The organism is Asticcacaulis sp. MM231 (assembly GCF_964186625.1).
GTDB lineage: Bacteria > Pseudomonadota > Alphaproteobacteria > Caulobacterales > Caulobacteraceae > Asticcacaulis.
The window spans coordinates 1,941,027-1,998,381 of sequence record NZ_OZ075108.1 but is presented as its reverse complement, the minus strand read 5'-3'; the positions used below and the strand labels follow the sequence as shown (position 1 = coordinate 1,998,381).

Here is a 57,355-nt window from a genome sequence, read left to right as displayed (position 1 = left end):
TTTCCTGGAGTGGGTGTTCCACACCAAGCTGTTCGATCCGAGCGTCTATTATCTCGATGCCGTGCCGGCCAAGATGGAGCCGACCGAGGTCGCTTTCGTGGTGATCGCCTCCTTCCTGGCGGCCTGTCTCTCGACCTTCTTCCCGGCCTTGTGGGCCTCCAAGCTCGAACCCGTGGAGGCGCTCCGTTATGAATAATGGCGCTATGAGTAATTTGCCCCTCAGCCTCAAGGGGCTGCACCGCGATTATACCATCGGTGATGGTCGCAAACTGGCCGTGCTCAAGGGCGTTGACCTTGAGGTGCAACCGGGAGAACTGGTTGGTCTGGTCGGGCCATCCGGCTCCGGCAAGTCGTCTTTGCTCCACGCGGTCGGGCTGCTGGAAGCCGCGCCGAACACACGCCTGATCATCGATGGCGAGGATTTCGCCGGTGCCAATGACCGTCAGCGCACGGCGGCGCGTCTGAAAAAGATCGGCTTCGTCTATCAGTTCCATCACCTGCTGCCGGAATATACGGCGGTTGGCAATGTGGCTGTGCCGTTGCGTATTCTCGGTCGTCCGCGCAAAGAAGCCGAGGCGCGCGCCCGGGAATTGTTGACCGCGCTGGGACTGGGCGAACGTCTCGATCACCAGCCGGCGCAACTTTCGGGTGGCGAACAGCAGCGCGTCGCCATTGCGCGCGCCCTGGCCAATAAGCCGCGCCTGTTGCTGGCCGATGAACCGACCGGCAACCTGGATCCGGAAACCTCGACGCAGGTGTTTGGCGCGCTGAAAACCATCGTCAAGGCGCAAGGGGTAGGGGCGCTGATCGCCACCCATAACCTCGAACTGGCCCGGCATATGGACCGCGTGGTCAAGCTGGTAGATGGCGTGCTTGTGCCTCTGGACGTTCACGCTACCGTTTAATTCACTGTCTTATCAACAGCTTGTCATTTTGTTCTCATAGGAGAACAGAATCTGGCTTGCGCGTGGAACAAAAGGCGAATATAGAACAAAGCAAGAATTGAGAACATAAGAGAAACAAGCGGTCCCGGAAGGGACATCAAGATAGGATTGTGGAAAAATGGTCAGCGCCCTGCATAACATGTTGTCATTTGTCGCCGTAACGGGTTTTGTCTTCGTTCTATGCCATGTGATGTCGCTGGCGGCGTGAGTCGCGCGGATACCGGGCAGTAAGCCATCCACAGGAGCCGGGCCATGAGCGAAGCCGACATGAGCCGACAGTTTGTTCATCTGCGTGTCAAATCGGCCTATTCGCTGCTGGAGGGCGCCATCAAGGCTTATGACCTGGGCAAGATGGCGCACAAGCTGAACATGCCGGCGGTGGCGATGGCGGATCGCTGTAATCTCTACGGCGCCCTCGAATTTTCCCAGTCGTGCAAGGATAGCGGCGTTCAGCCGATCGTGGCCTGTTCCATGCCGGTCAAAGGTATTGGCGGGGTGCCGACAGAGCGCTGGGGCAAGATCCCGACCGTCGCGCTCTATGCCCAGAACGAGCAGGGCTATCTCAACATCACCAAGCTGTCGTCGATCGCCTATGTCGAGGCCAATGCCATAGACGAACCTCATGTCACATGGGAACAGGTGGCGACCTACAGCGAAGGCCTGATCCTGTTGTCCGGCGGTTTCGATGGCCCTGTCGATGTGCTTTATCGCCAGAATCGTGGTGATGAAGCGAAGATTGCGCTTCAAACCATGAAGGACGTCTTCAAGGATCGTTTTTACATCGAACTGCAGCGCCACGATGGTTCTCCGCAAGGCGGCATCAAGGGCAGCGATACCGAGGCAGGGCTGGTGGAGTTTGCCTATGCCCATGATGTGCCGCTGGTGGCGACCAATGATGTGCAGTTTACCTCGCGCGATCTCTACTCAGCCCATGAAGCGCTTCTGTGTATTTCCGATGGCGCCTATATGGGCCAGGCAGAACGCCGCAAGGTGACGCCGGAACACTGGTTCAAGCCGGCGGTCATGATGCGCGAACTGTTCTCCGATCTGCCGGAGGCCTGCGATAACACGCTCGAAATCGCCCGCCGTTGCGCGTTTCTCGTCAACAAGCGCGATCCGATCCTGCCGCGTTTCGATACCGGCGCCGGCCGTAACGAAGATGAAGAACTGGCCTATCAGGCCCGCGAAGGCCTTAAGCTGCGCCTGAGCCAGGTCAAGCTGGCCTTTCCGCAGGAAGACTACTGGGCGCGCCTCGAACGTGAGATCGGCATCATCCAGAAGATGGGATTTCCCGGCTACTTCCTGATCGTTTCGGACTTCATCAAATGGGGTAAGGCGCAAGATATTCCGGTCGGACCGGGGCGGGGATCGGGTGCCGGCTCGCTGGTGGCGTGGTCGCTGGCCATTACCGATCTGGACCCTCTGCGCTTTGGTCTGCTGTTTGAACGCTTCCTCAATCCGGAGCGGGTTTCCATGCCCGACTTCGATATCGACTTCTGCCAGGAGCGCCGTGAAGAGGTGATCTCCTACGTGCAGGAGAAATATGGCCGCGATCGCGTGGCGCAGATCATCACCTTTGGTACGCTCCAGGCGCGCGCCGTGCTGCGCGACGTCGGGCGGGTCATGCAATTGCCGTTGGGACAGGTCGATCGCCTGTCGAAGATGGTGCCAAACAACCCGGCCAACCCGACCACTCTGGCGCAGGCCATCGAGATCGAACCGCGTCTGAAAGAAGCGCGCAACGAGGATGAAGCGGTCAAGCGCCTGCTTGATACGGCACTCAAGCTGGAAGGCCTGTATCGCAACGCCTCAACCCACGCCGCCGGTATCGTGATCGGCGATCGCCCGCTGACCGAACTGGTCCCGCTCTACCGCGATCCGCGTTCGGACATTCCGGCCACCCAGTTTAACATGAAATGGGTGGAAAGCGCCGGTCTGGTCAAGTTCGACTTCCTTGGTCTGAAAACCCTGACCACGCTCAAGCGCGCCCAAAACTACCTCAAGAAGCGCGGCGTCGAGATCAACTATTCGACCCTGCCGCTTGACGACGGCCCGACCTATGAACTTCTGGCCTCCGGTCAGGCGATCGGTGTGTTCCAGCTTGAAAGTCAGGGTATGCGCGATACCCTGCGCAAGTTGCGCTGTGGTTCGCTGGAAGAAATCACCGCTCTGATCTCGCTCTATCGTCCTGGGCCTATGGACAATATCGACACCTATGTCGATCGTAAGTTTGGCCGTGCGGACATCGACATGCTGCATCCGAGCCTTGAGCCTGTGCTCAAGGAAACCTATGGCGTTATCATCTACCAGGAACAGGTGATGCAGATCGCTCAGGTTCTTTCGGGTTACAGCCTCGGTGAAGCCGATCTTCTGCGTCGCGCCATGGGTAAGAAGAAAAAAGAAGAAATGGACCTGCAGAAGGTGCGTTTCATCAGCGGTGCGGCCGAAAAAGGCGTGCCGGAAAAGCAGTCTGATTTCATCTTCGAACTCGTCAACAAGTTCGCTGGCTACGGTTTCAACAAATCGCACGCCGCCGCCTATGCCTTCATTTCCTATCAAACTGGCTATTTGAAAGCGAATTATCCGGTCGAGTTTTTCGCCGCCACGCTCAGCCTCGATATCACCAACACCGATAAGCTTGCCGTCTTCTATCAGGATGCGCGGCGCTTCAATGTCGTCATCCGTCCGCCTGACATCAATCGCTCAATGGCCGATTTCGACGTTGAAGATGGTGAGGTGCTGTATGCGCTCGGCGCCATCCGCAACGTCGGCTTTGAAGCCATGCTCAGTGTTGTCCAGGCGCGTGAGGAGGGCGGCAAGTTCACCGACCTGTTCGATTTCCTGGAACGTATAGATCCTAAGGCTGTCAACAAGCGCGCTCTGGAAAATCTGGCCCGGGCCGGTGCTTTCGATGGCATCCATCCCAACCGCGCCCAGATCGTGGCCGGCGCCGATATCCTGATCGCCTATGCCCAGAGCATCGCCGCCGATCGCGCCGCGTCTCAGGTCAGCCTGTTCGGCTCCAATAAATCCTCACGGCCGCGCTTGCCAACGGTGCCCATGGTCTCAGGGCCTGCGCGTCTAGATGAAGAACTGGCGGCTATCGGCTTCTATCTGTCCGGCCACCCGTTGCAGGACATGCTCGATGTTTTTAAACGCCGCAATGTGACGCTTTACGCCGATGCGGTATCGCTGGCTTCCGAAGGTCGTGAGGCTTTCCGTATGGCGGGCATTATCCGCCGCAAGCAGGAGCGGGCGGCGCAGGGCTCAGGGGAGAAGTTTGCCTTCGTAACCCTCTCTGATCCAAGTGGTGAATATGAAGTGCTATTCCCGCCGGAATCGTTGCGCAAGAACCGCGATCATCTTGAGGTCGGTGCGTCCATTGTGCTGAAGGTGCGCAGTAAGGGCCGTGACGGCGAGGTGCGCTTCTTTGGTGATGACGCGGGGCCGATGTCGGCGACGCTGAAAACGGACGACCTGGGCCTCAAGGTGCATGTCTCGGCGCAGGTGATCAATCTGGCTGAGCTGCGCGCCCAGCTTGAGGTGGCGCGCTCTGACAAGGGCGGCGAAATCAGTCTGGTCAGCGATCTGGGCTCCGAAGGGCAGATCGAGTTCAAGCTGCCGCAACGTTATAATCTGGATGCCCATGTGCGTGGCGCGCTCAAGCAGATGACCGGCGTTCTTTATTATGAGGATGTTTAGGCACGTTTTTGCGCCTCAATCGTCTTATCCAGCAGAGTTTTCGATTTTTCTTATCGTGGCGGGTTGATTTTTTTTGAAATTGTGAATAGGTGCACGCCATCTCACACGCAGATGCGCGCCATCTTCCCTAAATCGGGTCGATAGCGTTCCGAGGCGGAAACGGGCATGGGCCCGCCTAAGCTTTTCTATCTGCGGAGGATTATCGGAAGAAGGATACTACATTATGGCTATGCCAGAAATCTCCATGCGCCTCCTGCTTGAAGCCGGCGCTCACTTTGGTCACCAGACTCACCGCTGGAACCCCAAGATGGAACGCTACCTGTTCGGTTCGCGCTCCAATATCCACATCATCGACCTGTCGCAATCCCTGCCGCTGTTCCATCAGGCCCTGTTGAAGGTGCGTGAAGTGGCCGCCGCCGGTGGCCGCGTGCTGTTCGTCGGCACCAAGCGCCAGGCCCAAGGTCCGGTTGCCGCTGCTGCCAAGCGTTCGGCGCAGTATTACGTCAACCACCGCTGGCTCGGCGGCACGCTGACCAACTGGCGCACCATCTCCGGTTCGATCGCCCGCCTGCGCGAACTTGAGCAAGTGCTCGACAACAATCCGGCCGGCCGTTCCAAGAAAGAACTGCTGACCCTGACGCGCGAACGCGAAAAGCTTGAGCTGTCGCTCGGCGGCATCAAGGATATGGGCGGTATCCCCGACCTGATGTTCGTGATCGACACCAACAAGGAAGGCATCGCCATCCAGGAAGCCCGCAAGCTGAACATTCCTGTGATCGCTATCCTCGATTCGAACTCCGATCCCGACGGCATCACCTTCCCGGTTCCGGGTAACGACGACGCAGCCCGCGCCTTGCAACTGTACTGCGACCTGGTCGCTGATTCGGTTCTGGACGGTCTGGCCGCTGGTCAAGTGGCTTCCGGCCGCGATCTCGGCGCTTCGGTTGATCCGATCGAGCCGGCCCTGGTTGCCGAGGACGCTGCTGAGGCTTCCACCGAAGCCTAAGGCTTCCTATATAGGGGCCAACCGCTCGTTGGCCTGACGAGACTTGTAACAGCTTAAGGTCGCCAACTTAATTCTGGCCGGCTTTAAGCTGTTGCTCAATTGACATGATCGCGGCCTACACAGGCTGTGAAACTTTAAACTTTTAGATTCTGGAGGATTTCATGACTGAGATCACAGCCGCCCTGGTGAAAGAACTGCGCGAAAAGTCGGGCGTAGGCATGATGGACTGCAAGAAGGCGCTGACCGAGAATGCCGGCGACATCGACGCATCCCTGGATTGGCTCCGTGCCAAGGGCTTGTCCAAGGCCGCCAAGAAGGCCGACCGCGTCGCCGCCGAAGGCCTCGTCGTCATCGCCACCAAGGTTGAAGGCAAGGGCATGACCGCCGCCGCCGTTGAAGTGAACGCTGAAACCGACTTCGTTGCCCGCAATGACCTGTTCCAGAACGTTGTGCGTCAAGCTGGCCAGGCTGGCCTGGCCGCTGAACTCGGTGGAAGGCGTCGCCGAAGCCGTGTCGGCTGACCTGACCAACCTGATCGCCACCATCGGTGAAAACATGGTTGTGCGCCGCTTCGCCAAGCATACCGTTTCGGAAGGCGTTGTCGCTTCCTACATCCACAACGCCATTGCGCCCGATCTCGGCCGCATCGCCGTTCTGGTCGCCATCGAATTGGCCGGTGATCCGGACGTGCTGAAGGACGTGGGCCGCAAGGTCGCCATGCACGTGGCCGCCACGCAGCCGCTGTCGCTGAACGTCGAAGACCTGAACCAGGAACACGTCGAGCGCGAAAAGTCGGTCCTGACGGAACAGGCCAAGGAATCCGGCAAGCCGCTGCAGGTCATTGAGAAGATGATCGAAGGCCGCATCCGCAAGTTCTACGAAGAAGTCGTGCTGCACAAGCAAGCCTTCGTCATGAACCCGGATCAGACCGTCGAGCAACTGATCGAAGAGACCGCCAAGACCCTCGGCACCCCGGTCAAGATCGTGGCCTTCACGCGTCTCGCCCTCGGCGAAGGCGTCGAGAAGCCGGTTGAAGACTTCGCGGCCGAAGTGGCTTCGATGACGGGCGGCGTTTAAGCTACCCACTAAATAAAATGGTTTCAGGGGCGTAGGCATTTGACATGCCTGCGCCCCTTTGACTATTCAAGACAGCGCGAAAGCGCTAAAGCCTTTCTGTAATGATGCCCACCTGATTCCGGAGCCTGCCCATGACCACCCCGACCGCCGAAATTCAGGAGCCTCTGGCCTACAAGCGCATTCTGCTGAAGGTGTCCGGCGAAGTGCTGATGGGCGATCAGGGCTTTGGCATCGATATGAATACGGTCAAGGCTGTCGCCGAAGAAGTGGCCGCGGTGGCCCGTCTGGGCGTTGAATTGTGCCTGGTCATCGGCGGTGGCAATATCTTCCGTGGTCTGTCGAAAGCCGCTGGCGATATGGAGCGTTCGAGCGCCGACTATATGGGCATGCTCGCCACCGTCATGAATGCGCTGGCCATGCAGAACGCTCTTGAGCGTCAGGGCATCGACACGCGCGTCCAGTCCGCCATCCAGATGAACGCCGTGTGCGAGCCTTTCGTGCGTCGCCGCGCCATCCGCCACCTTGAAAAAGGCCGCGTCGTGATCTTCGCCGCCGGCACGGGCGCGCCTTATTTTACAACCGATACCGCCGCCGCCCTGCGCGCCGCTGAAATGAACTGCGACGCCCTGTTCAAGGGCACTTCGGTCGATGGCGTCTATACCGCCGACCCGAAAAAGGACGCCACGGCTGAACGTTATGATAATCTGAGCTATCTTGAGGTTCTGTCGCGCGATCTGCGGGTGATGGACGCCTCCGCCGTCTCGCTGATGCGCGAAAATACAATCCCCATCGTGGTCTTCTCGATCCGCACGCCGGGCGCCCTGAATGAGGTAATTCACGGTCGCGGCACCTACACCGTCATCACACAATAAGAAAGGCATCCTCATGGCCAAGCCTGAACTCAACAAATACAAAGACCGCATGGACAAGGCTGTCGCGGCGCTGAAAGACGATTTCAGTGGTCTGCGCACCGGCCGCGCCTCGGCATCGCTGCTCGATCAGATCGTCGTCGATGCCTATGGCTCGACCATGGGCATCACGTCGTGCGCCGCCATCAGCGTGCCTGAGCCGCGCATGATCAATGTCAATGTGTGGGACAAGGGTCTTGTGATCGCGGTCGAAAAGGCCATCCGCAATTCCGGCCTGGGCCTTAATCCGATCACCGATGGCACCACCCTGCGCGTGCCGATTCCGGCCCTGACCGAAGAGCGCCGCAAGGACCTGGTCAAGGTGGCCGGCAAGTATGCCGAAACCCAGCGTATCGCCGTGCGCAATGTCCGCCGCGAAGCCATGGATGATCTCAAGAAGGCTGAAAAAGCCTCGGAGATCAGCGAGGACGAAGAGAAGAAGGGCGGCACTGAGGTGCAGGGCTTTACCGATGCCGCCATCAAGCGTATCGACGAGATGCTGAAGAGCAAGGAAGTCGAGATCATGCAGGTCTAGGACCTGCTTTGATCGCGCCGCCGCCAGCCCGTTTCTATGTGAGAGTTGCTTTATGCCCCCAGGCCCCACGGATGACCTCATCGTGCCCCCGCTCGCGGGCGCGAAGACTCATGACGTGACGGATCAGGCCGCCAAACATGCCCTGCATGTCGCCATCATTATGGACGGCAACGGGCGCTGGGCCAAGGCGAGGGGGCAGATCCGCACCTTTGGTCACAAGGCCGGCGTTGATGCCCTCAAGCGTACCATCACAGCGGCGGTTGATCTTGGCATTACCCACCTGACCGTTTTCGCCTTCTCGACCGAGAACTGGCGGCGGCCCGAATCCGAGGTCAGCGATTTGATGGGCCTGTTGCGCGCCTTCATCAAGTCCGATCTGGAGCGTCTGCGCAAGGAAGGCGTCTGCGTCCGCATCGTCGGTCAGGAAGCGGGGCTGCCGGCTGATATCGTCGGCATGGTCAATGACGCGCATGAAAAGACCCGGGACAATTCGCGTTTTTACCTGCAGGTGGCGCTCAATTACGGCGCCCAGGCCGATATCATCGAGGCGGTGAAGGCCATCGCCGACCAGGTGAAAGCTGGGACCCTGTCACAGGACGAGATTACCCCGGATAGCTTCGGCGGCTTCCTGTCGACGCGTGGCCTGCCGCCACTCGATCTCCTGATCCGCACCAGCGGTGAGCATCGCCTGTCCAACTTCCTGTTGTGGGAAGCGGCCTATGCCGAATTCGTTTTCCAGGACATCCTGTGGCCGGACTATGGCGCAGAGCCCCTGAAGGCAGCGCTTGAAGTCTTTGCCGGGCGTGACCGCCGCTTCGGCGCTGTGGAAGCGGCCCATGCCAAACACGCCACCTGATAAGGGGGAGGCGGCGCCTGAAGCCGTCGCCGTAAAATCCGTGAGCAAGCGGCGTGAACTGGCAATCCGCGTCGTTTCGGCGCTGGTGCTGATTGCGGTCGTGCTGCTGATCACCGTGCTGCCAGACCATCGCCCTTTTCTGGTTCTGTTGAGCGTCGGCGTGGCGCTTTTGTGCATCGAATGGGGGCTGATGATGGCGCCCAATGTCTCGGCGCGGATCTCCGTGGCCGTGGCCGTGGCGGCGATAGCCGCGCTGTTCGTCGGCTTTCTCGGCCATCCTCTGTTATCGATTCTGGTTCTGTGCTTCGGGTCGTTGTGCGCCGGGCTTTATGCCTATCGGCTGCATGTCGGCTGGCTGGATGCCGCCTATGGTGTGTTGTATATCGGCTGGCCCGCTATAGTTTTGATGTGGCTGCACCAGACCAACCGCGGGGTCGAGTGGGTTTTCTTCGCCTTCCTGATCGCCTGGGCGGCCGATAGCGCCGCCTTTGCCGCTGGCCGGCTGATCGGCGGACCAAAGCTGTGGCCGCGCTATTCCCCCAATAAAACCTGGGCGGGCTTTGCCGGCGGCCTGATCGCCGGCATGCTGACGGCGGGTGCGCTGTCCGATATCACCGGCCTGTTCAAGCACGATACCTCGGCCTCGGTCGTCGGTCTGCTGGTGGCCCTGGCCACCATGGGAGGCGACCTGTGGGAATCGGCACTTAAACGACGCTTCGGTGTCAAGGATGCCGGCACGTTGATACCGGGCCACGGCGGTCTGCTGGATCGCGTTGACGGGTTGATGTTCGCCATTATCGCCATCGGGGGCATCCGTTTGCTCGTCATGCTGGGCACCGAAATATGACCACACAGTCTCCAAGACGTATCTCCATACTGGGTTCAACCGGCTCGATCGGCGTATCGACCCTGCGCCTGCTCGATGAAACGGGCCGGCTGGGTGAAGACTATGAGATCGAGACTTTGGTAGGCGGACGCAATGTGGCCCTGCTGGCGGAGCAGGCGCTGACCTACCGTCCGGCAATCACGGTGCTGGCCGATGAGTTGCAATGGCCCACCTTCAAAGAGCTGATCGGTAATTCCGGGCTTGAGATTGCCTGTGGCGAAGCGGCGATCTGTGCGGCGGCGGCGCGCAAGGCTGACTGGGTTATGGCGGCGATCGTCGGAATCGCCGGACTGAAACCGACCTGGGCGGCGGCCGGCACCGGCGCCATACTGGCCCTGGCCAACAAGGAAAGCCTCGTGGGCTGTGGGCGCGCCCTGATCGAGCGCGTGGAAAGCCATGGCGGCAAGTTGCTGCCGGTCGATTCCGAGCACAACGCGATCTTTCAGGTGCTGGAACCGGCGCAACGCGCGCGCGTCAGCAAACTGGTCCTGACCGCGTCCGGCGGGCCGTTTCTGGGGCGTTCGCGCGATGACCTCAAGGCGGTGACGGTCGAGCAGGCGCTCAAGCACCCCAACTGGAGCATGGGCGCCAAGATCACCATCGATTCCGCCACCCTGGCCAATAAGGGGCTGGAATTTATCGAGGCCGCCTATCTCTTCGACATGCCGGCCAGCCAGATTGATGTGCTGATGCACCCGCAATCGGTCATTCATTCGATGGTCGAGTATGACGATGGCTCATCGCTGGCGCAACTGGGCTCGCCGGACATGCGCGTGCCGATCTCCTATTGCCTTGGCTGGCCCGAACGCCTTGCCTGGCAGGCGCCCAAGCTCGATCTGGCGGCGCGCGGCACCCTGACCTTTGCCGAGCCTGACCTGACAGCCTTTCCGATGCTGCGGCTGGCGCGCGAAGCGCTGGAAACAGGGCAGGGGATGCCGATTGTCTTCAACGCCGCCAACGAGGTGTGCGTTCAGGCCTTCCTCGACCGCAGGATCGCCTTCCTGCAGATCGCCGAATTCGTGGAAGCTGCCATGATGCGGGCTCAATTGCCATCTATCCCTTTCATGGATCACGCAAGTCGTGATACGAACGACGCTACGGTGATGCGCGTGCTGGAGATCGATTCCGAGATCCGGCGACTGGTGGGCGAGCTTTTTGTCTCCGCCAAGCTAAGCGCCTGACGTCGTGCGCGTGTAGGGGAGACGGCTTTTGTTAGGTTTTATCGCGGGCATCCTGCCTTTCCTGATCATCATTTCCCTGATCGTGACCTTTCACGAACTGGGTCACTTCAGCGTGGCCCGTCTGTTCAAGACCCGCGTCGAGCGTTTTTCGGTCGGCTTCGGCAAAATTCTCCTGCGTAAAAAAGACAAGCATGGCGTCGAATGGTGCCTGAGCGCCCTGCCGCTCGGTGGCTATGTCAAGTTCGCCGGCGACGAGCACATCACCTCGATGATGCCCTCCCTGGAAGATCTGGAAGCGTCGCGCATCTCGATCACCGAACGCGAAGGTGCCGCGGCGGTGAACGACTATTTCCATTTCAAGCCGTTGTGGCAGAGGTTCCTGATCGTTCTGGCCGGTCCGGTCGCCAATTTTGTGCTGGCGATTTTTTTGCTGACCATGATTTTCTGGATTGCCGGCGAAAGCTATGTCCCGGCCAAGGTGGTTCAGGTCATGCCGAACAGTCCGGCGGCGGCGGCTGGCTTCATGCCAGGCGATACCGTGCTGTCGGTCGATGGCAAGGCTGTAGAGAGTAACCGGGATGTGCAGATGCTGGTCATGTTGCGCGCCGACACCCGCACCCATTTTGTCGTGCAGCGCGCGGAAGCCCGGCTCGATCTCTATGCGACGCCGGAACGTGTTGCTCTTGATCCCAAGGGCCCGAACGCCAATCTCAAGGCCGGAAGACTGGGAATCGAGATGAGTGGGCCGCTCGTTTCCAGACCGCTTAATCCCTGGCAGGCCCTGGTCAAGGGCAACAGCCAGACGTGGAAGTCGCTTGATACAAATCTGACCTATATAAGCCGTATTTTCACCGGAAAAGAAAATGGCAACCAGATCGGCGGAATCGTCGGCATGACCAAGACGACCGGCGATATCACGGTCGCCGCGGCTCAGGCCAATGCACCGGCCTGGCAGATCGTCGCTTCCTTGTTATTCACCTATGTGCAGTTCATGGCCTACATCTCCATCGGAGTCGGTTTTCTCAACCTTCTCCCCATTCCGGCGCTGGATGGCGGGCATCTGGCCTTCTTCCTGTGGCAGGGTGTGACCAAAAAGCCTATCCCGGCTGAAATCCAGAATTCCGCCTTCCGGATTGCTATAGCGATGGTATTAGGCTTAATGCTATTCGCTTTCTGGAATGACCTTAACAACAGCGGGTTCACCAAGTTCATCGGGGGACTATTCTCGTGATACGGATGACGAACCCTTTCGCATATCTCTCCACGGCAGTTCCTGCCGCAAAGTCCACGGTTACAAGAGGCCATATGACCCTTACACGCTCCCTCACTCTCGGCGTCAGCGTACTGGCCCTGACACACTTAGGCCTGATGGCCACGGGCGCGCAGGCGCAGGATGTACCGGCAGCGCCCCCCGTGGAAGCCGCTCCGCAACAACAGCAGGCCGCGCCGGCACAAACAGCGTATGTCGGCAAGATCACCGTTTCGGGCAATGAGCGCATCGATTCGCAGACCATCATCTCCTACCTGCCGTTCCAGCCGGGCGTCACGGTTGACGCGCAACTGATCGACCTGGGCGTCAAGACGCTCTATCGCACCGACCTGTTCTCCGACGTCCAGATCGCCATGAACGGCAATGAAATGGTCGTGACGGTCGTGGAAAGCCCGATCATCAATCAGGTGGTCTTTGAAGGCAACCACGCCATGACCAAGGACAAGCTGCGCGAAGAAGTGCAGATCCGTCCGCGCGGCGTCTTCACCAAGGCCAAGGTGCAGGAAGATGTCCAGCGCATCATCGAGCTTTACCGCAAGGGCGGCCGTATCTCGGCCACCGTCACGCCGAAGATCGTCGAACTGCCGCAAAAGCGCGTCGACCTGATCTTTGAAATCAACGAAGGCGCTAAGACCGGCGTCTCCACGGTCAACTTCATCGGTAACCACGCCTTCTCGGACAACGACCTGAAATCGGTCGTCGTCACGCAGAAATCATTGTGGTGGAAGTTCTTCTCGTCGAACGACAATTACGATCCGGACCGAATGGATTATGACCGCGAGCAGTTGCGCAAGTTCTACACCAACCGCGGTTACTTCGATTTCCGTGTCCTGTCGGCGGTGGCCGAACTGACGCCGGACCGCAAGGACTTCGCCATTTCCTACACGGTGGACGAAGGCCAGAAGTACAATTTCGGCCGCATCACCATCAAGACCGACAATGACAAGCTGAAGGCGGAAAACCTCCAGCACGCCATTTCGATCCGTCCGGGCCAGCTTTATGAAAGCGACCGCGTCGAAAAGGCGGTCGATGACCTGACGTTTGCCGCCGGTGCGGCCGGTTATGCCTTCGTCGATATCCGCCCGTCGGAAGACGCCGATCCTAACGATCACAATGTCGACCTGACCTTCAACGTGCACGAAGGCGCGCGCGTTTATATCGACAAGATCAACATTGTCGGCAACACCCAGACGCTCGACCGCGTTATCCGCCGCCAGGTTCTGGTGTCGGAAGGCGATGCCTACAACAAGGCGCTGATCGAGCGCTCGAAGATGTATGTGCGCGGCCTCGGCTTCTTCAAGGACGTTAACGTCACCGAGAAGCCTTCGGCGACACCTGGCAAGACCAATATTGAAGTGGCCGTTGAAGAGCAACCGACCGGCGAACTGTCGTTCGGCGCCGGCTTCTCGTCGGTGCAAAAATTCATTATTGACATCAGCATCGCGCAGTCGAACTTCCGCGGCACCGGCCAGCAGGTTCGCGCCCGTGTCTCGACCGGTTCGATCCAGAAGAACATCGACTTCTCCTTCACCGAACCCCGCTTCCTTGGACGCGATATCCAGGCCGGTTTCGATCTTTTCCAAAGTTCGTATCACTATAGCGGTGTCGATTACTCGACCGACTCCTTCGGTGGCGGCGTCCGTCTCGGCTATAATCTCAACGGTTTCTCGGTCCTGCGCCTGCGTTACAACCTGCGCAGCGACGACGTGACCTACACTTCGTCCGATGCCTGTAACGGCCTGCTCTATAGCTGCGGTAACGGCTTGACCTCGTCGGTCGGCTACTCCCTGTCCTTCGATCTGCGCAACGACTATGTTCAGCCGACGCGCGGATGGATGTTCACCCTGCGCCAGGACTTCGCCGGTCTCGGCGGTGACGTGAAATACGTCTCGTCCGAACTGGAAGGCCACTGGTATCACGGCTTCCGGAAGGACATGATCCTGCACGTCTTCGGCACCTCGGGCGCGATCATTCCGTGGCAGGGAGACGCTATCCGCATCAACGACCGCTTCTTCAAGGGCGGCGATACGATGCGCGGCTTCGAATATGCCGGCATGGGGCCGCGTGACACCTCAACGGGCTATGCGCTGGGGGGGCAGACCTACGCCATCGGCACCGCCGAGCTGGGCATTCCTAACGGCTTGCCGGAGCAGTACGGCCTTAAAACCGCTCTATTTATTGACGTAGGTACACTCGGCGGCGTTGATGACCGCCTCAAGGTCTCGTCTACTACGGGTGCCAAGTTGACAAATATTGTCGATGACTTGTCTCTGAGAGCTTCGGCGGGTATCACTATCCGCTGGAAATCGCCGATGGGCCCGGTTCAGTTCGATCTGAGCCAGGTGCTGTCGAAACAGTCCTACGATAAAACAGAATCCTTCCGCTTCTCGCAATCCACGCAGTTCTAACCAAAAAATACCCAGAGATGGACAATACACCGATGAAAAAAGCATCCCTCTTCCTTATCACCAGCGCTGCCGTGCTGATGTGCGGCGCCGGCCAGGTTATGGCTCAGGCGGCTGCTGCTCCCGCCGCTGCGGCACCTGCCGTTCCCACGCCGCCGACCTTCGGCGCTGCCGTCCCCGGCCAGTGCGTGCTCGATGAACAAACCGCCATGTCGACCTCAGCCATGGGCAAGGCCGCTTCGGACCGCCTGATGCAGCTCAAGGCCGCCGTTGACGCCGAACTGGGTGGCGAAGGCCAGGCCATCGAAGCCGAATACAAGACCCTGGCTGCTGGCCAAAAGGCCGCCGAAGCCACGCCTGCCGCCAAGACCGCGTGGCAGGGCAAGGCCGAAGCCTGGGAAAAGAAGCGTCAGGCTTTCCAGGCCAAGGTGCAGCAACGTAACCAGGAAATGCAGTACACCCAGCAGGAAGTGATGCAGGCCATCTTCCAGAAGATGATCCCGAACATCAATGCTGTTGTCACACAAAAGAGCTGTGCGACCGTTTTGTCGGCCGACAGCCTGTTGCATTATGACATGACAACGAATACTGCTGGTGCGAACAGCCAAACCAGCTTCCTCTATGCCAACCCGGCGATGAACATCACCACGGCCGTTGTGCAAAAGATGGATTCCACCGGCGAAAAGCTGCCGACCTTCGATCGCGTCAAGCTTGACCAGCCGGCAGCGGGGGCAGCTCCCGCCAAGTAAAGAGATTTAAACCGCCTATGCCTGATCTGCGTTTTTTTGATATGGGTTCAAAAATTGACCTGGATCAGGTGGCGGTTATAACCTCCAGCCGGCTCTCCGAGCCGGAAAAGAAGGGGAGCGGGTTCGTAACGGCCTGCGCCCCTTTATCTTTGGGTGGTCCCGGTAAGGCGGCCTTTTTCAGCGATCGCCGCTACCTGACCAATCTGCGCCGCACCGAGGCCGAGTTCGTTTTTGTGCCGCAGGCCTTTGTCGAGCACGTGCCGCTGGCCAGTGTGGCGCTGGTCACCGCCAGCCCGCAAGCGGCTTGGTCACGGCTGGCATCGCGTCTCTACACGCCGCGCCGTCATGAGGGGCAGCAGGCGATCCATCCCAGTGTGAAGATGGAAGAAGGCGTGACGCTCGGTATCGGCGTGGTCATTGGCCAGGATGTCGAGATCGGCGCGGGCACGCGAATCGAAGCCTATGCGGTGATCGGCCCGGGCTGCCGGATTGGCCGCCATTGCCGGATCGGCGCCCACACCACGATGTCGTGCGCCCTGATCGGTGATCGCGTACAGGTTCTGGCCGGCGCGCATATCGGCGAGGCGGGTTTTGGTGTTTCGGGCGATGCGGGCGGGCTGGTCGATGTGCCGCAACTGGGCCGGGTTATCCTGCAGGATGACGTCAGTATCGGTTCGGGCACCTGTATAGATCGTGGCGCCTACGATGATACCACCATCGGCGAAGCAACAAAGATCGACAACATGGTTCAGATCGGCCACAATTGCCAGATCGGGCGCAACTGCATCATTGCCGCCCATTCCGGTATTTCCGGTTCGGTCAAGGTGGGCGATGGTGCCATGTTTGGCGGCCGCGCCGGTGTGATCGATCATATCGAGATCGGTGCGGGAGCCAAGGTCGCGGCCGGCGCCTGTGTGTTTAAGGATGTACCGGCTGCTACCATGGTGTCCGGCTTTCCCGCCAAGCCGTCGCGGCAGTTCCTGCGCGAAATGGTATGGCTGGAGAAAAACGCGATGACAAAGGATAAAGGGTAAGGTTTTCGATGACAACAAACGCTGACGACGCAGACATTCAGGACACGGTGGCCGACGCGGCGCCGGTTTCGGTGGACTATGCCGAAATCCTCAAGCGCATTCCGCACCGTTATCCCTTCCTGCTGATCGATCGGGGCGAGAACTGGGTCAAGAACAAGTCCATGACCGGGATCAAGAACGTGACGTTCAACGAGCCCTTCTTCAATGGCCATTTCCCTGAAAACCCGGTCATGCCCGGCGTTTTGCTGATCGAGGCCATGGGCCAGACCGGTGCGGTTCTGATGTCGAAATCTTTGGACGCAGATGTTGAAGGCAAGACCATCTTCTTTATGTCGGTGGATGGTGTAAAGTTCCGCAGTCCGGTGCGTCCGGGCGACGTGGTGCGTATGCCGGTCGAGGTTGTGCGCCATCGCGGCGATATTTTCAAATTCCGCGGCGAGGCCTATGTGAACGACAAGATCGTCTGCGAGGCCGAATTCGCCGCCATGGTGGTCGAGAGCCCTAAATGACAGTCACAATCCACCCGACGGCCATAGTGCATGACGGCGCGCAACTGGGCGCCGATGTCTCGATCGGTCCGTACTGCATCGTCGGGCCGCAGGTGACGCTCAAGGATCGCGTGGTGCTGAAATCGCACGTGGTGATCGACGGCATCACCGAACTGGGGGCTGACGGCGTGGTCCATCCCTTTGCCTGCCTGGGCGGTCCGCCGCAGCATCTGGCGCACAAGGGCGAACCGACCAAGCTGATTGTTGGCGAGCGCGCTCTGGTGCGTGAAAACGTCATCATGCATACGGGTACGAAAAAGGGCGGCGGCGTGACCGTGGCCGGCAATGACTGCATGTTCATGGCCGGTTCGGGTATCGCGCACGATTGCATTCTCGGCAACAATGTCATTCTGGCCAATCAGGCCTCCTGCGGCGGTCATGTGCAGGTCGGGGATTTTGTGTTCCTGGGCGGGTCTTGCGCCGTGCACCAGTTCGCGCGTCTTGGCCGTTACAGCTTTATCGGCGGTGGCGCCGTGGTGACCAAGGACGTTATTCCCTATGGTTCGGTGTGGGGTAATCATGCGCGCCTTGAGGGGCTCAATCTGGTGGGCCTCAAGCGTCGTGGCTTCTCGCGGGAACTGATCCTGGCCCTGCGCACGGCTTACCGCATGATGTTCGCTGAGGAAGGCACCTTCCAGGAGCGTCTTGACGATGTGCTGGAGAACTTCTCCGACATCGATCAGGTGGTTGAGATTGTGCGTTTTATTCGTGAGGATTCGACACGGCCGATTTGTTTGCCGTCGGATAATTAACGCCGTCATGTTTCGGGGTTTGGGGCCTGAGCCCCCAAGCCTTGTAATTTCTTTCTGGTTCGGCCCTTATGGGCCATACCAGAAAGAACCTAGAAAGATTGTGGGGTTGCGGACCCCACGCCCCGTTACAGGACGGAGCCCATGTCCAACAGCAAACTTGCCCTGATCTCCGGTGGCGGCGCTCTGCCAGTCGAAGTCGCACGCTATCTGAAGCACACCGGTCGCCCCTACACGGTCGTGCGCATTGAAGGCCTCTCCGATCCTGAACTCAACGATCATCCGGGGCAGGATTTAAGCCTTGGTGATTTCGCCAGACTCTTTCAAATTTTGGCCACCGAGCAGGTCAAGGCCGTCACCATGTGCGGTTACGTCCAGCGCCCCGATTTCGACACCATGCAAAAGAACCACGGCGCCCAGCACCTGCAAAGCATCCAGTCCGCCGGCCGTGGGGGGGACAACTCCCTGCTGCGTCAGGTCGCGCAGGTCATCGTAAGCCAGGGTTACCATATCGAAGGCGCTCATGAGGCCAATCCGGACCTGCTGATCGGTGTGGGCCTGCAAGCCGGGCCAGACCCGTCTCCCGAGGCCATGGAGGACGCTCAGGAGGCCATGCGCGTGGCCGCGGCTATTGGTGCGCTCGATATCGGTCAGGCCGTCGTGGTGGCCGGTCGCATCACCCTGGCGGTTGAGGCGCAGGAGGGCACGCAACACATGCTGAGCCGTATCACCTCGCTCAATCCCGCCTTGCGCGGCACGCCTGAGAAACGCAAGGGCGTGCTCGCCAAACTCGCCAAGCCCATTCAGGATCTGCGCCTCGATATGCCGACGATCGGGCTTCAAACGGTCGAGGATGTCGCCAGCGCCGGCCTGTGCGGCATCGTGGCGCGTCGACACGCCCTGCTGATTGTCGATAAGGCAGCGGTCTACGCACGCGCAACCGAACTGGGAATTTTTATCTATGGCCACGATGAGCCCTAAACGCATCATGCTGGTGGCCGCCGAGGCCTCCGGCGACGCCCTGGGCGCCGGCCTGATCGCCGAACTGCGCGCACAGGCGCCCGAGGCCGATCTGACCTTCTTCGGCGTCGGCGGCTTCCGCATGGCTGAGCAGGGTGTGGTCAGCCCGTTCGATATCTCCGAACTCTCTATCCTCGGCCTGCTGGAAGGCCTGAAAGCCTATGGTCGCGTGATGAAGCGGGTCCGTGAGACGGTCGCCTACGCACAGGCCGAACGACCGGATGTGGTGATCCTGATCAATTCCTGGGGCTTCACCCTGCGCGTGGCCACCGCGATCCGCAAGGTCATGCCGCACGTCAAGCTGATCAAATATGTCGGCCCGCAGGTCTGGGCAGCACGGCCGGGCAGGGCGAAGACCCTAGCGCAATCAGTCGATTTGCTGCTCGCCCTGCATCCGATGGACCCGCCGTTTTTCGAAGCCGCCGGCCTCAAGACCATCGTGGTCGGCAATCCGGCCCTGAGCATCGATTTCAATGACGCCGATCCGGTGGCGTTCCGCGCGCGCATCGGCCTCGAAAACGCGCCGACGCTGCTGGTTTTGCTCGGCAGCCGGCCATCGGAGATCAAACGCCTGTCGCCGGTCTTCGCCGAGACGGTGGCGCGGCTTTCCACCATCTATCCCGATCTGCGCCTGGTCACGCCGGTGGCTGACACCGTGCGCGAACTCGTAGAGCGCAGCATCGCCGACTGGCCGGTCAAGCCGCTTCTGGTCTATGGCGAGGCCGACAAGCACTCGGCCATGCAGGCCGCCACCCTGGCCCTGGCGTGCTCCGGCACCGTCTCGACCGAACTGGCGCTGGCGGGCTGCCCCATGGTTATCGCCTACAAGGTCGAGCCGCTGACCTTCTGGATTTACAAACGCATTTCGACGCTGAAGCACGTCACTATGTTCAACATCATGGCGGACAAGCGCATAGCGCCTGAGTTCATTCAGCATGAAGCGACGGTCGAGAATCTGGTTCAGGCTGTGGATGAGCGGTTGGCAAATAAAGACTTGCGAGACAATCAGATAGCTGAACAGTTTAAGGCTTTGGGTGCCATGGGGCGCGGCCAAAGACCACCCGCTGAAAAAGCCGCAGAGGCGGTGCTGGCGTTTCTCAATCCTGAGTGATTGGGTTTGGGGGCAGTGCCCCCATAACCTGACCCTATCAAAAAAAAGCCCCGCCGAATTGGCGAGGCTTTTTCTTTGAGCAGGAAAGACTTGGGGCCGCAGCCCCCAAACCTCATCACTTAGCCGCGTTGCGAGACCGGAATATAGTCGCGCTGACCGGAGCCGGTGTAGAGCTGGCGCGGACGGCCGATCTTCTGACCTGGATCCTCGATCATTTCCTTCCACTGGGCGATCCAGCCCACGGTGCGCGCCAAAGCGAACAGCACGGTGAACATGGTGGTCGGGAAGCCCATGGCCGACAGGGTGATACCGGAATAGAAGTCGACGTTCGGATACAGCTTGCGCTCGATGAAGAACTCGTCGTTCAGCGCGATCTGCTCCAGTTCCTTGGCGACCTGGAACAGAGGATCATTCGGATCGCCGACAGCGGCCAGCACTTCGTCAGCCGATTGCTTCATGACCGTCGCGCGCGGATCGTAGTTCTTGTACACGCGGTGACCGAAGCCCATCAGCTTGTACTTGCGGGCCTTGACGCCTTCGATGAACTCAGGAATGCGCTCGGGCGTGCCGATTTCCTTTAGCATGTTGAGCGCTTCTTCGTTGGCGCCACCGTGCGACGGCCCCCACAGGCAGGCGATGCCGGCGGCGATACAGGCGAACGGGTTGGCGCCCGACGAACCGGCCAGACGGACGGTCGAGGTCGAGGCGTTTTGCTCGTGGTCGGCGTGAAGGATGAAGATGCGGTCCATCGCCTTGGCCAGAACCGGGTTCACCACATACTCTTCGGCCGGTACGGCGAAGCACATGCGCAGGAAGTTTTCCGAATAGCTGAGCTTGTTCAGCGGATGCACGAAGGGCTGGCCGACGCTGTATTTGAAGGCGCGGGCGGCGATGGTCGGCATCTTGGCGATGAGACGGTGCGCCGAGATTTCGCGCTGCTTCAGATCGTGGATATCCAGGCTGTCGTGATAGAAGGCCGACAGGGCGCCGACAGCGCCGGTCATGATGGCCATCGGGTGGGCATCGCGGCGGAAGCCCGAGAAGAAGCGGTCGAACTGCTCGTGCAGCATGGTGTGACGCGTGATCGTCGTCTCGAACTCTTCCGATTGCGCGGCGGTCGGCAGTTCGCCATGCAGCAGCAGATAGCAGGTTTCAAGGAAGCTGGACTTTTCGGCCAGTTGTCCAATCGGATAACCGCGGTGCAGCAAAACGCCCTTGTCACCATCGATAAAGGTGATCTTGCTTTCGCACGAGGCCGTGGAGGTGAAGCCCGGATCGTAGGTGAAGGCGTCGGTTTCGGCATACAGCTTGCGGATGTCGATGACGTCCGGTCCGAGCGTGCCCTTCATCACAGGGAGATCGACGGCCTTGCCTTCGAAATTGATTTGGGCGGGGTTAGTCTGGCTCATATTACGCTACCTCAGATAAGGTTTCGACCCTTGGCGGGGCCTGTGTGCGGCGCACCTAAAATCGGCGTCGCGCCTGCTATATAAACACTCCTTCTAAATGAAAAGCCCCCCTTTTAAGCGAAGGAGGCTCTCTTCGCGGCCAATGGAGGCCAAAAGTCTGGAAATATCCGGTGCGGGGTGTCCGGCAGAGAGAATTCCACGCAGCACAGGGCCGATCTTTCCGAAGCCAACACCTTCATTTTCAACGAATTTTTTCAATTGTCCGTCAATATAATCGGCGTCCCAGTTGTCCCATAGCAACACATTTTCGTGAAGACGCTTGAGGCGAGAAATTGTTTCTTCGGTGAGCAGATTTTTTGTCTTTTCATCAAGCGGCACCGGCCCTTTCGTCAGCGCAAAATGCGCGGCCTGCGCCAATTGCACGATGGTCTGGGCGCGCTCCTTGACGAGGGGCAGGGTGCGGGTGAGGATTTCGCGCGTGTCCGGCGCTTCCTTGTGGCCGGTGGCGATCAGCTCGGCCATGACCAGATTGACCAGGCGCGCATCATCAGCCACGCGGATCCAGTGGGCGTTGACCGAGCCCAGCTTGGCGAAATCGAGCCGCGCCGGCGCCTTGTTGATGCCGCTGACATCGAACCATTCAATGGCTTGCGCGTCGTCGAAAATCTCGTCATCGCCATGCGACCAGCCAAGGCGTGTCAGGTAGTTGCGCATGGCTTCGGGCAGATAGCCAAGGCTCTGGTATTCACCCACCGCCTGCGCGCCATGGCGCTTGGAAAGCTTGGCGCCATCGGGGCCATGGATCAGCGGAATATGCGCGAAGGTCGGCAACTCCCAGCCAAAAGCCATATAGATCAGGCTCTGGCGCGCGGCATTGTTCAGGTGATCGTCGCCACGAATGACGTGGGTGATGCCCATATCATGATCATCGACCACGACAGCGAGGTTATAGGTCGGGTTGCCATCGGAGCGCAGCAGGATCAGGTCGTCCATGTCCTTGGTGTTGAAGGTGACGTCGCCCTGCACCGCATCGGGCACCACGAGGGCGTCGCCCAACGGCCCCTTGAAGCGAATAACATGCGGTTGCTCCAGTTCGGCCTCAGTCGGCGTGCGGTCTCGCCACGGCGAGCGCAGGGCATGACCCGCCTCACGGGCTTCCTCACGGGCCATTTCGGTTTCTTCCTGCGTCATGAAGCAGGCATAGGCGCGCCCCTTGGCCACCAGCTCGGCGACAGCCTGCTTGTGGCGCTTTTCGCGCGCATGCTGGAAGACCACGGTGTCGTCAGGCTTCAGGCCAAGCCAGTCGAGCCCCTCGAAAATGGCGTCAACAGCGGCCACAGTCGAGCGTTCGCGGTCAGTGTCCTCCACGCGGATCAGGAACTTGCCGCCGGTATGTTTCGCATAGAGCCAGTTGAACAGGGCCGTGCGGGCGCCGCCGATATGCAGGTAGCCGGTCGGCGAGGGAGCGAAACGGGTGACGACTTGCGATTTTGGTTGGGTCATGGTCATTTACGGTAAGGGGGGGAAGGTTTGTGAGCGTCTTATAGCTCTCTTTGCCGCGAACCCAAGGTCTTTCATCGTATTTTTGGGCACTTTGGGGCGATGTGCGTTTGAAATCCGCAATTCTTTTCATCAAAAATCGCACGGTGGATGCGCTGAGCCTGCAGGCCGGGCGGCTGTTTCTGTGGCTGCCGGTCGCTATGGGATGCGGTGCAGCCGCCTATCTCAGCCTGCTGTTCGAGCCGTCATGGCTATGGGTGGGCCTGCCGTCTCTGGCGATAGTGGCGGCTCTGTCGGTCATGCGGCGCTTTAATTTAGCTGGATATCTCCTTAATTTTGTAGTTCTTTTATGTGCTTTCGCCTTGGGTGTTATGGTGTGCAAGCTGCGCACTGAGCATGTGCGGGCGCCGGTATTGGGCTCGGAGATCTCCACCTATACCCTGACCGCCTATGTGGTCGATATCGTGTCGCCAAGCGAAGACCAGCCGCGGCTGTTGCTGGCGCCGATATCGCTGCGCGGCGTGAGGCCGGAAGCCACACCGCTGCGGCTGCGCGTGACGCTCAAGCCGGGCACGGTGGAGGCGATCGCCTGAAACCAGGTGATGCGATCTCGGTCTTCGCCATCCTCAATCCGCCGCCGCCGCCGAATATGCCGGGCGGATATGATTTTGCCCGCGCCGCCTGTTTTCAGTGCATCGGCGGGGTTGGGATGGTCCCCGGCCAGCCGCGCATCGTATCCGCGGACAAGCCGGGCTGGTGGCTGGATATGATCCTGAAGCTCAATCAGCTGCGCTGGTCGATCACCGAAAAACTGGTGGCCGGCATCACGCCGGAATTTGCCAATGGCCGCGCCATCGGCGGCTTCGCGGCGGCTTTGGTGACCGGCCATGAAACCTTTATTCCGCAGGCCCTGATCCAGGATATGCGCGATTCCGGCCTCGCGCACATCCTGTCGATTTCAGGTTTCCATATGGCGATTGTCGGTGGCTTCGTCTTCTTCGCCCTGCGAGGCCTGATGGCCGCCGTGCCGTGGCTGGCCCTGCATGCGCCGATCAAGAAATGGGCGGCGGGGCTGAGCATCATCTGCATCCTGCTCTATCTTGCCATATCCGGAGCGCCGGCGCCGGCCGTGCGCTCGGCGGTCGTGGCCTGCGTCGCTTTCGGTGCCATCCTGCTCGACCGCCGCGCCTTGAGCCTGAGAGCGCTGGCCATCGCCGCCATCGTCGTGATTTGCCTGACGCCGGAGGCCGTGATCCAGCCAGGCTTCCAGATGTCGTTCAGCGCCACCGCCGCCCTTCTGGCGCTGGCGGAAACGCTCAAGCCTCCCGTTACTGAAATCAGCGTGCCGATGTGGGTTAAGGCCATCCAGTCGGCCCTGCGTGGGCTTTGGCTGTCGCTTCTGGCCTCGGTCGTGGCGACCGCCGCTACCACACCTTTCGCCATCGCCTATTTCAACCGCTTTTCGGTCTACGGTCTTCTGTCCAACCTGTTCGAGGCGCCAGTTACCGCCTTTGTGGTGATGCCGTCACTGGCGCTTGGCACCGTCTTTTCCGCCACGCCGATTGGCTTGCTGTTCCTGCGTATCGCCGGGGCAGGGCTTTGGCTCATCGAGCGTATCGCCGCCATCACCGCTGACCTGCCGCACGCCGTGCTGAACTGGCCAAGCGCACCGGCCTATGTGCTGGCCATCTCATTTATCGGGCTGTTGTGGGTTTGTCTGGTGCGTGGCAAGGCCCGATGGGCCGGTCTGCTGGCGGCGTGCGCTATCCGGTGGTGGCCGCGCGTGACGCCGCCGGATATCTGGATCGACTCTGAGGGCGGTAATGCGGCGATCCGGGCGTCCGCAGGCGCCTATGTCATGCGCGATCGCGTGCGACAGTATGGTTTCACGCAATGGAGCCAGCATTACGGGCTGACGCCACAGAATATTAGCGCGCGATGCCGACTATATCTGCAAGGGCTATGGTTGCATGCCGAAGCCTGACGCCCCTATGAAGGTCGGTTTCTGGTTCAGCAACAAACCGCCTAAGCCAGAGCGCTTGACGGAACTCTGTTAAGCCAGCGATCTGGTGGTCCTGCGCAGTCCGGTCGGCGACTGGCAGGATGAATGCGCCAGCGTCAACCGTATCAGCGCCGGTGATTTCCGCACGCTTGGCGCCCTGCAACTGACGCGCCAGACGGATACGCAAAAGGGCTGGGAGATCAAGGCTGCCCAGCCCTTGCGTGGTCATCGCTACTGGTCAAACCCCTCGCAAGCCGAGGGCGACGCCGTCTATTAGTGGTAGCGCCGCATCAGGCCGACCAGACGGCCCTGAACCTTGACCTGACCGTCGTTGTAGATCTTGGTCTTGTAGTCCGGATTGGCGGCTTCAAGGGCAATCGAGCCGCCCTTCTTGCGCAGGCGTTTCAGCGTGGCGGTGTCTTCATCGACCAGGGCCACAACGATCTCACCGGACTGTGCCGTATCGGTCTTCTTGATGACGACGAAATCGCCATTCAGGATACCGGCATTGATCATCGAATCGCCTTCGATTTCGAGGATATAATGCTCGCCGGCGCCCAGCAGGGCTTCGGGGACATGGATGCGGTCGCGTTCCTGCCCCATTGCTTCGATTGGCACACCGGCGGCGATCTTGCCCAGCAGCGGCAGTTCGCGGGTGTCGTCATTGATGGGAGCGGAGTTTTCAAGTGGACGTGAGCCTTCAACCACTTGCGGCACAAAGGCCTGACGACCGCGCGGCGGTGCAGAGGCCGTGGCCTGATCGGGCATCTTGATGACTTCGAGGGCGCGGGCGCGGTGCGCCAGGCGACGGATAAAGCCGCGCTCTTCCAGCGCCGTGATGAGGCGGTGGATACCTGATTTCGACGCCAGATCGAGCGCCTCTTTCATTTCATCGAACGATGGCGAGACGCCGCTTTCCTTGATGCGTTCGTGAATGAACATCAGGAGTTCGCGTTGTTTGGTCGTCAGCATAGAACACCTATTTCGCAATGCCTGTCTGCGTGTTCACAGAACAAGTCATGAACCAATAGCCGATGTTCTATATGTGTTCTTGTTAATGTCAAGCTAACGCCGCAAAAATTACCGCATTTTTGCTTAAATGGACAACAGGGTCCGCGTCGCTTCGGTGACATCGCCTTGGCGCATAAGGCTTTCGCCCACCAGCATGGCAGTGGCGCCGGTGCGGGCCAGACGCCTGACGTCAAACGGCGTGAAAATACCGCTTTCTGCGACCAGAATATGCTCAGGCGTGACCATATGGGCCAGTTCTTCGGTCACGGCCAGATCGACATGAAAATCTCTTAGATTACGGTTGTTTATACCAATCAGCTTTGATTTCAGTGTAAGTGCGCGGCGCATTTCTTCGGCATCGTGAACCTCGACCAGGGCGTCCATGCCGTAGTGATGCGCGGTATCGATCAGATCGGCGGCCAGCGAATCATCGATCATCGCCATGATGACCAGGATGGCGTCAGCGCCCAGGCTGCGCAATTCGGTCACCTGCCAGGTATCGACGAGAAATTCCTTGCGGATACAGGGCAGGGATACCGCCCCGCGCGCCGACTGGAAGTGCAATTCGTGGCCCATGAAGCTTGGGTTATCGGTCAGGATCGACAGGCAACTAGCCCCACCGGCCTCATAACACTGCGCCAGATAGTTCGGATCGAAATCTTCGCGAATCAAACCCTTGGAAGGGCTGGCCTTCTTGATCTCGGCGATCAGCGACAGTCCGCCCGGTTGCTGATTGGCGATTAGCGCGCGGGCAAAGCCGCGCGTGGGGCCCGCAGCTTCGATCGCGGATTCGAGATCGCTCAGCGTCGTGTTGACGCGGCGCACGGCCACATCCTCACGTTTGTACGTGGCGATCTTCTCCAGAATATCCTGCATATCGTCTCCTTTGGCGGGCGTGGCGACACTATCATGTCGCGCCACGTCTTAGCCACTCAACACTTATGTTATAGGGGGGCGTTATAGGGCGGCGTCGTCCGGATCAGGGTATCGAGCGCGGCTTTCGCCTTGCCGTCATCGATCACGACCATGGCCAGTTCAACCCCTTCACGCAGCGTCTCGACCTTGTCGGCCACCAGGAAGGCGGCGGCGGCATTGAGGAGGACGATATCGCGGTAGGCGCTCTTTTTGCCATTGAGCAAGGCCAGAAGTTCCGCCGCATTATGCTCCGGCGCGCCGCCGGTGATATCGGCCAGCGCCGCGCGCGGCAGGCCCACGGCCTCCGGCGTGATCTTGAACAGGCGGACAAAGCCGTCACGCCATTCGGCCACATCGGTTTCGCCGGTTGTGGTGAGTTCGTCGAGGCCAGATCCATGCACCGACCACGCCTTGACGGCGCCAAGCTGGCCAAGCGCCTGCGCGATGGGTTCAACAAAGCGCGGCGAGGGCACGCCGACCACCTGACGTTTGGCGCCGGCCGGATTGCTGAGCGGGCCCAGCAGGTTGAAAATGGTGCGGAAACCCAGTTGCTGACGGATCGGCGACACGTGCTTCATGGCGCCGTGATGCGACTGGGCGAACATGAAGCAGATGCCGGCCTCATCGAGCGCCGTCCGCTGTTGCTCCAGTGTCGCTTCAATATTGACGCCGATCGCCGCCAGCACATCGGCGGTACCGGATTTCGAGGTGATGGCGCGGTTGCCGTGTTTGGCCACTTTCAGGCCGCCACCGGCCGCCACGAAACCGACGGCGGTTGAGATATTCAGCGTATGCAGCCCATCCCCGCCGGTGCCGCACACATCTATCACATCGTAGGGATGATCCAGATGGATGGCGGCCTTGCGCATGGCGCGGGCGCAGGCGGCGATTTCGCCAACCGTTTCGCCACGAATACGGATCGCCGTCACGGCCGCAGCCACCTGAGCTGGGGTCGGTTCGCCGCGCAGGCAGGCCGAGAAGAAGGACTCGGCGTCTTCTTCGTTCAGGGTGGTGCCGTCAGCCAGTTTCGACAGCAGCGGCTTGAAGGCGTCAGACATAGAGGTTGTGGTTCTCGATACCGGCGAGGTCGAGGAAGTTCGACAGCAACTGGTGACCGCCTTCGGTAGCGATCGATTCAGGGTGGAACTGGACGCCGTGGATCGGGCGCGTCTTGTGCTGCACGCCCATGATCTCGCCGTCTTCGGTCCAGGCGGTCACCTCCAGATCGTCGGGCAGGGTTTCGCGCTTTACCGCCAGCGAGTGATAACGTGTCGCTGTAAATGGATCGGGCAAGTCTTTGAAAATGCCTTTGTTATTATGGTGTATCTGGCTGGTCTTGCCGTGCATCAGGGTCTTGGCGCGGATGACATCACCGCCATAGGCCTGACCGATCGACTGGTGACCGAGGCAGACGCCCAGAACCGGCATGTCTTCGGGGGCGGCGCGCAGCAGCGGCAGGCAGATGCCGGCCTGATCGGGGGCGCAAGGGCCCGGCGACAGCAGGATGGCTTTCGGCGCCAGCGCCAGGGCGTCCTGAACGCTCAGCGCGTCGTTACGATAGACCTGCGTCTCCGCGCCAAGCTCGGCCAGATAATGGACGAGGTTGTAAGTGAAACTATCATAATTATCGATAACCAAGATCATTAAGGCCTCCGTAAGCGCAGTCTGGTAAGGTGTCTCTCACCCACTAACAACAGCGCGCCCACACATTCAGCATGTATCTAAGCAATTGCATCCGCCTTTCCAAGCCTAAACATCACAAGACTTTTGTGTCGTGCCAAATATCCGTAAGGTGCGGCGCATGACATCGAATTCGTAACGGATTAGCGGACGCACAAACAAGCGACCTGAGCGACGAGCGCCTTTACGAGGCCATGATGCTGCTCAACAGGCCGATGAAGAAGCGCGCCCCAGGTTATGTGCCGATCATTGCCGTGCTGGGTGTTGTCAGCGCCGGCATGTTTTTTACCTATACCATGACCCGTATGCCGATGAACGGCGCCGTTAACGCGGTCAAGGTGGCGTCGCTCAATTCTGCACATCAGACGGACGGTGGGACAATGCTGTCCGGACTGGCCGTGCCGCAAGTGCAGTTTCGTGCCGTCGATTTCCAGCTTTCGAGCGCGCAGCTCCCCGCTGCCGCTGAACAAACAGCCGGTATCGATCAGAACGAATTTGTCCGCGCCAAGATGGCCCTGGAGTCACCGACCCAGGAAACCATCAATCTAGATAATTAATTAGTTCTGGCTGTAGACGTAACGCCAGGCGTCCTGCGCGGCCTTGATGAGCGCACCTGCCTTGTGACAGGTTTCCTCATACTCGGTTTGCGGTACGCTGTCGGCCACCACGCCGGCGCCGGCCTGCACATAGATCATATGATCCTTGAACAGGGCTGTGCGCAGCACGATGCAGACATCGACGCTGCCGCCGCTGGAGATATAGCCCGCACCGCCGCCGTAAAGCACGCCGCGCTTGACCGATTCCAGTTCGTCAATGATCTCCATGGCGCGCACCTTGGGCGCACCTGAGAGCGTGCCGGCGGGCAGGGCGGCCAGCAGGGCATCGACCGCATCCAGATCGTTCGGGGCATCGCCTTCTACATTGGAGACGATGTGCATGACGTGGCTGTAGCGCTCGATGACGAACTTTTCAGTGACACGCACGGACGCGGGCTTGGCGACGCGGCCGACATCGTTGCGGCCCAGATCGAGCAGCATCAGGTGTTCGGAAAGCTCTTTCGGATCGGCCAGCAGTTCCAGTTCCAGCGCCTTGTCCTCGGCCGGTGTCTTGCCGCGGCGACGCGTGCCGGCGATCGGGCGGATCGTCAGTTTGCCATCACGGATACGGACCAGAATTTCCGGCGATGAGCCGGCCAGCTGGAAATCGCCGAAGTTCAGGTAGAACAGGTAGGGCGAAGGGTTGTGGCGGCGGACGCTGCGATAGAAGGCGAACGGATCAAGGTTAAACGGCGCCTCGAAGCGATGGCTCGGCACGACCTGGAAGATATCACCGGCGGCGATATAGTTCTTGGCGCGCTCGACCATGTTGCCGTAGCCCTGCGCCGAGGTCGGTGACGACAACGGCTCCTGGTGGTGATCGGTGGCGGCGGGCTGGGCGGCCAGCGGCACGCGCAGGTCGGATTCCACAGCGTCAAGACGCGCAAGGGCACCGCTATAGGCATCATGAGCCGTCCGGCCGTCCGGCCACACCGGGCTGGCGAGCAGGATCTCGTGCGCGACATTGTCGAAGACGCAGATCACCGACGGACGCACCAGACAGGCGTCAGGCAGGTTCAGGGGATCGGGATTGCCGGTGCCGAGCGGTTCCATCAGGCGGATCAGATCGTAGCCGAAAACACCGAACAGACCGGAGACCATCGGCGGCAGGCCTTCGGGGATATCCATCTTGTTGGCGGCCACAAGCGCGCGCAACGAATCGAGCGTCGGCTTGTCGTCCGGCGTGTATAGGCCTTTGGCGATATCACCGCCGGTGGCCAGTTCGGCCTTGTCACCAAAACAGCGCCATACGAGGTCAGGCGACAGGGTAAGTATCGAATAGCGGCCAGAGAGCGCACCGCCCTCAACCGACTCGAACAGGAAGCTGAAAGGGTGGTTGCGCGACAGTTTCAGATAGGCCGAAACCGGGGTTTCCAGATCATCGATCAGCTTGCGGCAGACGATATAGGGTTTGCCGGCGTCATACGCCTGGGTGAAGACGCCTTCGTTGGCGGTCAGGGAAGCGGCCTCGGCGATCACGGCTTGGCCTTTTCTGCGGGCTTCTTGTCATCCTTCTTGTCGGCCTTCGGATCGGCGGGCGTGATGCCCAGCGCCAGTTCGGCCGTGTTCGGATAGGTGGCGGTCTTGACCAGGGTGCGGGCTTCGGTGCGGTTGGTCGTGGCGATATCCTGCTGCACGCTCTGGGTCATTTGCGCGCGGACGGCGGTCGACATCATGTTGGCGCTGGAGACGTCAGCCTGATGGACGGCGTCGATGCGACCAATGGCGATGTTCATCTGGTTAATCGGCGCATTGAAGGTTTCGCCCGCCTTGCCGGCGAAGACGCGACCGAGCACAGGGTTCGGCAGGCCGGATTGCTGCGCCGTGGCGCGGCTTAAGCCGGGGAACTGACGGACCGGCGCGTTCAGGCTGGCGGCGACGGCGGCGAAGGCTTCGCCCTTGTTGAGACGGGCCGAGGCTTCAGAGGCCTTGGCCTGAATGGCGGCGCCGACCTTTTCGGCCATCCAGTACTGTGCCAGTTCGTTTTTGATCTGGGCGAAAGGCGGCGCACCGGCGGGCTTCACGGCATCGAGGCGGACGGCGAAATACTGGCCTTCGCCGAGTTCTTCAACGTCCGAGGCCGAACCGGCGGACGGCAGGTCGTAGATCGCCTTCACCAAGGTGGTGTAGTTGCTGTAGTTGGCGCGCGGATTGTTGGTCTGGCCATCGGCGGTCATCGGCTCAAGCTTGACGACGGTCAGGCCCAGTTCCTTGGCGGTGGCGTCGAAATTCTTGCCGGCACGGATGGCGTCGGAGAAGGCGTTCGAGTCCTTGTTGACGCGGTTGGCGGCCTCTTCCTTGAGGTAGTCCTGAACCAGTTGGGCGTGGACGCTGTCATAGGAAGGCGTCGAGCCGGTCTTGATCTCGCCCATCTTGATGACGGCGTAGCCGAGTTCACCCTGAATGGCACCGGAAATATCACCGGTCTTGAGCGCGAAGGCGGCGTTGCCGATCTTGGCGTCAGGCACGGCGGCCTTCGGCTTCAGGTCGTAGGTGATGACCTGGCCCTTGTGGGCCTTGGCGGCGTCTTCGGGCGTCTTACCGGCTTTCAGGGCGCTGGCGATGGCGTTGGCGTCGCCGGCGTTCTGGGCCGTCACCTGCACGAACCTGCGGGTTTCCGGCGCGGCCAGGGTGGCGAGGCGGGTGTCATAGAGCTTGCGGACGGCGGCTTCGTCAACCTTGATGTCCTTGTAATTGTCAGCGGCGAAGCGGACCACCGAGGCCTGGCGCAGTTCCGGCATCTGCAATTGCGGCAGGCGCGCGGTGTAGAAGGCATTCAGATCGGCCTCGGTCGGCGGGGCGGGCATTGTGATGTTCGACTGGTTGACCACGAACAGGCTGGCGTCGCGGTTTTGCAGGGTCACGGCGGCTTCGGCGGCGGCATAGATGCGTGGCGCCTTGAAACCGGCGACGGCGGCGGACAGATACTGCTGACCGGCGATTTCATCCGACATGTTCTGCTCGAACGACTTTTCGGTCATGTTGTTGCGCGCCAGCAACTGACGATAGGTGTCCTTGTCGAAACGGCCGGTGACGCTGTTGAAGAAGGCGGGAATCTTGCCGATTTCAGCGACGATCATCTTGGCCGATGGCTTGATGCCGATCGAATCAAGCCAGGCGGCAAACGCTGTCTCGTCGGCCATCTGGTTCAGCAGGCGGATATGGGCGCCGGCGGCAACATATTCTTCGTTGGTGAAGGTCTGTCCCTTGTTTTCTTTGGGATAGTTTTCCTTGATCACTTCAAAGCGGCTCTTGAAATCGCTGGAGCTGATCTCGCGCTTGCCGGCGGTGATAACATCATTGCCACCCGTCTTGTTAAACGCATCGGTCAGGCCGAAAATGGCGAACGAGGCGATCAAAAGCACCATCAGGCCTTTAAAGAACCATGACTTGGTAAATTCGCGGAAGGCGGTGATCATCGCTTTATGTATCCTGTAGACGCAAAAGTAGCCGGCACGCTTTTTAGCGCACGCGCGCAGATATGGTGGTGTCTTACGGCACGAATAAGGCTGTTACAAAGGGAAATTGTGACTTTCAAGGATTTTCTTGGCAAGTTTTCCTTGGCTTGCCCGCCAGCCTCAGTCTATGTTTTGTGCGCTGCGAACACACCGCCGGAGTAACAGGGCCTCATTAGAAGGCGCGTTCGCCGACCGGCCGCAGACCTGAAATGCCAGCCCAAAAAGAATGATAATGCCACAAACCCATCTGATCGCGGCCAATTGGAAGATGAACGGCGTCAAGGCGTCGCTCCCGATCGCCCGCACTATTGCCGAGCAAAGCCGCGGATTAAACGCGCGCGTCGCCCTGTTTCCGCCCGCCACCCTTTTGCCGCTTATGGCCGATGCCCTGCAAGGCACAGATATCATGTTGGGGGGGCAGGATTGCCACCACGCCGATTCCGGCGCCTATACCGGTGATATCTCGGCGTCCATGCTGAAAGACGCCGGCGCTTCCATGGTTATTTTGGGGCATTCCGAGCGCCGCCATGGTCATCTTGAGCCGTGCGCCCTGGTGGCGCGCAAGTCGCTGGCGGCTTTGCGCGCCGGGCTGGAGCCGATCATCTGCATCGGTGAAACGCTTGATCAGCGCCAGGCCGGCCTGACAATTCCCGTGCTGTCGCGCCAATTGGCGGATAGTGTGACGAGCGATCTGAAAGGTCAGGCGTTTCATGTGTCGTATGAACCGGTCTGGGCCATCGGAACCGGTCTGGTGGCGTCGGATGCGCAGATTCTCGAAGCCTTCGCTCTGATCCGGGGGCATCTCGATAAGCATTTCGGTACGAATGCGCCGCAGATTCTTTATGGCGGCTCCGTCAAGGCTTCCAACGCGGCGCACCTGCTGGCGCTGGAAGGCGTTGGCGGCGCGCTCGTCGGCGGAGCGTCCCTGACGGTCGAGGACTTTATGCCGATCATCAGGGCCGCCGACACGGCACCGGTGTGACAAGCAGAGGTGACGAGAACCTTGAACGCCCTTCGCCCTCAAGCAGATGAAGCGGTAGGGCATAAAAGATGTACCCCCTTGTAATCGTCCGCCTGCATCATATTTCTGTTGTGCAATCCAAGACCCCTATGGCCATTCACGCCGGAGGATGCTAAGGGCGTGCGACTTCTCATCCGAGCGACCGGTAACGGGCGCTTTCCGCGAAAAAGATTATAGAAGAACCTAAAGACCCGACATGCTGTTTTATATACTTTTGACCGTCCAAATCATCGTCAGCGTCTCCATGGCGGGCCTGATTCTCATCCAGCGCTCCGAAGGCGGCGCGCTCGGCATGGGCGGCGGACCTTCGGGCTTCATGTCGGCCCGCGGCGCAGGTAATCTGCTGACCAAGGCGACCGCGATTCTGGCCTTTATCTTCTTCGCTAATTCCATTGGCCTGACCATTGTCGGCAACTATTCACAAAAGACGACCTCGGCCGTCGATAAGGTAGATACGACCGGCCTGACGATCGACAAGTCGGCCCAGCCCGCTGCGCCCGCCGCCGCACAAACCAGCTCGGCCGCGCCTTCGCTGAGCGATCTGCCCCTGGCCGGTGCTCCGGCGCCTGCCACGCCGCAACAACAGACACAGCCTGCCGCTTCCAAGCCCGCTGCCCTGCCGGCACCGCTCAAGCTGCCGGCCAATCCGGCGGCTTCGTCAGCGGCGTCCTCGAAGCAGGTTGAGAAGGCCAAGGAAGGCATCTGGCAGTCTTCGGCGGCTTCGTCATCGGCTTCGCGTTAAGCGTTTTTTTGGGCTCACGCCCACACGGTACACACTGTTTTCGGCCCATGGAGTGCTAAGCTCCGTGGGTCATCTCTAATTTTATGGTAAGAGTCTGATATGGCCCGTTTCGTTTTCATCACTGGCGGGGTGGTTTCCTCGCTTGGCAAGGGCTTGGCGTCGGCGGCTCTGGGGGCATTGCTCCAGGCCCGGGGCTTCAAGGTGCAACTCCGCAAGCTGGACCCTTATCTTAACGTCGATCCGGGCACGATGTCGCCTTATCAGCACGGCGAAGTCTTCGTCACCGACGATGGCGCCGAAACCGACCTCGACCTCGGCCATTATGAGCGCTTTACCGGCGTCAACGCCCGCAAGACCGACAACATCACCACCGGCCGCATCTATTCTAACATCATCGAGAAAGAACGCCGTGGCGATTATCTCGGCGCGACCGTGCAGGTGGTGCCGCACGTCACCGACCAGATCAAACAGTTCGTGGTGTCCGATCAGGGCGACGCCGACTTTATCCTTGTCGAAATCGGCGGTACGGTCGGCGATATCGAAGGCCTGCCGTTCTTTGAAGCTATCCGACAGCTTGGCCAGGAACTGCCGCGCCGCCAGTGCTGCTTCATCCACCTGACGCTTTTGCCGTTCGTCAAGACGGCCGGAGAGATGAAGACCAAGCCGACCCAGCACTCGGTGAAAGAACTGCGCTCGATCGGTATTCAGCCCGATATCCTGCTGTGCCGCTGCGAACAGGAAATCCCCGCCGAAGAACGTCGTAAGATCGGCCTGTTCTGTAATGTGCGCGAAACCGCGGTCATTCAGGCCATGGATTCCGACAATATCTACGCCGTGCCGATCGATTACCACAAGCAGGGCCTTGATACCGAAGTGCTGAGCGTGTTCGGCATCGAAGACGCCAAGGCGCCGGATCTCGCCATGTGGAAGGACATCACCCAGCGTTATGCCTATCCGGACGGGGAAGTCTCCATCGCCGTGGTCGGCAAGTACACCGTGCTCAAGGACGCCTACAAGTCGCTGATCGAAGCGCTCTATCACGGCGGCATGGCCAACAATGTGCGCGTCCGCATCGATTGGGTTGAATCGGAAACCTTTGAAGGCGCACCGGATGCGGTGATCGAGCGCCTTGAGAACGTCCATGCCATTCTGGTGCCCGGCGGCTTCGGCGAACGCGGCGCGCTTGGCAAGATCGAAGCGGCACGCTTTGCCCGTGAGAACAATGTGCCCTATTTCGGCATCTGTTTCGGTATGCAGATGGCGGTGCTGGAAACGGCGCGCCACCTGGCCGGCATCAAGGAAGCCTCATCGACCGAATTCGGCCACACCACCGAGCCGGTGGTCGGCCTGATGACCGAATGGCTGAACGGCAACGAACTGACCCAGCGCGCCGCCGGCGGCAATCTCGGCGGCACCATGCGCTTGGGCGCCTTCGAGGCCAAGCTCAAGGAAGGCTCCAAGGTCGCGGAAATCTATGGCGGTGTCGATGTGTCCGAGCGTCACCGTCACCGTTACGAAGTCAACCGCGACTATATCGAGCGTCTGGAAGACTGCGGCCTGCGCTTCTCCGGCATGTCGCCCGATGGCCTGCTGCCGGAAATCGTCGAACGCCCGGAACATCCGTGGTTTATCGGCGTGCAGTATCACCCGGAACTCAAAAGCCGCCCGTTTGCGCCGCACCCGTTGTTCCAGAGCTTCATCGCCGCCGCCAAGGTGCGCTCGCGTCTCGTCTAAACTGAGGATTTACACATGACACGCCAATTGATCACGTCCGGTTCGCCTTTCGAGGGTGAGATCGGTTTCTCCCGCGCCGTTCGTTCTGGCAACCGCATCGAGGTGTCGGGCACAGCGCCGGTCGTAGGCGGCCAGACCGCCGGCGTGGGTGATTGCTACGCCCAAACCAAGGCCGCACTCGGCATCATCGTCAAGGCGGTGGAAGACGCTGGCGGTAAGGCCTCCGACATCATCCGCACCCGCATCTTTCTGACCGATATGTCGCTGTGGAAGGACGCCGCCAGGGCGCACGGCGAAATCTTCGGCGAGATCCGTCCGGCCTCCAGCTTTATCGGCACCAGCGCCCTGATCAATCCGGAATGGCTGGTCGAAATCGAAGCCTCGGCCCAGATCGAAGGCTAGACATGACAAATCTGCCCTTTGCGCTATACTGGCGCAAAGGGTGGGTATCATGACACTGAAGGACGAACTGGGGCTGTTGCCGCGTTTCCTCTATATACAGGTCGGCGTCATGCTGGCCACGGCGGCTATTGCCAGTGATTATAGCGACTGGGCGCTGATCGAGGCCGGCAAGATGCCGCCGTTCGGCTTTATCCTCATGAATGTGATCGCCCTGCCGCTGGCACTCGGCATTATCCTGTGGGCCTGTGTCGGACGCCACCGTGAATGGCATATCGGCGATGGCCATATCCGCATACGTCTGCTCAGTCTGACCTCGTGGCGCAAAACCCATCATATCATGGCGGAGGATATCCGCGACGTCGCGCAGCATAGTTATGACCATGAGCGCAAGGGCAGCCGCGTGGCGCATGGTCTGATCGTGACCCTGAAAGACGGCCGCCGGCTGATCTCGCCGAAAAGCCATGACGAAAAACGGCTGGAAATGGCTCGCTTGCATATCGAAAGTGTTATGCGGAGCCCGTTGCCCGATAACGATCCGCTGGCGCAGGCCATGAACGCTAATGGCCTTTCCTGACTATGACGCACCAAAAAGTGCAATTGGTGCTTGATCAGGCGGGGAACATGAGGCATAAGGCCCGCCTTCTGACTCACTTCGTGTGCGTCGCCACCCTATTTTGTGCCTGATTGCCTTTCTGGTTCGGGCCCTTGACTTGAGAGAGACACGGAAATGGCCGTTCCTAAGCGTAAAGTTTCGCCCTCACGCCGCAATATGCGTCGTTCGCATGATGCGCTGGGCCCCAATGCCTACACCGAAGACAAGGACACCGGCGAACTGCGCCGTCCTCACCATGTCGATCTGAAGACCGGCATGTACAAGGGCCGTCAGGTTATTACGCCGAAGAAGGACTAAGCTGGATCAGCTTAGCTCAAGCCGTTTGATAAAAACGGCGGCAAAATAAAAAGCAGAAATTTGAACGCGGTTTCGGAAACGGAACCGCGTTTTTTCGCGCGCCTTAAGCCGCTCTGACGTCGCTTGAAATGATCGCCGTGGCCATGGTTTCGCCAAAAAGGTCGATCAGGACTGTCAGTCCTGAGTTGATCGTCTGGCAGCGAACCTGGTTAAGCCAAGGCTGCCGATAAGGAGTTTACATGCTTGTTGCTATACTCGCGGCCGCGGCCGTAAGCGCTTCGGCCTATCCCGATCCGATCGCCCCTGCGGCCAAGGGCCAGATGCAGTGCTATTCGCCCAATGTGGCGATGAAGTCGTGCAAGTCGCTGGCGATGTACGCGGCGAAAGGGGATGGCAGCTTCGCCAATACCGCCATCGTGCTGGTAAAGGCGTCGCCTGTGACTCTTCTCGAGACGGTCGCCGATGTGACTGTGCGCGATGGCGCGGTCTGCGGCGCCATTACCGAAGCCAATATCCGTACCGCCAAACTGAGCGCCAACGCGCAGGCCGTACCGCCCGAACAGGCCGCACCCTTTCTGGGCCAACTGGTGACCGCGCTTAAGCCGGTCATAGATCGTGACATCTGCACGCGCTACGAAGGCACAGGGCCGCTGCTGACCGCCAAGGCGACCATGGACGGTGTGCCACAGCCCGACGATGACCAGACCGTCCTGTGGGTCAGCGCCAGTGATGGTTATGCAGTGAAGCCTTAAGGCTCATCTAGCTCGATCCAGACCGGGGCGTGGTTGCGGGGGGGAGGGCATGGAGCCGTTGACGTTGAAGGTGGCGTCACACGCCGGTTGAAATGGCCGCCGCCGCATCCGGCACCTTTTCCAGTTCGCCGCGCGGCACATTGCCGACCGGAAAGCGGTCATCATCCCATACGACATAGACGGTCTGCGGCGTATTCTTGCGGATCTCCCTGTCGGACACAACGATATCGTCGTCCTGAGGATTGATGTTGACGGTGCCGAGGCCCTTTTCGGCATGGCTGACGCGGTCGCCGTCCTTTAGATACTCAGTGGTTTCTTCGGTCATGTCCGTCTCCATAAATGATTGTCAAATCAATCTGGGGACCGCCCTGTAAGGATTCAATTCGCCGCCACGCCGAGATGGTTTCAGGCCGCGCTTGTCATCGGCGGCGCACATCGCTATAGCAGCCCTGCAAAATCCCATGATCGTCTCATATAGCAGGACTCCCCATGCCCGAAATCATTGACATCGTCGCCCGCGAAATCCTCGACTCCCGTGGCAATCCCACGGTTGAAGTCGATGTCACCCTCGATGATGGCTCGTTCGGCCGCGCCGCCGTGCCCTCCGGCGCCTCGACCGGCGCCCACGAAGCCACCGAGCTGCGTGACGGCGACATGAAGCGTTACGGCGGTAAGGGCGTTCGTAAGGCGGTCGATGCCGTCAACGGCGAAATCTTCGAGGCCATCGCGGGCTTTGAAGCGCTCGACCAGCGCCGTCTCGATCAGGCCCTCATCAATCTGGATGGCACGCCCAACAAGTCGCGCCTCGGCGCCAACGCCATCCTCGGCGTATCGCTGGCCGTCGCCCGCGCCGCCGCGCAAGCCTCTGGCCTGTCGCTCTACAAGTACGTCGGCGGCCTCGGCGCACGTGTTCTGCCTGTGCCGCTGATGAACATCATCAATGGCGGTGCGCACGCCGACAACCCCATCGACATCCAGGAATTCATGATCGTGCCGGCCGGCGCCGAATTGTTCTCGGAAGCCCTGCGCATGGGCGCGGAAATCTTCCACGCTCTGAAGAAGGGCCTCAAGGCCGCCGGTCACAACACCAATGTCGGCGACGAGGGCGGTTTCGCCCCGAATCTGGCTTCGGCTGAAGACGCCCTGACCTTCATCATGAAGGCGGGCGAGCAGGCCGGTTACAAGGCCGGTTCGGACTTCTGGCTGGCGCTCGACGTCGCCTCGACCGAGTTCTTCAAGGACGGCAAGTATCATCTCGAAGGCGAGGGCAAGGTTCTGACGCCGGTCGAGATGGTTGATTACCTGGAAAACCTGGCCAACAAGTTCCCGATCTGCTCGATCGAAGACGGCATGTCGGAAGACGATTACGAAGGCTGGAAGGAACTGACCGAGCGTCTCGGCGATCGCATCCAACTGGTCGGCGACGATCTCTTCGTCACCAATCCGGACCGTCTGGAAACCGGCATTGTCGAGGGCATGGCCAACTCGATCCTCGTCAAGGTCAACCAGATCGGCACGCTTTCGGAAACCATGGACGCCGTCGATATGGCGCACCGCGCTGGTTACACCTCGGTGATGTCGCACCGTTCGGGCGAAACCGAGGATTTCGACCATCGCTGACCTGGCCGTGGCCATGAACTGCGGTCAGATCAAGACCGGTTCGCTGGCCCGTTCGGACCGCACCGCCAAGTACAACCAGCTTCTGCGCATCGAAGCGCAACTCGATGACGAAGCGGTCTATGCCGGCGTCAGCGTCATTCGCTGTTAAGTTATGGGGTTTGGGGCCGGTGGCCCCAAGTCTTCATCTCTTTCAAAAGAAAAGCCCGGTCTTTTGGACCGGGCTTTTCTTTTGAATAAGGCAAGGTTTGTGGGGGCGCAGACCCCACGCCCCATAACCCTACAGGCGCAGGAACCACCGCTTGCGATAGCAGATCCAGAGGATGACGAATACAACCGCCAGATAGGCGCAACTGAACAGCAGTGAGGCCAGATAGAGGTCGATGACGCCTTTGGCGGCCAACTGACTGGCGAACGGCAAGGCGATGCGGCCAAACTCGGCCGACGGTATCCAGTTCAGGTTCACCAGCGGCGCGCACAGGAAGCATATCAGATAGGCCAGAAGCGGATTGGCGCCGAAGACCTTTACCGGTAACAGGAAACGTCCGATATCCAGACGCTCAACGGCTGCCATCAGCACCGCCAAAACCACCAGCGCATAGCCGCCGCTGAGCAGGATAAAGGTCGGCGTCCAGATATTCTTGATGATCGGACACACGCCACTCAAGCCGTAGGCCAGGAGCATCATAAGGCTGCCGGCCACACCCGCCGTTAAAATCGGGCGTCGTAAACCGCTTTTGTAGATGAGTCCCGTCAGTACGCCCAGCAGCATGGTGGCGCAAACCGGCCAGGTGCTCAGCAGGCCATCCGGATCGAAGACCACCTTGCCATCGACCGGCCACCACACAAACATATGCGGCACGCCAAAGACGCTGCGGTCTATATAGGAAGGCCAGCTACCAACAGGGTCGAAACGCGGTGCGCCGAAACCCGGCACCGGAACGAACTGGAGCAGCGCCCAGTAAGACAACATCACGAACGCAACAGCGCCGGCCACGGCCTTGGGCGAAAACTCTGCGCCCTGAGCGCCACGCCGCGTCGTCACCAGCACGAACAGGCCGACAACGGCAAACGCGATGCCGATCCTTTGCAACACGCCGGGTATGCGCATATGTGCGAAATCGAAGGTGGGGTAGGCATTCAGAAACAGACCCAGCGCGATCAGGGCCAGCGCGCGCCAGGCGATATGCCGCGCTATGGCACCCTTGGTTTCGCCCTTGGCAAACCGGCTCTGCAGCGAAAAGGGCAGGGCGGCGCCGATACAAAACAGAAAGGCCGGCGCCACCATATCGATCGGTTGCCAGCCTTCCCACTTGGCATGAACCAGCCAGCTATACTGCTTATCCCACGCGCCGGGCACCAGGTTGAGCAACATGCCCATGATGCTGAGGCCGCGCAGGAGATCGAGTGATTCCCAGCGGTGGGTTTGTGATGACATAGCGATTTCCCCCTCTCTCTCGGCTATCAGGCATTGTAACCGATTACATTTTGCAAACTAAACCCAAACGTCTATATCGGGCAAGCCGCTAATTTCGTCCGCTATGGTGAGTGTTGGTTAACCGTTTTGACCTAAAAGCAGGGGCAAGGCAGCGGCATGGAATCGGTCTTGTGCGAGACCTTTGGCTTCCAGCCCTGTGTCATCCTTCAAGTTTTGACAACAATGATAAAAACGCCGTGATAAATCAGTCTTTTGCGAACGCTGTTTCGATAAATTCTTCTGTGTGCGCCGACATGTTTGGTAACACTATGTTAACTGCGAAGGCTCAAAAATGGCCTCCACGTGTTAGCGCAGTCCAGAAAGGGCTCAAATAGTGTTGTTCCGATTGAGGCCGTATTTGCCCACCGCTATTATCACACTCGTGCTCACCTATGTATGCGTTCAGTATCTGACCGGCGACAAAGGGTTCTTTTCTCAGGAATCGCGTGATCGTGACCTGGTTGTCAAGGAGCAGCAGCTCGCACAACTCAAAACCGAACGTGCTGATCTGGAAGCGCGCGCCAAATACTTGCGTACCGACAACCTCTCCAAGGATTTACTTGAAGAGCGTGCGCGCGTGCTTTTGGGCCTTTCCGAGCCCAAGGCCTACGTTATTCGTGGACCTATCGTCCAGAACGCTAACTCCTGATCAGTCTTTAGCTCTTTACGCGAAGGCAGGCTTCTCATAAAGGAAGTGTGCCTTTGATTTGCGATGTGCGCGCACCATGTAAGGCCCGGGCGACAGAACCCGGCGCGCCACCGCTAAAAGTGCCGCCATTTTTAAGCCGGCGATACACCGGCCATAGTTTTTGTAATGGGAGATGTCCATGGCGCGTGCCGCCCAGAAAGACAGCAAGACCGATAGTGGCAAAAAGCTGAGCAATGTCTCCAGGGACGACCTGCTGAAATATTATCGCCAAATGGTGCTGATCCGCCGCTTTGAAGAGCGTGCCGGCCAGCTCTACGGCATGGGCCTGATCGGTGGTTTCTGCCACCTCTATATCGGCCAGGAAGCTGTCGCTGTTGGCATGGAAGCCGCCTCGAAGGACGGCGATCAGGTGATCACCGGCTATCGTGACCACGGCCACATGCTGGCCGCCGGCATGGACCCCAACGCCGTCATGGCCGAACTGACCGGACGTTCCGGCGGTTCGTCGAAAGGCAAGGGCGGTTCGATGCACATGTTCGACATCGAGACCGGCTTCTTCGGCGGTCACGGCATCGTCGGTGCGCAGGTATCCCTCGGCACCGGTCTGGCCTTCGCCGACTTCTACAAGCAAAACGGCAATGTCTCCTTCACCTACTTCGGTGACGGCGCCGCCAACCAGGGCCAGGTTTACGAGAGCTTCAACATGGCCCAGCTCTGGAAGCTGCCGGTCGTATATGTGATCGAAAACAACGAATACGCCATGGGCACCGCGCTGGCCCGCGCTTCGGCTACGGTCAATCTGTCGCAACGCGGCTCGTCCTTCGGCATTCCCGGTGAAACGGTCGATGGTATGGACGTGTTCGCCGTCAAGGAAGCCGCCGAACGCGCCGCCGAGCACGCCCGTTCCGGCAAGGGCCCCTACATCTTAGAGATGAAGACCTACCGTTATCGCGGTCACTCGATGTCCGATCCGGCCAAGTACCGTTCCAAGGAAGAGGTCGACGAGGTCAAGACGACGCGCGACCCGATTGATCACGTCAAGACCATGCTGCAACAAGCCGGCGTGAGCGAAGACGATATCAAAACCATCGACAACGAGATCAAGGCCATCGTGCTGGAGGCGGTTGAATTCGCCCAGACCAGCCCTGAGCCCGATCCGTCCGAACTGTACACCGACGTCTATCTGGAAGCCTGATCCATGACCGATATTCTTATGCCCGCGCTCTCGCCGACCATGGAAGAGGGCACCCTGTCCAAATGGCTCGTCAAGGTTGGCGATACCGTAGCCGCCGGCGATGTGATCGCTGAAATTGAAACCGACAAGGCAACGATGGAAGTCGAAGCCGTCGATGAAGGCAAGATCGAAGCCCTGTTGATTGAAGCTGGCACCGAAGGCGTCAAGGTCAATTCGGTGATCGCCCGCCTTGAGGGTGGTACATCATCGGCTGCACCGGCGCCTGCCGCCGCTCCGCCGGAAGCAAAAACCGAAGCGCCTGCCGCCGAAGCTGCGCCTGTCGCCGCCAAGCCGCAGAGCGACCCGGAAATCCCCGAAGGCACGCCGACCGTCAGGATCACCGTGCGCGACGCCCTGCGTGACGCCATGGCCGAAGAAATGCGCCGCGACGACAAGGTCTTCCTCATGGGGGAAGAAGTCGCGCAATATCAAGGCGCCTACAAGGTGTCGCGCGGTCTGCTCGAAGAATTCGGTGACCGCCGGGTCATCGATACGCCGATCACGGAAATGGGCTTTGCTGGTATCGGCGCTGGCGCGGCCATGACCGGCCTCAAGCCGATCATCGAATTCATGACGTTTAACTTCGCCATGCAAGCCATTGATCATATTCTCAATTCATCCGCCAAGACGCTCTATATGTCCGGCGGCCAGATCAAGTCGTCTATCGTTTATCGCGGTCCGAACGGCGCGGCCGCCCGCGTCGGCGCCCAGCACAGCCAGGACTACAGCGCCTGGTACGCCCAGATCCCCGGCCTCAAGGTCATCGCCCCTTACGATGCCGCCGACGCCAAGGGCCTGCTGAAAGCCGCCATCCGCGATCCGAACCCGGTCGTGTTCCTTGAACACGAAATGATGTACGGCCTCGAATTCGACATCCCCGATGTTGAGGATTTCGTCCTGCCGATCGGTAAGGCCAAGATCCAGCGCACCGGCGCCGACGTCACCATCGTCGCCCACTCGCGCATGGTTGGTTTCGCCCTGAAAGCCGCCGAGCAACTGGCCGCCGAAGGCATTGATGTCGAAGTCGTCAACCTGCGCACCCTGCGTCCGCTCGACACCGACACGGTCATCGCTTCGGTGAAGAAGACCAACCGTCTGGTCACCGTAGAAGAAGGCTGGGGCCCGATGGGCGTTGGCGCTGAAATCGCCGCGCGCGTCACCGCCGAGGCCTTCGATGATCTCGATGCCCCGCCCGCCCGTGTCCACCAGGAAGACGTGCCGATGCCTTACGCCGCCAACCTCGAAGCTCTGACTGTGCCCAGCGTTGAGAAGATCATCGCCGCCGTCAAGCAAGTCACGTACAAGTAAGGGAAGACCCGCATGACCGATATTTTAATGCCGGCCCTTTCGCCTACGATGGAAGAGGGCATTCTGGCCAAGTGGCACGTCAAGGTTGGCGATACCGTCGCCGCCGGTGACGTGATCGCGGAAATCGAAACCGACAAGGCGACGATGGAAGTCGAAGCCGTCGATGAAGGCACGATCGAGGCCATCCTCGTCGAAGCCGGCACCGAAGGCGTGAAGGTCAATACGCCGATCGCTCGCCTAAAAAGTGAAGGAATGGCTGGCGGCGACGCCAAGCCTGCCCCGAAAGCCGCTGCCGCTGAGGCGCCCAAGGCCGCCGCGGCACCTGCGCCGGTTGCCTCGGCACCGGTAGCTGCTACCCCTGTTGCCGCAAGCGCTCCAGCACCTGCTGCTTCTGGCGCACGCGTCGCGGCGTCTCCTCTAGCCCGTCGTCTGGCCGAGATCAACAAGCTCGACCTCAAGGCCATCACCGGCTCTGGTCCGCATGGCCGCGTGATCAAACGCGACATCGAAGCCGCTCTGGCTTCCGGCACCGGCAAGGCGGCGCCTGCCGCTTCGGCTGGCACAGCTGCTGCCGAGCCGCGCAAGGCGCAATCGCTGGAGCAGATGGGCATTCCCGCCGGTTCCTACGATCTCGTGCCGCTCGACGGTATGCGCAAGGTTATCGCGCGTCGCCTGACCGACAGCTTCCGTGATGTGCCGCACTTCCCGCTGACCGTCGATATCGAACTCGACAACCTGCTGGCCGCCCGCACCAAGATCAACACCGCGCTGGAATCGCAAGGCGTCAAGGTCTCGGTCAATGACATCGTCATCAAGGCCGTCGCACTGGCGCTTAAAGTTGTGCCGGAAGCCAACGCTTCCTTCACGCCCGAAGGCATCGCCATGCACCATAACGCCGATGTCGCCATGGCCGTGGCCATCGATGGCGGCCTGATCACCCCGATCATCCGCAAGGCCGAAACCAAGTCCCTGTCGCAGATCGCCAAAGAGACCAAGGATCTGGCGGCGCGCGCCCGTGATCGCAAGCTGAAGCCGGAAGAATTCCAGGGCGGCACCTTCTCGGTGTCCAACCTCGGCATGTTCGGCATCAAGCAGTTCGCGTCGATCATCAACGAACCGCAGGGATGCATCCTGTCGGTCGGCGCTGGCGAACAGCGCCCGGTCGTCAGATCCGGTGTGCTGGCTGTGGCCACGGTCATGACTGTGACCCTGACCTGCGATCACCGCGTCGTCGACGGTTCCATTGGCGCCAAGTATATCACGGCGCTGAAGAACCTGCTCGAAGATCCGATTAAGATGCTGGCGTAAAGGACTGATTTCCATGACTTATGATCTCGTTGTTATCGGTTCCGGCCCCGGCGGTTATGAAGGCGCTATCCGTGCGTCGCAAAACGGCCTCAAGGTCGCCATTGTCGAGCGCGAACTCTTAGGCGGCATCTGCCTGAACTGGGGCTGTATCCCCACCAAGGCGCTGCTGAAATCCGCCGAAGTGTTCGATAAAATCAACCACCTTTCGGACTACGGTCTGAGCGGTGAAAAGCCCGCCTACGATTTTGAGAAGGTCATTGCCCGCTCGCGCGCCGTGGCCAAGCAACTCAACAGCGGCGTCGGCTACCTGATGAAGAAGAACAAGATCGATGTGATCGAAGGCTTCGCCACGCTTTCCCCCGGCAAGGACGCACCGAAAGTCACCGTCAAGCTTAGTAAGGGCGGTGAGCAGGTCGTCGAGGCCAAGAATGTAATGCTGGCTGTCGGTGCACGCGCCCGTGAGATACCCGCCATCGGCGCGGTGTCTGACGGCGATCGCATTTGGACCTACCGCAACGCTCTGACGCCCAACCGTATGCCGAAGTCGCTCGTCGTCATCGGCTCCGGCGCCATCGGCATCGAGTTCGCCTCCTTCTACCGCTCGCTCGGCGCGGAGGTGACCGTGGTCGAAGCGCTCGATCGCATCCTGCCGGTCGAGGACAAGGAAGTCTCCGATGAGGCCCAGAAGGCCTTTGAAAAGCGCGGCTTCAAGTTCCGCATTGGCGCCAAGGTGACCAAGGTTGAAAAATCCGCTTCCAGCGTCAAGGTCTCGGTCGAGGTCGGTGGCAAGTCGGAAGTTCTTGAAGCTGAAGGCTGCATCGTCGCCGTCGGTATCGTCGCCAACACCGAAAACCTCGGCCTTGAGGCCCTGGGTGTCGAAATGGACCGCGGCCACCTGAAAAACGACAGCCACGGCAAGACCAACGTCAAGGGCCTGTACGCCATCGGCGACTGCGCCGGACCGCCCTGGCTGGCCCACAAGGCAAGCCATGAAGCCGTTCACGCCGCCGACTATATCGCCGGCAAGAAGCTGTCGAACCTCAATCCGCCGATCCCTGGCTGCACCTACGCCACGCCGGAAGTTGCGTCGGTCGGTATCACCGAACAGGGCGCCAAGGAAAAGGGTCTGGACGTCAAGATCGGCCGCTTCCCGTTCAAGGCTAACGGCAAGGCGATCGCCGCCGGCGAGCCGGGCGGCTTCGTGAAGGTGATCTTCGACAAGAAGACCGGCGCGCTTCTGGGCGCTCACCTGATCGGCGCCAACGTCACGGAAATGGTGCAGGGCTTCTGCCTCGCCATCACCATGGAAGCGACGGAAGAAGACCTGCAAGGCACCGTCTTCCCGCACCCGACCATGTCGGAAGCCATCCTCGAAGCGTCGCTCGACGCCGATGGTCGTATGATTAACCTGTAAAGAATTAATCAGAAGCGATTGATTTAAAAGCCGTCTCAGTATTCTGAGGCGGCTTTTTCACGCGCGCCAGCAGGCGATTGCGCATCTGCATAAAGGTGCGCTCGACAGCGAAGTAAAGGAGACTGGCAACAGCGATGCTGGTGACATAATAGATGACGATCTGGCTCCAGCCGGTCATCCAGGCTTTTGGCATAAATAGGTCGTCGAGATGGAAGACAATCTTGTGCGACAGATAGAGGCTATAGGAGATCGCCGCGATATAACTTAAAGCCGTCCAGCGTGCCGGCTGGATATGTCGTTCTACTGCCAGTAAACTGGCCAGCAGGCTGGCAATGCCGAGGCTAAACAACGGATAAAAGACGATGCTACCGGTTTCGCTGAGGGTCACGCCGTTGATCTGGTTCATATAACCGGTTACGCCCAGGCACAGGATGGCGAGCGGCAGGGTGAAGCGCGGTCTGGCGAACTGCGTCCAGGATAAAGGATAGAACAGGCGCAGGGCCGCCATACATACCCCGATCAAGAGGCCATCCAGTCGGGTATAGCTCGGGTAATAGAACCAGGTGAAGAATTTGACGCCATCATCCCCGGCGGCGTGCCAGAGCGACCAGATATGGTGACGCAGCACCATGCCGCCGATCAGGAGGGTGGCGACAGCAGCTATGGCCGGCCATGGCGTTTTGAAACGTCGCAGGATCAGAACCATGGCCGGTAAGATGAGATAAAAGTGTTCCTCGACGCACAGTGACCAGGCGTGGGTAAAGGTGCCGAAGGTTTTTGCATCCAGACCGAAATTGAGCGTGAAGGTCAGGTAGCGCCACAGCGGTGACATGGCCTCGCGTTCGCGTAAAGTTGGGAAGAGGGCGTAAATCGCGACCATCAACCAGAAAACCGGCAGGATGCGGAAGGCGCGTTTCAGATAGAAGACACGCAGATCCGGTGCTTGTCCGGCGTGAACAGGCTTGAGTAACTCGGTGCCGATCAGGAAGCCGCTGAGTACGAAGAAGACATCGACGCCCAGCCAGCCGAAGTCCTTGATGTGCTGGAAGAGCGGCGGGTAATCGACCCACGGCAGATGCCAGCTCATCACCAGAAGTATGGCAAAGCCGCGCAAAATATCCGGCCCGACGGCCCGCTTTTCGATCATGTTCGCCTCACCCCCGTATGCCCGATGCTATCATTTCGCATAGAGATCTCATGCCCTGTCCCACACCCTTTCGCGGGGAGACAAGGGATATACATGATGCTCAAATCCGGCGAAAGCAAAGACGATACGGTCGAGCGCGTTATGCACGCCTATAAGGAAGGCGACCTGAAAAGCAGCCATGGCGACAAGGTGAAGAGCCGCAAGCAAGCGGTAGCCATTGCCCTAAACGAGTCAGGGCAATCGAAAAACAAGGACAAGACATAAGCGCTACGCCTTTTTCAGGCCCAGCCAGCCACGGATGCGCGGGATGCGGCGCAGCACTAGCCACTCGACCAAGCCAATAACGATCAGGCTGATACCCAGTACCGGCAGGAAAATGCCCAGTACGATGATGATAAGGGCAAGGCCAGGCGCCAGACGTTCATCGGGCAGAATATGCGGTGCGCCAAGCGTGTCAGCCGGCCGGCGCTGCCACCACATGACGACGGCGCTTATGCACAGGGTCATCAGGCCCAGCGCTGTGAGAACGCCCAAGGCCTGATTAATCGGCCCAAACAACTGCCCTTCATGCGCGGCGATGCCGTAACCAACCGCCTGATCGAGTGGTTTCTTGTCACGGAATTCCTCACGGCTGATCACCTCCAACATCATTGGGTCGATCATCAGGGTTACGCGCTGCGGGCGGTTACCGGTGTTGGATTGCAGTTTCCAAAGCGTTGCGCCCTTGGCAGGCGAAGCCAAGGTGACCGGTGCGGGCAGATCAAGCGCGCGTGACGTATCGAGCAAGGCATCGAGGCGGCTGAGATCGGTCTTCGCCACACCTTCGGATTTCAGGGCTGTCTTTTCCTCGGCGCGCCCCTGGCTCCAACTCTGCGATACCGGCGCCGGACTGGCCATGGCGCGGACCGATTTGAAGGCGTTGCCCCAGACAAAGGTCCAAGGCAGACCGGTCAGCAGCAGAAACAGCGCCAGGGCGGAAATATAGAGGCCGGTCACCGCATGGATATCGCGCCAGAAGATGCGCTTACCCATATCAAGGCGCGGATAGAGCAGGCCGGCGAGGCCTCTGGCTTCGCTTTTTGGGTTTCTGGGCCACCACAGATAAAGCCCGGTGAGGATCATCACGATGGCCCAGCAGGCGGCCAGTTCGACAATAACCTCGCCGAAGCGGCCGGCGAAAAGCTCGCCGTGGATAGTCTTGACGACCTCCATAAAGCGTGCCTCTTCAGGTACTTGTTTCAGTATCTTCAGGTTTTGCGGATGGATATAGAGACGGATTTTCTCGTTGTTCTTTACCACCGTGATGCGCGCGGCGTCGTGCGTATCGGGCCGTACCTCAATGGTCTTGAAGCGAGAGCCCGGCACGGCCGCTATGGCGGCCTTCACCATCGCCTCAGCCGATTGCGGCGCGCCGCTAAAGGCCAGATGATCGTAGCGCGCTTCAATGAAGGCTTCTATCTGCGGCTTGAAGAGGTAGATCGGCCCTGTGATCGACAGAATAATGATAAAGGGAAGGCATACCAGGCCGGCATAGAAATGCCAGCGCCAGAACATGCGGTAATCGATGATCTTTCGTGCTGCGTCTTTGATTGTGCCGGCCTGATGATTCATGGTCTAGTTCCGATACTTGACTTCGAGCATGAAGCTGCGCTGGGGCATGGGGTGCGACACATAGGCCTGATCATTATTGAGATTATCAATACCGAGGCTGATTTGCGTCGCCTTGGTCAGATCATAGCTGATGCGCGTGTCGAGGAAAAAGTATTCCGTCTGGAAGCCATAGGCATCGCCACGCACCAGACCGAACAGGTCGGAATTAGGCCGTGAGCCATAGCGCCAGCCGAGCGAGGCTTTCAGCTTAGGCGTAAAGGCATAACGCAGATTGCCATTGCTGCGCCATTTCGGAATCCGCGGGAACTGCACGCCTTCGGACGTCGGCGCCGACGTGTTTGTCTCCGTACGGGCGTCCATCCATGACACGCTCGATTCCACTGTCAGGCCTTCGAGCAGCAGATCGTGCGACTCAAAGATGAGTTCGACGCCGGACTGCTTCATACGCTCGATATTCTGGTAGCGGCTGACGACCGTGCCATCCTCCAGAAGACCTTGATAGCTGTAGACGGCATCGTCGATAGACTGACCGAAGAGGCTGGCGGTCAGGGTGATGCGGTCAAAGCGGCGGCGCGCGATCAGGCTGATATCGTGCGAGACCTCCGGCTTGAGATTCGGATCGAAACTGGTGGGGTCGATCTCTGTCTGGCCAGCATTGATCTTGCCCTGGAACAGTTCGCCGACCGTGGGAAAGCGTGTGGCCGTCCCTAGGCTCAGTTGCAGATTGTAGGCACCGATATCGCCCTGCAGGCTGGCCTTTGGTGAAAAAGCGGTGTCGTGACGCTTGGCGTAAGCGCGCGTTATGGTGCCGGTGGTTGTTCCGCCATCGAAGGCGCGCCAGTCATCGAAGCGTGCGCCCAGCGTCAGGACGGCGCGACCGAGGTCGATCTCATCCTCGGCGAAGACGCCGGCGATCGCCGTCTTGCCGAAAACCTGCGACGCCAGGCTAGGGTTGGCAGCCGTGCGCCACTGCGTCGTGTTCCAGGTCGTGGCGCTGGTCTCATACTGGTTGGCGCTCACACCAAAGGCGAGGGCATGGCGTCCGAAGGCCTGGTCGATTGTGCCGTCGAAGGTCCACCAGCCCGGGTGATCGTAGAGCGTTTGCTGGCCGGCAGCGCTGACCATGTCGAGCGAGGTGCGGTTATCCCACTTGCCTATATCGTAATGCGACAGGTTGCCTGTGATATCCCAGCCCTGCCAGTTGCCGGACAGGCGCAGGCCCATCAGGCTTTCAGTGCGGTCCATGGCCGAATAGGTGACACCCTTGGCCGTGTAGTTGACGCCATTGAAGCGGACCTTTGTGCCGGCGGCGGTCGGCAGGACGGTATTGCCGTTGGCATCGACGAGCCACGAGCGCGGATTGTCTTGGTCCTGCGCGGTCTGCCACAGCATGACGAGGGCGTCGGCCTTCCAGCCATTATCCCAGGCATAGCCGACGCGCAGGCGCGCCTGATCCTGGACGACATCGACCGGCGAAGCGGCGCCGAAGACCGGGGTGGCCAGACGATCATCGACATAGGCGCCGGTGACCGGCGTATATGTGCCGGCGGCTGACGACTTGGTCAGCAGGTTATAGGTCATCGACTGGCCGGTGTTCTCGAAATGGCGGAACGAGGCGCGCGCCGACCAGCCTGACTCCTTGGCCTTGTAATTCAGGCCGCCTTCGACCGAATAGCCGCTGAAGCTCTCATCGAAGCCGTATTCCTTGAACGGCATGGTGAAGGCCTGAACGGAGCCGTACATATCATTCTTTTTAGGCGCTTCCGTAGTGATCGAGACGACACCGCCCATCGAATTGCCGCCGTAGCGTGCCGAATAGGGGCCATAGACGATATCGAACTGGCGCACCTCGGCGGGGCCAACGACGTTCCATTTGGGGGCATAGTCGTAGCGGTTGCCGAGGAAGTTCGAGACGACATAGCCATCGACCAGAACAAGCGTGCGGGCGCTCTGAACGGTGTTGGCGCCGCGCAGAGCGACCACGGCATTATCATCGCCGACGAAGCGTTTACGTACGTAAAAATTCGGCGCGTATTTCATCAGGTCTTCGACATTGACGGCGTTGATCGCGTCGAACTGATCATGACCGAGCGAGACCGAAAGACCTCGCGGCACGACGGTGATCGGGGTGTTTTTTTGTCCGACGACGATGACCTCTTTTGGCGCGTCGGAAGCTTCCGGCGTTTCCGCTAAAGTTTCAGCATGGGCAATAAAGGGAAGGGCGGAGGCTGTGCAGAGCAGCGCGGCAACAAGCGCGCAGGTTGTATTTTTCATTTTCAAAAATCCGTTCAGATAAGCAGAAAAGGCGCAGACGGTCGTGCCGTTTGCGCGGGGTTATCAGCTTAGATCTGGGACGGAGGGCCGCAGGAATGGGGACGCGGCGGTGCGCGCGCCTTGATCGGAGAGCGGCGGGTGGGCGGTGTAAAATCGGCGTGGCTGACGGTATAGATGGCCGGCTGGAATACCGGCGCCGGCGTGGTGATGCCGGTCACCGAAGCCAGTACGCACTGGGCGCATTTCAGGCCGGCGAGGCCCGGCTTTTGGGGCGCGGACTTGAGGATGAGCGTCGTGGTCTCGACGATCGGCCGGCTATCCATACCCGCCGAACACAGCACCATTTTGACGCCATGGCTCGAGGGCATGGCCATGACCTGCGGTGGAAACAGCACCTGAGAGACCAGGGCAAAGACCACGGCGAAGCAGGCCCAGAAGTTGACTTCGGAGTTGCGTGGCGTCCTTAAGATGGAATATGCCCTGGCCATAGTATCGTCTAATGACAGAATGGTTGTGACTGTCAAGACACCGTTATGACCTGGATGTGGCGCGACGTGCCAGGGTCTCCATCTGGCGCGTCCATCGCTCTTCGTTGGTTGTGACCCAGGTTTTGAGGTCGGCCATCGGCTGTGGCCTCAGAGCATAGGCGCGCAGGCGGGCATCACTGTAAAGCGGAACTTCGGCGATCATGCCGATAGATTTCAACACGCGCAGATGGCGGCTGAGCGCGGCCGGAGAGAGGCCGATTTCACGCGCCAGTTCGCCGGCTGTATAGGGCTGGTCACACAGCAATTCGACCACCCGGCGGCGGTTGGGATCGGCAAGCGCCGCCAGGGTCTCTTCGAGGGTTTCGCTCACTATATCGTCCAGATTTTAATTTCTCATTTTTGAGAAGCATTTAAGATATTGATTAACCATATGACTTAAGAGTTCTAGAAATCACATGGTTAACGAAAGGCGCAATAGTTAACTATATAATTAAATATTATATCGCCGTCAAACACCTTCCGGATTGCGTGAAGTGTTGGGCGAAATTTGAACTTTAAGCGGCGCGCGTTTCGACATCGGCGAGCTTCTGCAAGGTGACGTAATCCGTCTTGCCGGAGCCCAGAACCGGCACGGTCTCGACCTTCAGAATCTTCTTCGGGATGGCCAGAACGGGCGCGCCATTTTCCTTTGCCCACAGTGTGAGGCGCGACACGTCGGCGTCATCCTTGTCGGTGATCAGCACGAGGCGCTCGCCTTTTTTGTCGTCCGAAACGGCGACGACGGCATGGCGATTATCGGGCCACACTTCTTCGGCGATGCGCTCTACGGCGGTCAGCGACACCATCTCGCCGGCGATCTTGGCGAAGCGTTTGGCGCGGCCGAGGATCTTGATGAAGCCGTCGCCATCGATATCAACGATGTCGCCGGTGTCGTGCCAGCCGTCTTTCGGTGCCTCGATGACATCGGGGGCGTCGCAGTTGATATAGCCGCCCATGACGTTCGGTCCCTTGACCCAGAGACGGCCGCCGACCGGGATGCCTTCGACCGCTTCCAGCCGAGCTTCCATTTCGGGCAGCATGGCACCGACGGTTCCGTGGTGATTGTTGTCAGGGAAGTTGACGGCCACAACGGGCGAGCATTCGGTGACGCCGTAGCCTTCCAGAATGGGGGTGCCGCTGAACAGATTGTGTGTCTCTTCGCGGACCTTTTCAGCCCCGCAAACGACGAATTCGAGCGTCCTGAAATCTTCCGGCTCGCCCGAACGGGCGTACTGATTGATAAAGGTATCGGTCGAGAACAGCAGCGATGCCTTCGTTTCTTTCAGCAGTCCAGGGATTACTTTTACGTGTAGAGGCGACGGATACTGGAAGCTGCGCAGACCTGCCAGCAGGGGCAGGATGACGCCGCCCGTGAGCCCCAAAGAATGGAAAATCGGCATCGGGTTAAAGGCGATCCATTCCGGTTTCAGCTCGATATGGGCTTCGATCTGGCGGGTGTTGGAGACCAGGTTCGACTGCGTCAGAGCCACGCCGCGCGGGCTGCCAAAGCTGCCGGAGGTGAAGAGGATGACACCGATATCGGACGCCTTCGTCTTTTTGGCGAAGAGCCTCGGCAACTTCGAGGCAGCCAGCGCATAGAGCTTGTCCGTCGTCGAGATTTCCTTGCGGATATCATCGAGATAGATGATGCGTACATAGGCCGACATGGCCTCGACCAAATCTTCCAGCTTGGCGTTTTCAATAAAGCGGCGTGAGGTCAGCACGCTTTTGATCTGCGCGGTCTCGGCAGCGGCTCTGACATTGGCCTGACCGGCGGTGAAATTGATCATCACCGGCACCTTGCCCAGCGCGTGCAGGGCGAAGAAGGAAACGGCACCGCCGCCGGAGGTCGGCAACATCATGCCAACGCGGCCCTCATCGCCGACATGGCGGTTAAGCAGACGCGACAGGGCAAACACGCCCGCAATGAACATGCCGTAGGACAGCGGCTTCCTGTCCTGATCTTCGATAATGATCTTGTTGGCCCCGAAACGGCCTTGCGCTTCGATCAGTGCATCAAACAGCGAGGTGGTCGTATCGCTGGCCTTAAACGCGCGCTTCATGCACGAACGCTCCCCTCGGAACTGCCGGTCACCTCGCCAACACGGGTGATCCTGATCGGTCCAAAATATGACGCTGCGTCACCCACGGGCCCGCGCAGCAAGAGGTGCCATGATAGCTGATCTGTTTGTGAGGTCAAAGCGGAAGTTGTACGGCATACCCTCTGAGGGCGGCAGGCTTACTTGACGGCGAGCTGAACCGAGGCTTTAGGCGTGCTGTGCAGATTGATGACAATATCGGTTGTGGGGTTCGGTGCGGGGATGGCCTTGGCAACGGCTGCGGGCAGGCGATCGAGTCTCACGACCGGTGCCGCTTCAGCTACCGGACGCGGCGGCGTGACGACCACCATATTAACCGGCTTAGTGATTAGCCTGACTTCACGCCAAGCTTTCGGCGCTGCCGGTGCCGCCGGCGGAGCTAGACTCCAGGCGGCTGGAAGGGCAGGCGCTTCCGGGGCTTCCGGCGCGGCCAGCGGGGCTGGCACTTCATCGGGGTACATATCCGCTGGCTCGGCCGGCGCAACGGGTGCTTTCGGAACCTTAGGTGCCTTGGGCGCTTTGGGGGCCTTAGACGCCTTAGGCGCCTTGATCTTGCTGAATTCGCGCTGCGCCTTAAAAGCGGCCTGTTGCTCCGCCCTGGCCTGCATGGCGCCGGCGCGGGCCTCCGCGGCGATCCGGTCGGGGTCGATGTCAGCGATGGCCAGTTGCGCGACATTCGCCTTGGCCGCCTCGGCATCGGCACGCGCCTGGGCGACAATGGCCTCAACGTCGATGCGATCCTTGATTCCGTTACGCTCCATTTCGGCCTTGGCCTGCAGCGCGGACGCGCGGGCTTCGGCGGCGATCTGCTCGGGGTTGATGTCCGTTAGTTTGGCGCGGGCGATTTCAGCGCGGGCGGCGAGCGCATCGGCGCGCGCCTGGGCAGCAATGGCGTCCGGATCGATGTCGTCGGCTTCCATGGCCGCATATTCCGGCGCTTCGTGCTCGTAGTCGGCGACCTCCAGATCGTTTTTCGCCACCTGGGCGTCCTCGCTCTGAACCTTCAGATCCCTGGCGCCGGTCACCACGTCTTCGAGATGAGCGAAGGCATCGGTCGCAGCTTGCGGGCAGATCTTGACGGCGGCGTCACGGACGGGGGCCGCAGCGAACGCTGTCAGGGTCAGCAGCATCAGCGGCAGCAGTACGAAGGCGACCGGACGGGCCTTGAGGCGGGGTTCGGCGCTTTCACCGAGGATGCGCGAAATGCGGGCGAGCAGATCGTTCTTGCCGTGACCGTTCAGCGCCATTGTCAGGTTCGGGGCCATAACCGGCACGCAACGGCGCTGTTCTTCCAGGCTAAGCAGGGCGGTGGCGTAGGTGATCGGGTCATCGCAGCTTCGGATGGCGGCGTCGTCACAGCACAGTTCGCGCTGTTCGCGGAGTTTGGCACCGATCCACCAGACGGCGGGATGATAGAAGAACAGGATCTCGACCGCGCTCTGGATCAGGTTCCACACGTAGTCGGCGCGGCGAATATGTTCCAGTTCGTGCGACAGGACCGTATCGAGTTGTTCAGGCGTCAGGGCGGTGACCGCCGACAACGGCAGATAGACCACCGAGCGCAGGGCGCCGACGACGAAGGGGCCGTTGATCGCCGGATGCAGACGGATGTGAACCTTATTCGTAAGGCCAAAGCGGCGCAGGGCGAGGGCGAAGCGGTGCGCGATCTGGGCCGGTACGGGCTGCGCGTGCTTCTTGAGGCTATGGATGTACCACAGGCCGGACAACATGCGGAAGGAGAGGGTCGCGACGCCGATCAGCCAGAAAGCATCGAGCCAGGGCAGCAGGGCGGAGAGCTTAAGCTCCTGCGTGATCTGTGCGCCGAGTGCCGGGATCACCACACCGGTGAAATCGACCGCGGCAGCCTGGGTGATGCGCAGATCTTCATAGATAAAGGTGATAACCGCGGCGGCGAACATGGCCAGCAGGGCCGTCAGGCTGAGCATATAGCGCCCTTGCGCCCGCAATCGCGGCAAACACAGATCGGCCAGCTTATAGAGCGCGGCGATCAGGGCCGCCTGCCAGCAGAAATGGACGAGGGTATAACCGAGAGCTTCCATATGGGGACTCATCACGCACCTCTTTTGCGCTCGATCAGCGCTTTGATCAGTTGGATTTCTTCGTCGCTGGCCGGTTGCATGGAAAGGGCGTGCATGGCCAGCAAGGCAGGCGAGCCCGAAAACAGCTTGTCACTCAGGTCTTGCAGGAGTTGTCCCTGCATCTCTTCTTCACGCATGGCTGCGGCATAGATGTGCGCCTTGCCGGCTTCGGTACGCGACACCAAGCCCTTGTCCAGCATGATCTGCATGGTCTTGAGCACCGTGGTGTAACCCATTGGGCGCTCCTGAGAGAGCACCTCATAAACATCGCGTACGGTGGCAGAGCCCTTGCTCCACAGCGTACGCAGGATTTCCAACTCGGCTTCAGTGGGTTTTTTAAGGGCGGGGGTATCTTGTTGTGTCATGCGTAATTCATACGAAAGGCTTCGTATTGAGTCAACGAAAATCTTCGTAGACAATTTACGGATGTATCGGCTGTTGTGCCTTTATAAAGCTCACAATATCCTGGCTCAGGCTT

General features: G+C 59.8%; 54 protein-coding genes and 2 pseudogenes (2 of these 56 only partly in view). 36 read left to right on the top strand and 20 right to left on the bottom strand.

All coding sequences use genetic code 11. The features are described 5' to 3' along the window. The 18 genes and pseudogenes from ABQ278_RS09790 to lpxB form a co-directional block, all read left to right on the top strand. Positions 1-196, top strand: partial view of a lipoprotein-releasing ABC transporter permease subunit gene (locus ABQ278_RS09790; RefSeq protein ID WP_349319436.1) — the final stretch only. Its footprint begins 1,091 nt before the window's first position; only the last 196 of its 1,287 coding nucleotides appear in the window; its start codon lies beyond the left edge, outside the window; it ends in the stop codon at positions 194-196. A gap of 7 nt (positions 197-203) precedes the next feature. Then, positions 204-905, top strand: a complete 702-nt coding sequence (locus ABQ278_RS09785) for an ABC transporter ATP-binding protein (protein ID WP_349319435.1) — start codon at positions 204-206, stop codon at positions 903-905. Between the two features lie 291 nt (positions 906-1,196). Beyond that, complete coding sequence (gene dnaE / locus ABQ278_RS09780) at positions 1,197-4,646, top strand: DNA polymerase III subunit alpha (RefSeq protein WP_349319434.1); 3,450 nt, start codon at positions 1,197-1,199, stop codon at positions 4,644-4,646. A 223-nt stretch (positions 4,647-4,869) separates the two neighbouring features. Next, a complete protein-coding gene (gene rpsB / locus ABQ278_RS09775; RefSeq protein WP_018080228.1) occupies positions 4,870-5,652 on the top strand; it encodes a 30S ribosomal protein S2 in 783 nt (260 codons plus the stop codon). Between the two features lie 161 nt (positions 5,653-5,813). Then, positions 5,814-6,729, top strand: a pseudogene (tsf, locus tag ABQ278_RS09770) (translation elongation factor Ts). Between the two features lie 131 nt (positions 6,730-6,860). Next, entirely contained in the window at positions 6,861-7,601 is a 741-nt protein-coding gene (pyrH, locus tag ABQ278_RS09765) for a UMP kinase (RefSeq protein WP_349319433.1), read from the top strand. A 13-nt stretch (positions 7,602-7,614) separates the two neighbouring features. After that, complete coding sequence (gene frr / locus ABQ278_RS09760; RefSeq protein WP_018080225.1) at positions 7,615-8,172, top strand: ribosome recycling factor; 558 nt, start codon at positions 7,615-7,617, stop codon at positions 8,170-8,172. 52 nt (positions 8,173-8,224) lie between these two features. Continuing rightward, positions 8,225-9,028 (top strand): polyprenyl diphosphate synthase, encoded by an 804-nt coding sequence (gene uppS, locus ABQ278_RS09755; protein WP_349319432.1) that lies wholly within the window; start codon positions 8,225-8,227, stop codon positions 9,026-9,028. After that, positions 9,009-9,875 carry a phosphatidate cytidylyltransferase gene (locus tag ABQ278_RS09750; protein ID WP_349319431.1) on the top strand — a complete coding sequence of 289 codons (867 nt, stop codon included), beginning with the start codon at positions 9,009-9,011 and terminating at the stop codon, positions 9,873-9,875. The genes uppS and ABQ278_RS09750 overlap by 20 nt, the downstream gene beginning before the upstream one ends. Next, positions 9,872-11,095, top strand: a complete 1,224-nt coding sequence (dxr, locus tag ABQ278_RS09745) for a 1-deoxy-D-xylulose-5-phosphate reductoisomerase (RefSeq protein ID WP_349319430.1) — start codon at positions 9,872-9,874, stop codon at positions 11,093-11,095. The genes ABQ278_RS09750 and dxr overlap by 4 nt, the downstream gene beginning before the upstream one ends. 28 nt (positions 11,096-11,123) lie before the next feature. After that, positions 11,124-12,326 (top strand): RIP metalloprotease, encoded by a 1,203-nt coding sequence (locus ABQ278_RS09740; protein ID WP_349319429.1) that lies wholly within the window; start codon positions 11,124-11,126, stop codon positions 12,324-12,326. Between the two features lie 74 nt (positions 12,327-12,400). Then, a complete protein-coding gene (bamA, locus tag ABQ278_RS09735; protein WP_349319428.1) occupies positions 12,401-14,773 on the top strand; it encodes an outer membrane protein assembly factor BamA in 2,373 nt (790 codons plus the stop codon). Positions 14,774-14,805: 32 nt separating this feature from the next. Beyond that, the gene (locus ABQ278_RS09730; protein WP_349319427.1) at positions 14,806-15,519 is read left to right on the top strand and encodes an OmpH family outer membrane protein; all 714 of its coding nucleotides are present in this window, start codon (positions 14,806-14,808) and stop codon (positions 15,517-15,519) included. Between the two features lie 17 nt (positions 15,520-15,536). After that, on the top strand, positions 15,537-16,553 hold the full coding sequence (gene lpxD / locus ABQ278_RS09725; protein WP_349319426.1) for a UDP-3-O-(3-hydroxymyristoyl)glucosamine N-acyltransferase: 1,017 nt from the start codon (positions 15,537-15,539) through the stop codon (positions 16,551-16,553). A gap of 8 nt (positions 16,554-16,561) precedes the next feature. Then, positions 16,562-17,062, top strand: coding sequence for a 3-hydroxyacyl-ACP dehydratase FabZ (gene fabZ, locus ABQ278_RS09720; protein ID WP_349319425.1), 501 nt, complete (start codon positions 16,562-16,564; stop codon positions 17,060-17,062). Next, positions 17,059-17,853 (top strand): acyl-ACP--UDP-N-acetylglucosamine O-acyltransferase, encoded by a 795-nt coding sequence (lpxA, locus tag ABQ278_RS09715; RefSeq protein WP_349319424.1) that lies wholly within the window; start codon positions 17,059-17,061, stop codon positions 17,851-17,853. Before fabZ ends, lpxA begins: the two co-directional genes overlap by 4 nt. A gap of 141 nt (positions 17,854-17,994) precedes the next feature. Further along, positions 17,995-18,831 (top strand): UDP-2,3-diacylglucosamine diphosphatase LpxI domain-containing protein, encoded by an 837-nt coding sequence (gene lpxI, locus ABQ278_RS09710; protein ID WP_349319423.1) that lies wholly within the window; start codon positions 17,995-17,997, stop codon positions 18,829-18,831. Beyond that, positions 18,812-19,981, top strand: coding sequence for a lipid-A-disaccharide synthase (gene lpxB, locus ABQ278_RS09705; protein ID WP_349319422.1), 1,170 nt, complete (start codon positions 18,812-18,814; stop codon positions 19,979-19,981). Before lpxI ends, lpxB begins: the two co-directional genes overlap by 20 nt. A 119-nt stretch (positions 19,982-20,100) precedes the next feature. Here lpxB and gltA read toward each other — a convergent pair whose 3' ends face one another. Continuing rightward, positions 20,101-21,390: a citrate synthase gene (gltA, locus tag ABQ278_RS09700; RefSeq protein WP_349319421.1), complete on the bottom strand. Its 1,290-nt coding sequence runs from the start codon at positions 21,388-21,390 to the stop codon at positions 20,101-20,103. A gap of 93 nt (positions 21,391-21,483) precedes the next feature. Continuing rightward, on the bottom strand, positions 21,484-22,893 hold the full coding sequence (gltX, locus tag ABQ278_RS09695; RefSeq protein ID WP_349319420.1) for a glutamate--tRNA ligase: 1,410 nt from the start codon (positions 22,891-22,893) through the stop codon (positions 21,484-21,486). Between the two features lie 107 nt (positions 22,894-23,000). Between gltX and ABQ278_RS09690 the strand changes: the two genes are divergently transcribed. From ABQ278_RS09690 to ABQ278_RS09680, 3 genes are all read left to right on the top strand, one after another. Beyond that, entirely contained in the window at positions 23,001-23,483 is a 483-nt protein-coding gene (locus ABQ278_RS09690) for a hypothetical protein (protein ID WP_349319419.1), read from the top strand. Positions 23,484-23,539: 56 nt separating this feature from the next. Continuing rightward, complete coding sequence (locus ABQ278_RS09685) at positions 23,540-24,874, top strand: ComEC/Rec2 family competence protein (protein WP_349319418.1); 1,335 nt, start codon at positions 23,540-23,542, stop codon at positions 24,872-24,874. 85 nt (positions 24,875-24,959) lie between these two features. Further along, a complete protein-coding gene (locus ABQ278_RS09680; protein WP_349319417.1) occupies positions 24,960-25,169 on the top strand; it encodes a hypothetical protein in 210 nt (69 codons plus the stop codon). On the opposite strand, the gene lexA is transcribed toward ABQ278_RS09680, so the two are convergent. The 4 genes from lexA to ABQ278_RS09660 all read right to left on the bottom strand — a co-directional run bounded on the left by lexA (position 25,166) and on the right by ABQ278_RS09660 (position 28,462). Then, positions 25,166-25,864, bottom strand: a complete 699-nt coding sequence (lexA, locus tag ABQ278_RS09675) for a transcriptional repressor LexA (RefSeq protein WP_349319416.1) — start codon at positions 25,862-25,864, stop codon at positions 25,166-25,168. The two genes, ABQ278_RS09680 and lexA, sit on opposite strands and share 4 nt — an antisense overlap. Before the next feature lie 123 nt (positions 25,865-25,987). Then, positions 25,988-26,779, bottom strand: a complete 792-nt coding sequence (trpC, locus tag ABQ278_RS09670; RefSeq protein ID WP_349319415.1) for an indole-3-glycerol phosphate synthase TrpC — start codon at positions 26,777-26,779, stop codon at positions 25,988-25,990. Positions 26,780-26,847: 68 nt separating this feature from the next. Then, the gene (gene trpD, locus ABQ278_RS09665; RefSeq protein ID WP_349319414.1) at positions 26,848-27,876 is read right to left on the bottom strand and encodes an anthranilate phosphoribosyltransferase; all 1,029 of its coding nucleotides are present in this window, start codon (positions 27,874-27,876) and stop codon (positions 26,848-26,850) included. Next, complete coding sequence (locus ABQ278_RS09660) at positions 27,869-28,462, bottom strand: aminodeoxychorismate/anthranilate synthase component II (protein WP_349319413.1); 594 nt, start codon at positions 28,460-28,462, stop codon at positions 27,869-27,871. The genes trpD and ABQ278_RS09660 overlap by 8 nt, the downstream gene beginning before the upstream one ends. Positions 28,463-28,692: 230 nt before the next feature. Between ABQ278_RS09660 and ABQ278_RS09655 the strand changes: the two genes are divergently transcribed. After that, positions 28,693-29,055, top strand: a complete 363-nt coding sequence (locus ABQ278_RS09655; RefSeq protein WP_349319412.1) for a hypothetical protein — start codon at positions 28,693-28,695, stop codon at positions 29,053-29,055. On the opposite strand, the gene trpE is transcribed toward ABQ278_RS09655, so the two are convergent. Next, a complete protein-coding gene (trpE, locus tag ABQ278_RS09650) occupies positions 29,056-30,573 on the bottom strand; it encodes an anthranilate synthase component I (protein WP_349319411.1) in 1,518 nt (505 codons plus the stop codon). Then, positions 30,570-32,513: a SurA N-terminal domain-containing protein gene (locus ABQ278_RS09645; protein WP_349319410.1), complete on the bottom strand. Its 1,944-nt coding sequence runs from the start codon at positions 32,511-32,513 to the stop codon at positions 30,570-30,572. Before ABQ278_RS09645 ends, trpE begins: the two co-directional genes overlap by 4 nt. A 271-nt stretch (positions 32,514-32,784) precedes the next feature. Between ABQ278_RS09645 and tpiA the strand changes: the two genes are divergently transcribed. The 7 genes from tpiA (at position 32,785) to ABQ278_RS09610 (ending at position 38,113) form a co-directional block, all read left to right on the top strand. Beyond that, positions 32,785-33,534, top strand: coding sequence for a triose-phosphate isomerase (gene tpiA, locus ABQ278_RS09640; protein ID WP_349319409.1), 750 nt, complete (start codon positions 32,785-32,787; stop codon positions 33,532-33,534). Positions 33,535-33,769: 235 nt separating this feature from the next. Then, on the top strand, positions 33,770-34,315 hold the full coding sequence (gene secG / locus ABQ278_RS09635; RefSeq protein ID WP_349319408.1) for a preprotein translocase subunit SecG: 546 nt from the start codon (positions 33,770-33,772) through the stop codon (positions 34,313-34,315). A 99-nt stretch (positions 34,316-34,414) separates the two neighbouring features. Then, a complete protein-coding gene (locus ABQ278_RS09630) occupies positions 34,415-36,049 on the top strand; it encodes a CTP synthase (protein WP_349319407.1) in 1,635 nt (544 codons plus the stop codon). 15 nt (positions 36,050-36,064) lie between these two features. Further along, a complete protein-coding gene (locus ABQ278_RS09625) occupies positions 36,065-36,451 on the top strand; it encodes a RidA family protein (protein WP_349319406.1) in 387 nt (128 codons plus the stop codon). 49 nt (positions 36,452-36,500) lie between these two features. Then, positions 36,501-37,025: a hypothetical protein gene (locus tag ABQ278_RS09620; protein WP_349319405.1), complete on the top strand. Its 525-nt coding sequence runs from the start codon at positions 36,501-36,503 to the stop codon at positions 37,023-37,025. Between the two features lie 153 nt (positions 37,026-37,178). Continuing rightward, a complete protein-coding gene (rpmF, locus tag ABQ278_RS09615; RefSeq protein ID WP_018080198.1) occupies positions 37,179-37,361 on the top strand; it encodes a 50S ribosomal protein L32 in 183 nt (60 codons plus the stop codon). Between the two features lie 239 nt (positions 37,362-37,600). Continuing rightward, on the top strand, positions 37,601-38,113 hold the full coding sequence (locus ABQ278_RS09610) for a hypothetical protein (protein ID WP_349319404.1): 513 nt from the start codon (positions 37,601-37,603) through the stop codon (positions 38,111-38,113). Between the two features lie 76 nt (positions 38,114-38,189). Here ABQ278_RS09610 and ABQ278_RS09605 read toward each other — a convergent pair whose 3' ends face one another. After that, positions 38,190-38,438 carry a hypothetical protein gene (locus ABQ278_RS09605; RefSeq protein ID WP_349319403.1) on the bottom strand — a complete coding sequence of 83 codons (249 nt, stop codon included), beginning with the start codon at positions 38,436-38,438 and terminating at the stop codon, positions 38,190-38,192. A gap of 164 nt (positions 38,439-38,602) precedes the next feature. Between ABQ278_RS09605 and eno the strand changes: the two are divergent. Next, positions 38,603-39,881: pseudogene (gene eno / locus ABQ278_RS09600) on the top strand (phosphopyruvate hydratase). 129 nt (positions 39,882-40,010) lie between these two features. On the opposite strand, the gene ABQ278_RS09595 reads toward eno, so the two are convergent. Beyond that, complete coding sequence (locus ABQ278_RS09595) at positions 40,011-41,168, bottom strand: DUF5009 domain-containing protein (RefSeq protein WP_349319402.1); 1,158 nt, start codon at positions 41,166-41,168, stop codon at positions 40,011-40,013. A gap of 397 nt (positions 41,169-41,565) precedes the next feature. On the opposite strand from ABQ278_RS09595, the gene ABQ278_RS09590 reads away from it, so the two are divergent. Continuing rightward, positions 41,566-41,856, top strand: a complete 291-nt coding sequence (locus tag ABQ278_RS09590) for a septum formation initiator family protein (RefSeq protein WP_018080193.1) — start codon at positions 41,566-41,568, stop codon at positions 41,854-41,856. Between the two features lie 15 nt (positions 41,857-41,871). Here the strand turns inward: ABQ278_RS09590 and ABQ278_RS09585 are convergent, their stop codons facing one another. Continuing rightward, positions 41,872-42,036 carry a hypothetical protein gene (locus ABQ278_RS09585; protein ID WP_349319401.1) on the bottom strand — a complete coding sequence of 55 codons (165 nt, stop codon included), beginning with the start codon at positions 42,034-42,036 and terminating at the stop codon, positions 41,872-41,874. Between ABQ278_RS09585 and pdhA the strand changes: the two genes are divergently transcribed. Genes pdhA through lpdA form a run of 4 tightly spaced genes read left to right on the top strand, consistent with a single transcriptional unit; the run spans position 42,035 to position 47,120 of the window. Beyond that, positions 42,035-43,051 carry a pyruvate dehydrogenase (acetyl-transferring) E1 component subunit alpha gene (gene pdhA / locus ABQ278_RS09580; protein ID WP_026172535.1) on the top strand — a complete coding sequence of 339 codons (1,017 nt, stop codon included), beginning with the start codon at positions 42,035-42,037 and terminating at the stop codon, positions 43,049-43,051. The genes ABQ278_RS09585 and pdhA overlap by 2 nt on opposite strands. 3 nt (positions 43,052-43,054) lie before the next feature. Further along, entirely contained in the window at positions 43,055-44,398 is a 1,344-nt protein-coding gene (locus ABQ278_RS09575) for a pyruvate dehydrogenase complex E1 component subunit beta (RefSeq protein ID WP_349319400.1), read from the top strand. A gap of 12 nt (positions 44,399-44,410) precedes the next feature. After that, the gene (locus ABQ278_RS09570; RefSeq protein WP_349319399.1) at positions 44,411-45,706 is read left to right on the top strand and encodes a pyruvate dehydrogenase complex dihydrolipoamide acetyltransferase; all 1,296 of its coding nucleotides are present in this window, start codon (positions 44,411-44,413) and stop codon (positions 45,704-45,706) included. A 7-nt stretch (positions 45,707-45,713) separates the two neighbouring features. After that, positions 45,714-47,120, top strand: coding sequence for a dihydrolipoyl dehydrogenase (gene lpdA, locus ABQ278_RS09565; protein WP_349322137.1), 1,407 nt, complete (start codon positions 45,714-45,716; stop codon positions 47,118-47,120). Between the two features lie 4 nt (positions 47,121-47,124). On the opposite strand, the gene ABQ278_RS09560 is transcribed toward lpdA, so the two are convergent. Then, complete coding sequence (locus ABQ278_RS09560; protein ID WP_349319398.1) at positions 47,125-48,267, bottom strand: acyltransferase; 1,143 nt, start codon at positions 48,265-48,267, stop codon at positions 47,125-47,127. Positions 48,268-48,360: 93 nt separating this feature from the next. On the opposite strand from ABQ278_RS09560, the gene ABQ278_RS09555 reads away from it, so the two are divergent. After that, positions 48,361-48,531 carry a DUF6496 domain-containing protein gene (locus ABQ278_RS09555; protein ID WP_349319397.1) on the top strand — a complete coding sequence of 57 codons (171 nt, stop codon included), beginning with the start codon at positions 48,361-48,363 and terminating at the stop codon, positions 48,529-48,531. Positions 48,532-48,534: 3 nt separating this feature from the next. Here ABQ278_RS09555 and ABQ278_RS09550 read toward each other — a convergent pair whose 3' ends face one another. The 8 genes from ABQ278_RS09550 to ABQ278_RS09515 form a co-directional block, all read right to left on the bottom strand. After that, on the bottom strand, positions 48,535-49,878 hold the full coding sequence (locus ABQ278_RS09550; RefSeq protein ID WP_349319396.1) for a PepSY domain-containing protein: 1,344 nt from the start codon (positions 49,876-49,878) through the stop codon (positions 48,535-48,537). A gap of 3 nt (positions 49,879-49,881) precedes the next feature. Then, complete coding sequence (locus ABQ278_RS09545; protein ID WP_349319395.1) at positions 49,882-52,152, bottom strand: TonB-dependent receptor domain-containing protein; 2,271 nt, start codon at positions 52,150-52,152, stop codon at positions 49,882-49,884. A 68-nt stretch (positions 52,153-52,220) separates the two neighbouring features. Then, positions 52,221-52,640, bottom strand: a complete 420-nt coding sequence (locus ABQ278_RS09540) for a hypothetical protein (RefSeq protein ID WP_349319394.1) — start codon at positions 52,638-52,640, stop codon at positions 52,221-52,223. Between the two features lie 43 nt (positions 52,641-52,683). Beyond that, a complete protein-coding gene (locus tag ABQ278_RS09535; protein WP_349319393.1) occupies positions 52,684-53,010 on the bottom strand; it encodes a metalloregulator ArsR/SmtB family transcription factor in 327 nt (108 codons plus the stop codon). A 184-nt stretch (positions 53,011-53,194) separates the two neighbouring features. After that, positions 53,195-54,742, bottom strand: a complete 1,548-nt coding sequence (locus ABQ278_RS09530) for an AMP-binding protein (RefSeq protein ID WP_349319392.1) — start codon at positions 54,740-54,742, stop codon at positions 53,195-53,197. Between the two features lie 176 nt (positions 54,743-54,918). Next, positions 54,919-56,850 carry a M56 family metallopeptidase gene (locus ABQ278_RS09525; RefSeq protein WP_349319391.1) on the bottom strand — a complete coding sequence of 644 codons (1,932 nt, stop codon included), beginning with the start codon at positions 56,848-56,850 and terminating at the stop codon, positions 54,919-54,921. Beyond that, positions 56,850-57,242: a BlaI/MecI/CopY family transcriptional regulator gene (locus ABQ278_RS09520; RefSeq protein WP_349319390.1), complete on the bottom strand. Its 393-nt coding sequence runs from the start codon at positions 57,240-57,242 to the stop codon at positions 56,850-56,852. Before ABQ278_RS09520 ends, ABQ278_RS09525 begins: the two co-directional genes overlap by 1 nt. A gap of 55 nt (positions 57,243-57,297) precedes the next feature. Next, positions 57,298-57,355: the end of a hypothetical protein gene (locus tag ABQ278_RS09515; protein WP_349319389.1), read on the bottom strand. The gene runs 896 nt beyond the window's last position; only the last 58 of its 954 coding nucleotides appear in the window; the start codon falls outside the window, past its right edge; its stop codon occupies positions 57,298-57,300.

Bases quoted from the DNA above. Each gene is read 5' to 3' on its own strand.
- ABQ278_RS09785 (WP_349319435.1), top strand. From the start codon at position 204: ATGAGTAATTTGCCCCTCAGCCTCAAGGGGCTGCACCGCGATTATACC.
- dnaE (WP_349319434.1), top strand. From the start codon at position 1,197: ATGAGCGAAGCCGACATGAGCCGACAGTTTGTTCATCTGCGTGTCAAA.
- rpsB (WP_018080228.1), top strand. From the start codon at position 4,870: ATGGCTATGCCAGAAATCTCCATGCGCCTCCTGCTTGAAGCCGGCGCT.
- pyrH (WP_349319433.1), top strand. From the start codon at position 6,861: ATGACCACCCCGACCGCCGAAATTCAGGAGCCTCTGGCCTACAAGCGC.
- frr (WP_018080225.1), top strand. From the start codon at position 7,615: ATGGCCAAGCCTGAACTCAACAAATACAAAGACCGCATGGACAAGGCT.
- uppS (WP_349319432.1), top strand. From the start codon at position 8,225: ATGCCCCCAGGCCCCACGGATGACCTCATCGTGCCCCCGCTCGCGGGC.
- ABQ278_RS09750 (WP_349319431.1), top strand. From the start codon at position 9,009: ATGCCAAACACGCCACCTGATAAGGGGGAGGCGGCGCCTGAAGCCGTC.
- dxr (WP_349319430.1), top strand. From the start codon at position 9,872: ATGACCACACAGTCTCCAAGACGTATCTCCATACTGGGTTCAACCGGC.
- bamA (WP_349319428.1), top strand. From the start codon at position 12,401: ATGACCCTTACACGCTCCCTCACTCTCGGCGTCAGCGTACTGGCCCTG.
- ABQ278_RS09730 (WP_349319427.1), top strand. From the start codon at position 14,806: ATGAAAAAAGCATCCCTCTTCCTTATCACCAGCGCTGCCGTGCTGATG.
- lpxD (WP_349319426.1), top strand. From the start codon at position 15,537: ATGCCTGATCTGCGTTTTTTTGATATGGGTTCAAAAATTGACCTGGAT.
- fabZ (WP_349319425.1), top strand. From the start codon at position 16,562: ATGACAACAAACGCTGACGACGCAGACATTCAGGACACGGTGGCCGAC.
- lpxA (WP_349319424.1), top strand. From the start codon at position 17,059: ATGACAGTCACAATCCACCCGACGGCCATAGTGCATGACGGCGCGCAA.
- lpxI (WP_349319423.1), top strand. From the start codon at position 17,995: ATGTCCAACAGCAAACTTGCCCTGATCTCCGGTGGCGGCGCTCTGCCA.
- lpxB (WP_349319422.1), top strand. From the start codon at position 18,812: ATGGCCACGATGAGCCCTAAACGCATCATGCTGGTGGCCGCCGAGGCC.
- gltA (WP_349319421.1), bottom strand. From the start codon at position 21,390: ATGAGCCAGACTAACCCCGCCCAAATCAATTTCGAAGGCAAGGCCGTC.
- gltX (WP_349319420.1), bottom strand. From the start codon at position 22,893: ATGACCCAACCAAAATCGCAAGTCGTCACCCGTTTCGCTCCCTCGCCG.
- ABQ278_RS09685 (WP_349319418.1), top strand. From the start codon at position 23,540: ATGCCGGGCGGATATGATTTTGCCCGCGCCGCCTGTTTTCAGTGCATC.
- lexA (WP_349319416.1), bottom strand. From the start codon at position 25,864: ATGCTGACGACCAAACAACGCGAACTCCTGATGTTCATTCACGAACGC.
- trpC (WP_349319415.1), bottom strand. From the start codon at position 26,779: ATGCAGGATATTCTGGAGAAGATCGCCACGTACAAACGTGAGGATGTG.
- trpD (WP_349319414.1), bottom strand. From the start codon at position 27,876: ATGTCTGACGCCTTCAAGCCGCTGCTGTCGAAACTGGCTGACGGCACC.
- ABQ278_RS09660 (WP_349319413.1), bottom strand. From the start codon at position 28,462: ATGATCTTGGTTATCGATAATTATGATAGTTTCACTTACAACCTCGTC.
- ABQ278_RS09655 (WP_349319412.1), top strand. From the start codon at position 28,693: ATGATGCTGCTCAACAGGCCGATGAAGAAGCGCGCCCCAGGTTATGTG.
- ABQ278_RS09645 (WP_349319410.1), bottom strand. From the start codon at position 32,513: ATGATCACCGCCTTCCGCGAATTTACCAAGTCATGGTTCTTTAAAGGC.
- tpiA (WP_349319409.1), top strand. From the start codon at position 32,785: ATGCCACAAACCCATCTGATCGCGGCCAATTGGAAGATGAACGGCGTC.
- secG (WP_349319408.1), top strand. From the start codon at position 33,770: ATGCTGTTTTATATACTTTTGACCGTCCAAATCATCGTCAGCGTCTCC.
- ABQ278_RS09630 (WP_349319407.1), top strand. From the start codon at position 34,415: ATGGCCCGTTTCGTTTTCATCACTGGCGGGGTGGTTTCCTCGCTTGGC.
- ABQ278_RS09625 (WP_349319406.1), top strand. From the start codon at position 36,065: ATGACACGCCAATTGATCACGTCCGGTTCGCCTTTCGAGGGTGAGATC.
- ABQ278_RS09620 (WP_349319405.1), top strand. From the start codon at position 36,501: ATGACACTGAAGGACGAACTGGGGCTGTTGCCGCGTTTCCTCTATATA.
- rpmF (WP_018080198.1), top strand. From the start codon at position 37,179: ATGGCCGTTCCTAAGCGTAAAGTTTCGCCCTCACGCCGCAATATGCGT.
- ABQ278_RS09610 (WP_349319404.1), top strand. From the start codon at position 37,601: ATGCTTGTTGCTATACTCGCGGCCGCGGCCGTAAGCGCTTCGGCCTAT.
- ABQ278_RS09605 (WP_349319403.1), bottom strand. From the start codon at position 38,438: ATGACCGAAGAAACCACTGAGTATCTAAAGGACGGCGACCGCGTCAGC.
- ABQ278_RS09595 (WP_349319402.1), bottom strand. From the start codon at position 41,168: ATGTCATCACAAACCCACCGCTGGGAATCACTCGATCTCCTGCGCGGC.
- pdhA (WP_026172535.1), top strand. From the start codon at position 42,035: ATGGCGCGTGCCGCCCAGAAAGACAGCAAGACCGATAGTGGCAAAAAG.
- ABQ278_RS09585 (WP_349319401.1), bottom strand. From the start codon at position 42,036: ATGGACATCTCCCATTACAAAAACTATGGCCGGTGTATCGCCGGCTTA.
- ABQ278_RS09575 (WP_349319400.1), top strand. From the start codon at position 43,055: ATGACCGATATTCTTATGCCCGCGCTCTCGCCGACCATGGAAGAGGGC.
- ABQ278_RS09570 (WP_349319399.1), top strand. From the start codon at position 44,411: ATGACCGATATTTTAATGCCGGCCCTTTCGCCTACGATGGAAGAGGGC.
- ABQ278_RS09560 (WP_349319398.1), bottom strand. From the start codon at position 48,267: ATGATCGAAAAGCGGGCCGTCGGGCCGGATATTTTGCGCGGCTTTGCC.
- ABQ278_RS09555 (WP_349319397.1), top strand. From the start codon at position 48,361: ATGATGCTCAAATCCGGCGAAAGCAAAGACGATACGGTCGAGCGCGTT.
- ABQ278_RS09550 (WP_349319396.1), bottom strand. From the start codon at position 49,878: ATGAATCATCAGGCCGGCACAATCAAAGACGCAGCACGAAAGATCATC.
- ABQ278_RS09545 (WP_349319395.1), bottom strand. From the start codon at position 52,152: ATGAAAAATACAACCTGCGCGCTTGTTGCCGCGCTGCTCTGCACAGCC.
- ABQ278_RS09540 (WP_349319394.1), bottom strand. From the start codon at position 52,640: ATGGCCAGGGCATATTCCATCTTAAGGACGCCACGCAACTCCGAAGTC.
- ABQ278_RS09530 (WP_349319392.1), bottom strand. From the start codon at position 54,742: ATGAAGCGCGCGTTTAAGGCCAGCGATACGACCACCTCGCTGTTTGAT.
- ABQ278_RS09525 (WP_349319391.1), bottom strand. From the start codon at position 56,850: ATGAGTCCCCATATGGAAGCTCTCGGTTATACCCTCGTCCATTTCTGC.
- ABQ278_RS09520 (WP_349319390.1), bottom strand. From the start codon at position 57,242: ATGACACAACAAGATACCCCCGCCCTTAAAAAACCCACTGAAGCCGAG.